The following is a 57,179-nucleotide window of genomic DNA, read 5'->3' as shown; positions in this document are numbered from 1 at the left end:
CGCTCGAGCTTGGCGCCGCCGACGTCGTTGAAAGCCCGCTCAATGTCCGGGAGCTTGCCGCGCGCATTGGCGGCCTGCTGACGCGACGCGGCAGGTCTGCCCAGGAACTGATCGTGCTGGAAAATGCCACCGTCGATTTGCGGTCGGCCATCGTCATGCACCGCTCGGGTGCGGAAGAGCAGCTGTCGCCAGGCCAGGTGGCGTTGCTCAGGCTGTTTCTGGCCAGCCCGCGCAAGGTGCTGACGCGCGACGACATCATTGCGGCAGCGCCGGCGGAAAATGCCGATGCCTTCGACCGCTCGATCGATTCGCGCATCGTGCGGCTGCGCCGCAAGCTCGACACCGAAACCATCATCACCATACGCGGCGCCGGTTACCGGTTCGACCCGCCGACGCAGCGCGCCGACTGAGAGCAGTAAGGCTGGATTGTTACGCGGCTCGCCCAAAACCGCGGCGCAATTTTGGGCGGCATGCATAGGCGTTAGCGCACCACCAGAAGCGATGGTCCCGACGGCAATTCGCTGGCGACCACGATGTCGCTGGAAGCCTGCGCGCGGTCCTTCAGGAGAACTGTGGCGAGACCGGCAAAGCCGAGCAGGCCCTGTGCGTAGAGCAGTGCCGAAAGCACCGTGGCAGCAGATTTCGTCTTCATCGGTATCCCCAAAAATCAAAAACCGCGGGTGCTTCAGGATAAACCCGAAGTGCCCGCGCCGCCCACGGAGCCCCCCGCTGCGGCGCGGGCCTTCGGTCCTCTCGGCAGCAAGTTGCCGGAGGGGCCGCGCATCCACTTCAACCCAAGGCCGACCCGCCAGAAGGCCTTGAGGCGGTTGATGCGCAGACTGGAGACAATCCAGACCAAGGCTATGAACAGCGCGGCATGCAGCGTCGAAACCTCACCCGAATTCATGACCGCCAGTTTCGTCATCGGGGTGCCGGCTACTGTGCCGATGCCGCCGACAACAAATGCGGCAATGCTGATCCTGAAAAGCCAGGACAGGGTGGTCGATCTGATGCTCATTTTCGTTTCGCGCCGGCTGTTCTCGTTGGGGATGACTGTGCCGTTGGCCTGTAACCAGATCATGCCGCCCGGGCCGCGCTTTGTTGCAAGTCGGTTTCGAGGGTAGCTAAACTCCTTTCATATAAAGGATATTCGCACTTTCGTTGGTGGCTGGGGTCATGATCGAGAGTGAGCCGGGCAGACAGGAAGCACCCCTCGGCTCCTCCCTTGATCGACCCTTGCTTGTTAACCAGAGGAAACAGATTCGAAACACAAACGAGCATCAAGCGAAGTCAGCCAGAAACATGACGCAGGGATAAGGCGGTCATCGAATTGACGCTGGCCGGGCCGGCAAAAGGGGAGCCATCATGTACAGAGCCATTTCCGCCAAACTCATCAACGTCACCGTCGCCGCTGCCGGCGCCGCAATCCTGCTTGGCGCCGCCAACAGCGCCGCCCATGCTGCGGCAAACCAGATCGTGGCGCGTGTTTCGCTGTCGCAGCAGACCATGGAAGTGCTGGTCGACGGCCGGCCGACCTTCGCCTGGAAGGTCTCGACCGGCGACAGGGCGCATGTCACGCCGACCGGCTCGTTCAAGCCGACCCGCATGCATGAGATGTGGTACTCGAAGAAATACGATAACGCGCCGATGCCGCATTCGGTGTTCTTCAGCGGCGGCTACGCCGTGCATGCGACCAACGCCATCAAGCGGCTGGGACAGCCGGCATCGCATGGCTGCGTGCGGCTGCATCCCGACAATGCCGCCGACTTCTACCAGCTGGTTGAAACCTTCGGCCCGACCAACACCAGCATCGTCATCGTCAAGTAGCAGACTGCGGTTGGAGCGGTCGTGCGGCGCAGCTGCACAGCGAGCTCCCGCCTGAAGCTTCATTGAGCTTCGCGGTAATCAATCCAGTCAAAAAAGAGGCCGGATTTTTCCGGCCTCTTTGTTTGTTCGGCGGTGTCTTCGCAGTTCAGTCGACAGGCACCGGCATCAGATTCGGGTCCGGCTTCTCGGCATGATGCGGCAGGTCCTTGCTGGCGATGAAGGTGTAGAACATCGGCACCACGAACAGGGTGAACATGGTTCCGACCAGGATGCCGGTGAAGATCACCAGGCCCATCGAATAACGCGCCGCCGCACCCGCGCCGCTGGACACGATCAGCGGCACGACGCCGAGCGCCATTGCCGCCGTCGTCATCAGGATCGGCCGCAGGCGCACCTTGGCTGAGGCGATGATGGCCTCCCTTCGCGACATCTTGTGCTTCTCCCGTTGCTGGTTGGCGAACTCGACCAGGAGAATGCCGTGCTTGGTGATCAGGCCGATCAGTGTGATCAGGCCGACCTGCGTGTAGATGTTAAGCGTTCCAAGCCCCAGATTGAGCGGCACAATGGCGCCGAAGATCGACAGGGGCACCGCCATCATGATGATCAGCGGATCGCGGAAGCTTTCGAACTGCGCCGCCAGCACCAGGTAGATGACGATAACGGCGGCCGCGAACGCGATCAGGATCGTGTTGCCCTGTTCCTTCTCCTGCCGGGACTGGCCGGAATAATCGATGAAAAAGCTTTCGGGCAAGCTCTCCTTGGCAAGGTTCTCCAGGGTCTGCAGCCCGTCGCCCGTGGTGACGCCTGGAAGCGGCAGCGCTGATATCGTCGCCGAGTTCAGCTGGTTGAACTGCTCGATCGCGGCCGGCGAGGCGTTGGTCGAAATCTTTACCACCGCCGAAAGCGGCACCATCTCGCCGGTCACGCTGCGCACGAAATATTCGCCGAGCTTGTCGGGATTGTCGCGGAATTCCTGCGGCACTTGCGGGATGATGTCATAGCTGTTGGAGTCGCGGTCGAACTGCGCCACTTCGGCGCCGCCGACCAACAGCGTCAGCGTCTGGCCGATGTCGGCGATCGGCAGGTTGAGGGCGGCGGCGCGGTCGCGGTCGATGGTCACCGTCACCTGCGGCGCGTCAAAGGACATCGAGTTCTGCACGACGATGAAGCGGCCGGAGGCCTGCGCCTTGTTCTTGATCTGCTCGGCCGCCTCGTAGACCTCGGCCGAACCGCCGGTCGAGCGAACCACCATGGAGATCGGCAGGCCGCCGCCGGAGCCGGGCAGCGTCGGCGGCGCGAAGACGAAAGCCTCGACGCCGGCGACCTTGGCGAGACGTCCCTGGATGTCGGCCTGAAGCTCCTTTGAACTGCGCTGACGCTCGGCCCAATCCTTGAAGGCGAAGCCGACAAAGGCGCCGTTGGTCGCGCCGCCAAAGGCGACGGCGGAGAATTGCGCCCTGGTTTCAGGAATGTCCTTCACCAGGCCGAGGATCTGGTTGACATAGGTCTCGGTGTAGTCGGATGTCGCATAGCGCGGTGCCGTCACGATCGACAGCAGGAAGCCCTGGTCCTCTTCCGGCGCCAGTTCGCTTGAAGTCTTGGTGAACATGAAGCCGGTGAGCGCAACCAGCGCCACGACCATCAGCAGCGTCACCGGCCGATTTCTCAACGAGGCGGTGACCGCCCGCTCGTAGACGTGCTCGACACGGCTGAAGGTGCCGTCGACGATGCGCTGGAAGCGGCCGGGGGCGCCGGCCTTCAGCAGGCGCGCCGCCATCATCGGCGTGATGGTGACGGCAATGACGCCGGACAGCACCACCGATCCGGCCAGCGTCACCGCGAACTCGCGGAACAGCGCACCGGTCAGGCCGCCGGTGAAGGCCAGCGGCGCGAACACGGCGGCCAGCGTAATGGTCATGGCGACGATGGCGGAGAAAATCTCGCGCATGCCGTTGAAGGCGGCTTGCATCGGCGACATCTGGTCTTCCTCCATGTGGCGATGGATGTTCTCCACCACCACGATGGCGTCGTCGACGACAAGGCCGATGGCCAGCACCATGGCCAGCAGCGACAGAAGATTGATCGAATATCCCACCGCAAACAAAAGGAAGCAGACGCCGACCAGCGACAGCGGGATGGTCACGATCGGCATCATTACCGAGCGGAACGAACCGAGGAACAGCAGGATGACCACGATGACGATGGCAACCGCCTCGGCGATCGTCTTGAACACCTCGTCGATCGAAGCGCTGATCTGCTCGGTGGAATCGTAGACGACCTCGATGGTCATGCCTTTCGGCAGCGTGTCCTGGATCACCGGCACGATCTTGGTGATCGCCGCAGCTGTGGTCAGCGGGTTGGCGGCTGGCGTCGGGAAGATGGCGAGGAAGGTGCCGGGCTTGCCGTTGAAGCTCACCCTGGTGTCGGTGCTCTCCGCGCCGAGTTCGACGCGCGCGACGTCGCGCAACCGTACCACCTGGCCATCGACCGAACGCAGCGGCAGCTCGGCAAAGGCCTCCGGCGTCTGCAATGTCGAGCGCACGGTGATCGAGGACACGACATATTCGTTCTCGGTGTTGCCGGGCGCGGACAGGAAGTTGGAGTTGTTGATAGCGGTCAGCACTTCGGCCGCTGTAACGCCGCGCGCGGCGAGCTTGATCGGGTCGATCCAGACCCGCATCGAATATTCCTCGGCGCCGAAGATCTGCACGTCGGCGACGCCCTCCACCGTCGATATGCGCGGCCGCACCACCCGCTCGATATATTCGGTGAGCTGCTCCTTGCTCATGTTCGGATTTTGCATCGAAATGTACATCATCGCGAACTCTTGGCCCGTGCCCTTGACGATGACCGGGTCCTTCGAGGCATCAGGCAAGGTACCGCGCACGCCCTGCACCTTGGACAGCACCTCGGTCAGCGCGACATCGGGGTTGGAGCCGAGCTTCATCTGCACGACCACGGTGCTCGAAGACGGCCGGCTCGACGAGGTGACGTAGTCGATGTTTTCGGTTGAGGCCACGGCGCGCGCGATCGGCGCCGAAATGAAGCCCTGGATCAGGTCGGCACTGGCGCCGGGATAGGCGGTCGTGATGGTGATCGCCGTCTCGTCGACCTTGGGATATTGCCGGATCGACAGGTTGAAGATGCCCTGGAAACCCAGGAGCAGGATCATGCACGCCAGCACGGTGGAGAGCACCGGCCGGCGAATGAAGATGTCGGAAACGTTCATTGCTGAGCCTGCTGGTTCGCCGACTTGCTGGGGTCAATGGTGTTGTCGACAGCAACGGACATGCCGTTGAAGAGACGGTTTTGGCCGGCGGTGACGACTTCGTCACCGGCCTTGATGCCTTCCACGATCTCGACCATGCCGTCGTTGCGGCGGCCGGGCTTCACGAACACCTGCGACAGGACAAGCGCCGGCTTCTCCTCTTCAGCGGCCGGTTTGCCGGCGTCGGCAGCGGCGGGCTTGTCGGCGGCGTTGTCCGTGGACTTCGCCGCGTCGGCGGCGGGCTTGGCGGCTTCGGCCTGCGGCTTTGCGGCATCGTCGGCCGGTTTGTCGGCGGCCGGCTTCTGATCCTCGGCCTGTGCCGGCGGAGCCGCGCCCGCCTCGGCGGGCTTTGCCGGAACGACCACGAAGACGAAGTCGCCATACAGGCTCGACGTCAATGCCGTCTGCGGCAAGGACAGGATATTTTTTTCCTGCGGCAGCTCAACGCGAACCTGGACGAACTGGCCGGGCGTCAGCTTGCCATCAGGGTTGGCGACTTCGCCCCGGACGGACACCAGGCGGCTAGAAGCGTCGATCTTGGGGTCGATGCCGCGAATGGCGCCGGCAAACGGCATGTCGGCGCCGCCGCCGCTGCCGCCGAGGCCGAGCCGCACGGTCTGGCCGATCTTGAGCAGCGGCAGCTGCTGTTCGGGCACCGTGAAATCGACCCGCATAGTGTCCAGATCCTGCAAGGTCACCACTGCGTTGCCGGGCGAAAGATACTGGCCAAGGTCGATCTTGGGGATGCCGACGGTGCCAGCGAACGGCGCCGTCAGCTGCTTCTGGTCGAGCACCGCCTGCAGTTTGGCCACTTGGGCTTCGGTGGCTGCTGCGGTTGCACGTGCCGTGTCGAGCGTAGCCTCTGGATTAACGCCGCGCTTCTGCAGTTCGATGGCGCGCTCCAGCGCCGTCTGGACGACCGCCACTTGCGCCTTCGTTGCTTCGAGATCGGCGCGCTCGACGGCGTCGTCGAGCTGCAGCAGGACTGCGCCGTCGGCAACCTTCTGATTGGCGTGAAACAGGATCTCCTTGACGACGCCGCTGGTCTCGACGGTCAGGTCGACGCCGCGCACGGCGCGCACCGTGCCGATCGCCTCGACGCCCGGCGTCCAGTCGGAAGGCTTGGCGACAACCGTCGACACGGTCGTCGCCGGCGGCTTCATGGTGGCAAAATACTGTTTGATGGCGCTGTCACGGAACAGGTTGAAGCCGACGACGCCGACGCACACCAGAGCGAGCAGAAGCAGAATTGCTGTGATAGAGATGAAGCGCTTCACGAACTGACCCCTCGGCTGGTGTCCGGCAAAATAGTCGAATTTCGGGACACCTATCCACGGGCAGGTCCCGATTACAAATGGCGGCGAACTTACTGTACCGTCTGGACGGTCTTGTCAATTCCGCCTAGGCTCGTGTGGGGGAAGGGACCGATGAAGACCCGAAGGGCAAATTCGCGCGACAAGATACTCGCCGCCGCTGCCGACGTAGCACGCGAGGCCGGCCCCGGCAGCCTGTCGCTGGATGCCGTCGCCAGCCGCGCCGGCGTGTCGAAAGGCGGCTTGCTTTACAATTTTCCGACCAAGGCCAAATTGATGCAGGGCCTGGTGGAGAATTACCTGCGCGCCTTCGAACTGGCGCTGGAATCGGGCCGCGTCGCCGGCGCCAGCGGCGAGAGCCTGCTTGCCACCTATATCCGGCTCTCCGCGGCTGATTGCGAGGAACCGAAGCCGGCGGCCTCGTGGATGTTCTCGGCGATCGCCGAGGATCCGGATTTCCTGACGCCGATAAAAGCCTTCAAGTCGCAGCTTCTGCAGCGGCTGAAGAGCGAGACACCGGACCTCAAGACGCTGCTGGTCTGTTTTCTGGCCATCGAAGGGATGCGCAGCATGAACCTCTTCGATTCCGACGTGCTTTCTGCCGACGAACGCCGCTTGCTCGTATCGGCGCTGCTCGAGATTGCGGGATAGTTCCATCAGGGCGATGCAAGCGGGCGGGTCAAATTCCGGCGCTGCTGCGCCCCTTGCGCGATCGAAAAGACAATAGCCGTCACATCAGCTTCTTCGTCCAGCCATAGCGTCACCCGTGGTTCTTTGCTGCAGTGCAAACGGAGTGGGACGATGGTGGACGTTGTTTCTAGCGAGGCGGGTATTCCGAGACCGGACCACCCGCTCAATCGATCAGGCGGCGCGAAGTGGTTCCTGCCGGCCTTCGGCGTGCTGGTGCTCGTCGGTGTCATTTATGTCGGCTACGCGCTCAGTCAGGATCTGGCGGTGGCGAAGACCGTGCCGTGGATCCTGCTTGGCATTGCCTTGCTGATTGCGCTGGGCTTCGAGCGCCTCGCGCGTCGTGCGGTAGGTGATGATGACGTATTCGCGGTCGAAGAAGCGATACGGGCCGGGCGGGAAGGACGGGTTGGTCAGCGGCATCGCATAGGCGCGCTTCACGACATCGGCGATTTCCAAATTGCTCACCCATCGGTTCAGGAACGATCTTGCGGACGTGCAGGACGATTATGTTGCGCGGCAGCATGACAGTGCCATGTCGTGTCACTTCGATGCCAGCGCAAGGCGCGCGTGGAGGATCACAACATTGTAATCGCAATGACATATGGTCATGCCATTGTTATGTTGCGATGCACAAACCATCTGCGTCAAAGCTCCTCCCACCAGTCGCGAGATCTCCATGGGTTCCCTGTCTTCGAAGAATGCGCTCGTCACCGGCTCGACCAGCGGCATCGGCCTGGCCATTGCCCGCGCCTTTGCCGCCGAAGGCGCCAACGTCACCATCAACGGCCTCGGCGATGCCGCGGCGATCGAACAGGAGCGCGCCGGCATCGAGAAGGATTTTGGCGTCAAGTGCCGTTACTCCGGCGCCAACATGATGGACGGCTCGGCTGTGACCGCCATGGTGCACGAGGCTGAAGCTGCCTTCGGCAGCCTCGACATTCTGGTCAACAATGCCGGCATCCAGCACGTCGCGCCGATCGAGGAGTTTCCCGACGACAAGTGGGAAGCCATCATCCGCATCAATCTGCTGGCCGCCTTCTACGCGATCAAGGCCGTGGTGCCGGGCATGAAGGCGCGCAAATGGGGGCGCATCATCAACACCGCGTCGGCGCATGCGCTGGTCGCCTCGCCGTTCAAGTCGGCTTATGTCTCGGCCAAGCACGGCATTGCCGGCCTGACCAAGACTGTGGCGCTCGAAGTCGCTCAGGACGGCATCACCGTCAACGCCATCGCGCCTGGCTATGTCTGGACACCGCTGGTCGAAAAGCAGATCCCCGATACGATGAAGGCACGCGGCATGACCGAGGAGCAGGTCAAGCACGACGTGCTTCTGGCAGCGCAGCCGACCAAGGAATTCGTTACCGTCGAGGAGCTTGCCGCGCTGACGCTGTTCCTGTGCTCGGACGCGGCCAGGCAGATCACCGGCACGACCTTGCCGATGGATGGCGGCTGGACGGCGCAATAGGGCCGCCCCCGAGATCAACTCGCCACCACAGACTGCAGATTGACTCATCCCCCCGGGGGGGATAGTCGACTGGCATGACAGACAACACGCATCGGTCGCATCCCGCTATCGTAAAGCGTCTAAAGCGCGCGCAAGGCCACCTTGCGGCAGTGCTCTCCATGTTCGAAGCTCATCGTTCCTGTGTTGACCTCGCACAGCAACTCCATGCCGTGGAAAGCGCCATAAGCAGCGCCAAGCGAGAACTGATCCACGATCATATCGAACATTGCCTGACCGACACCGCCGCGGGCGGAGCGCACGACTCGCTGACGGAACTCAAGCAGTTGGCCAAGTATCTATGAGCGATCTCAGCAGGCGCACCCTCGACTGGTTAGGCTTCGGTTCGTACGGTCATGCCGGCCACGATCACGACCACCACGGTCCGCACAGCCATACACACGGCGTCATCGATGCAACCATCGCGACGACCGATCGGGGCATCTGGGCCATAAAATGGTCTTTTGTCATCCTGGCGGTCACGGCAGCAATGCAGATGGCCGTGGTGGTTGTCTCGGGCAGTGTGGCGCTTCTTGCCGACACCATTCACAATATTGGAGACGCAACCACTGCCATCCCCTTGTGGGTCGCCTTTATGCTGGCGAGGCGCAAGCCGTCATCAACCTTCACCTATGGACTGGGTCGGGTCGAAGACCTCGCCGGTATCGTCATCGTCCTGATCATTCTGTTCAGCGCCATCGTCGCGGGATACCAGGCTATCGAGCGCCTGATCCATCAGCAGGCAGTGACGCATCTTGGCTGGCTGACGGCGGCGGGTATCGTCGGCTTCCTCGGCAATGAGGCCGTCGCGGTGTTTCGCATCCGCATCGGCAGGGAAATCAACAGTGCGGCGCTCGTCGCTGACGGCTACCATGCCCGTACCGACGGGCTCACCAGCCTTGCCGTGGTCATTGGCGCTATCGGCGTCTGGCTCGGATTTCCGCTGGCCGACCCGATTATCGGGCTCCTCATCACGGTCGCCATTTTTGCTATCGTCTGGCAGTCGGCGCGCTCGGTGCTCACCCGTATGCTCGACGGCGTCGAGCCGGGTGTGATGGCCGAAATTCATCATGCTGGCGAGCATGTGCCAGGTGCTCACATCGTCGATGCCAAGGCCCGCTGGATTGGCCACAAGTTGCACGCCGACATCGCCATCGCTGCGGACGAAACGTTGCCACTCGCGGAAGCAAACAAGATCACGACAGCGCTGGAGAATGAACTGTTCGAACACATGCCTGCGCTCGCGACTGCCAACATCCGGTTTTCGAGCGAACATGACGCGCACGAGCATCCACATCCTCACGACCACAATCATGGCGAACACCGCGACCACCAACACTGACGTGCGCAGAAAACCACCCGCTTCTGCCGGTCCAGGCTGATGCTCCAGACGCTTGTCGAATTCCAGCGCACGATCTACCTGGCGCTCGCCGATCAGATAAAGCTGCTCTCGGCTGGCGGTGGCTGGCTTGCGTTCCTTGCCTTTCTGCCGATGGGCGTGCTGTTTGGTGCGGCGCATGCCCTGACGCCAGGACATAGCAAGGCCGTCCTGGCCACGTATCTGGCCGGTTCGGACGCGAAGGTTTCACGCGGCCTTCTGGTGTCACTGACGCTCTCCTTCACGCATGTGACGATAGCGGTGCTAATCGCGGCATTCTCGTTACCGCTGGTATTGATTGCCTTGGGAAGCGTCGGCCGGGCGCCGCTGCTGGAAGACGTCAGCCGTGGATTGCTTGGCCTGATCGGCGTCTGGATGTTGTGGCGCGCATTGAGCCACGGCCACCATCATAAGCATGAGGGCGAAGCCGTTGGGGTCATGGCCGGGCTGATTCCATGCCCGCTGACCCTGTTCGTGATGACCTTCGCGATATCCAGAAGCGTTCCGCTTGCCGGCATTCTGTTTGCGGTCACCATGATGGCCGGCGTGGCGCTGACCTTGTCCTGCGTGGCGGTGTTGTCGATCCTGTTTGGTGCATTTTTTCGACAGCCGGCCACGCTTGTTCGACATAGTATCCAGAAGCATCGAAGGTTTCGCCGGCCTCATTCTTGCTGGCGTGGCGGTTTGGCAAATTTCTTCGCGCTGAAGACGTTGAAACGAACAGCCGGTTATGGATTGACAAGCACGAAGGATCATTCCAGCATAGTGACAAGGGGTTCCCTTCGCGACGACCCCGTGAGGCGTCAGCCCAACGATCGCGTCCAAACTCTCCCTCTGGAGGTGGACGCCATGCCGTCAACAACCGCAATCACCGTAGCGCAACTCTCCCGCCTCGTCGGCCTGCCGGACGGGCCTGTCCTTGTCGATGTCCGCATCGACGAGGATTATGACGCCGATCCGCGCTTGCTTCCGGCCTCATCCCGGCGCGACTTCAAGACGGTTTCCACCTGGGCGGCCGAGTTCGCCGGACGCCACGTCGTCGTCATCTGTCAAAGGGGCCAAAAACTTTCGCAAGGCGTCGCTGCCTGGCTGCGCCATGAGGGCATCACTGCTGAATCCCTGGAAGGCGGTTTCGAGGCCTGGCTGGCGGCCAAGGGAATTCTGGTCAAGGCCGAGAAGATGCCGCGCGGCGACGACAAGGGCCGCACGGTCTGGGTGACGCGCGCCCGCCCCAAGGTCGACCGCATTGCTTGCCCATGGCTGATCCGCCGCTTCGTGGACCCCTCTGCGGTGTTCCTGTTCGTCGAACCCCCCGAAGTGCTGGCTGCCGCCGACCGTTTCGCGGCGATCCCCTTCGACATCGACGATGTGTTCTGGAGCCATCGCGGCGAGCGCTGCACCTTCGACACCATGATCGAGGAATTCGGGTTGCGGTCCGAAGCGCTGGATCGTCTTGCCTTGATCGTGCGTGCGGCCGACACGGCGCGCCTCGATCTCATACCGCAGGCGGCGGGGTTCCTCGCGGCATCGCTCGGCCTGTCGCGCATGTTCCGCGACGATCTCGAACAGCTCGAGGCCGGCATGCTGCTCTATGACGCGTTTTTCAGGTGGTGCCGCGACGCCACCGACGAAACCCACAACTGGCCGAGCGGGGGCAAAACATGAGCGCCGTTGCCGCTGGCGAAAAGGCTCATGGCGTCGATGCGCCCCCAGCGCCGACCTTCGGGCAAGCCACAAAACTGTGGGCGAAGATCGGCCTGCTCTCCTTCGGCGGACCGGCCGGACAGATCGCGCTGATGCACAAGGAACTGGTCGAGGAGCGGCGCTGGATCGGCGAGCAGCGTTTTTTGCATGCGCTCAATTATTGCATGCTGTTGCCCGGACCCGAGGCGCAGCAGCTGGCGATCTATATCGGCTGGCTGCTGCACCGGACCGCCGGCGGCCTCGTTGCCGGCATACTGTTCGTGCTGCCCGGCGCGTTGGTCATGTTGGGCCTCAGCATCTTCTACGTGCTCTACAATGATGCCCCTGTCATCGAGGCGCTGTTCTTCGGCATCAAGGCAGCGGTGCTGGCCGTCGTCGTCGAGGCGGTTATCCGCATCGGCAAACGGGCGCTCAAGAACCGGGTGATGGTGGCGATCGCTGTGGTCGCCTTCCTTGCCATCTATGTCGCCAGGCTGCCGTTTCCGCTGATCATCCTGTTTGCAGGGCTGACCGGCTGGATCGGCAATCGCCTGGCGCCTGCGCGTTTTTCCGGAGCAGCACACGGCAAGGACAATTTGCCCGATGTCAGAGGCGCGGTCGACCTGATGTTCGAGCGCGGCGAACTTGCCCATACCAGGCCGACGAAATGGCACGCGCCGCGCACCATCGCGATCTGGCTGCCGATCTGGCTTGGACCGGTCGTGCTGATCCTGGCGCTGACCGGTCCTGCCAGTGTGTGGACGCAGCTCGGCGGCTTCTTCAGCCTGATGGCGGTGGTCACCTTCGGCGGCGCCTATGCAGCGCTCTCCTACGTCGCACAGGCGGCCGTGACGTCATTCGGCTGGCTCACCCCCGGCGAAATGGTCGACGGCCTTGGCCTTGCCGAGACGACGCCGGGCCCGCTGATCCTCGTGCTGCAGTTCGTCGGCTTCGTCGCCGCCTACCGGCACGCCGGCACCATAAGCCCAGTCGTCGCCGGATCGCTTGGCGCATTGCTGACGCTCTGGGTGACGTTCGTGCCCTGCTTCTTCTGGATTTTTCTCGGCGCGCCCTACATCGAGGCGCTGCGCGGCAACAAGGCGCTGTCGGCGGCGCTGACCGCGATCACGGCGGCTGTCGTCGGCGTGGTGATGAACCTTGCTCTGTGGTTTGCGCTGCACGTCGTTTTCGGCGCGGTGCAACGTGTCGGCCTCGGGATGGAGGTGCCGGTGCTGTCGTCGCTGGACTGGCGCGCCGCACTGCTGGCGGCAGCCGCGATGGTCGCCATGCTGAAACTGAAGATCGGCATGCTGCCGACATTAGCCGGCTCAGCACTGGCCGGGCTGGCGCTGCTGGCCTTGCCTGCGTAGCGCTCGACGCAAGCAAAGCTCGACCAGCAATCATGCTCGACCACGCTCATTGTCAGGGCCGGATTTCCAACGTATTGCCGGGCCGATGCACAACGGCCGTGAGCGCTGGTGTGCGGATAAGTGCAATAACGTGGTGACGGGACAGGCATGAGCGCAATCAGGGTAGAAGGCCTCAGCAAGCGTTTCAATGAAACGACCGCACTGGACGCCGTCTCGCTGGATTTCCCGGCCGGCTCCTTCACCGCGCTGCTCGGTCCCTCGGGCTGCGGCAAGACCACCATGCTGCGGCTGATCGCCGGCTTCGAAGCGCCCAGCGAAGGCCGCGTACTGTTCGGTGAGACGGTGGTGGCCGATCCGCAGAGGCAGGTGCCGCCGGAAGCGCGCGGCGTTGGTGTCGTCTTCCAGTCCTATGCGCTGTGGCCGCATATGGATGTGGCGGAAAACGTCGCCTATCCGCTGAAGGCCCGGCACGTCAAAAAGGCCGGCATCCCCGGCCGCGTCGGCGCGGTCCTTGATGTCGTCGGTCTCAGCAGCTTTGAAAAGCGCCGCATCGAGGAATTGTCCGGCGGCCAGCGCCAGCGCGTGGCATTGGCGCGCTGCCTCATCGCCGAGGCAAAAATCATCCTGTTCGACGAACCGTTGGCCAATCTCGACATGCATTTGCGCGCGTCGATGGTCGAGGCCTTCAGGGATATCCACCGCCGCACCGGCGCCACCATCGTCTACGTCACCCACGACCAGGCCGAGGCGCTGGCGCTTGCCGACCGCGTCGCAGTCCTGAGCCAGGGCATGGTACTGCAGGCGGCACCCCCGCAGGAGGTCTATCGCGCGCCGGCCAACGCAACCGTCGCCGGTTTCGTCGGCCGCGGAACCATCGTCTCGGGAACGGCGATCGGCCATGCCAATGGTGCCACGACGGTCGAAATATCAGGGCATCGCGTTGCCGCACGGAGTGCCGGCGCGCCGGCAGGCCCGTTGAAAATATTGCTGCGGCCGGAAGCGCTGCGGCTATCGTCGGCAGGCCTGCCGGCAACCGTGTTGGGCAGCATCTATCGCGGCCCGGTACATGAGGTGCGGCTGGCCTTGCCGACACAAGGGCAGGAGTTGCTGATCGACAGCACCGAGCCGGTTGCAGTGGGCGAGACGGTGCATGTGGCCGTCTCGGATGCCTGGGTGATCCCTAACGCCTAGAGTTATCGCCAGGGCAGCACGCCCGCCGGAAGTCGCCGCCCGAAGCGGTCGAGTACCAGCAGCAGGACAATGACGACGACGATCGTCGAGACGGCGATCGCCGCGGCCTGCGTTCCGAGGCCCGCCTCCTCGAGGCTGAACAGCACGACGCCCAGCGTCTCGTTGCCGCTCGACCAGAGCAGGGCCGAGACCGTCAGTTCGTTGAAGGCGCTCATGAACACCAGCAGCCCGCCGGCCACGGCAGCCGGCGCCGCCAGCGGCGTGGTGATCGTCATTAGCCGGCGAGGGACGCCGGCTCCCGACACCGCTGCCGCCTCGTCGAGGTCGCGCGGGATCTGGCCGACCGCAGTCGCCACCGGCTTCATGGCGAGGGTGAAGAACCGCATCGCATAGGCAATCAGGATGATCGCGGCGGTCGCATAGAGGCTGCCGATCAGCGGCAGCGGGCGCAGGAACAAAAGGATGCAGGCAATCGCAAGCACAACGCCGGGGACCGCATAGGGCAGATCGACGATGCCGCTCAACAGCCGCTGCCAGCGCCGGCCGAAACGTTCGAGCACGGCGGCCACCGGAATGACGCCGACGGCGAGGATCAGCGCAGCACTGCCGGCAAACAGCAAAGAGTTGCGGAAGGCGCGAACCGTCGAGACCTGGCGGACCATGACCTCGGCATAGTTGGACGCGGTCATCGTCTTCAGCCCGAGCGGCACGCCGAAGGACGGCACCAGCGACGTTGCCAAAAGCGCGCAGGCCGGCAGCACCAGCATGAGGCCGATCACCAGCCAGCCGAGGCCGGCGAGCGGCAGGCGGGCGGACCCTAGCGAAAAGCGCGCCGGCGTGCCGGCGGCAAAGCGGTGGCCGGCGCCACGCAGGGCCAGCGACTGGCAGGCGACGCCGGCCAGCGTCAGCATGGCGACCAGCACCGACAGCGCGGTGATCTGCGGCAGCACGCCCGGTCCGAAGCTCGACAGGTCCTGGTAGATCAGTGTCGGCAGGGTCAGATAGTTGACCGGCATGCCGAGCAGGGCCGGGATGCCGAAATTGCCGACACCGGAGACGAAGGCGAGGGCGGTGGCTGCCACTATGTAGGGGCGCACGACTGGCAGCACGATGGTCCACAGAACGAGAAGCGGCGTTGCGCCGGAAGCCCGCGCGGCCTCGACGAGATCACGCGGCACCCGCGACAGTCCGGCGCGCAGCGTGATGAAGACGATCGGCGCGTGCTGGACGGCATAGAGCAGGATGATGCCGTTGCGGCCGAGCATCGGGTTGGGGGTTCCGGGCGGCGGCGCCAGGCCAAACATGCCTAGCAGTGTGCTCGATGGGCCGAACAGATGCAGCCACGACAGTGCAGTGACCTGCGGCGCGATCATCAGGGGCAGCAGCAGCAGGAAGCCGAGCGGCTTGCGTCCCGGCAAGTCGGTCATGGTGACGGCGACGGCAAAAGGCGCGCCGAGGCAGACGGCGAACACGGCGCCGAAGATGGCGGTATCCAGCGTGTGCCACATCGCCCGCAAGGCGGCGGGTCTTAAGAGGCGGTCGGCGAAGGCGGCGAGATCGAGCTCACCGCCCGGTGCGATCGCCGCCACGAGCAGCCGCAGCATCGGCAACAGGCTGAGCAGAGCAATCGCCAGAAGCACCGCCAGCGAGGCCGCGCGGAAGCCGGCCTTGGCGCCCGATAGGGTTCCGTACCGGGCGGGCGCGGCCCGGTGTGTGGGGAGAATGTCCTGCGCCGATGTCACGTGGGCCGATGAGGCACTTACTGGCTCATCACGGCGCCGAACTTTTCCTTGTTGGCGGCGTCATTGGCAAGGGCGGCAGCGGCGTCATAGGTCAGCACCTTGATCGACGCGCGGTCGGGATAGCCGGCAGGCAGGGCGACGTCGGCGCGGGCCGGAATGTAGCCCATCTTGGCGGCGACTTCCTGGCCGTCCTTCGACAGAAGGAAATCGATGAAGGCCTTGGCGGCGTCGGTATCCTTGGCTGTCGACAGGATGGCGACCGGCTCGGTGACGGCCGAAACGCCTTCTTTGGGGAAGACAAACTCGACCGGCGCGCCCTTGGCCTTCTCGCGGATCGGCATGTAGTCGACGATCATGCCGAACAGCTTGTCGCCGCCGCTGACGGCCTTCAGCACATCGCCATTGCCGCCGCTTGCCTGGGCGCCGTTCTTGGCCAGCGCGCCGTAATAATCCCAGCCCTCCGGCAGATTGCCGGTCAGCGTTACCGTGTGGATCATCGCCGCACCCGAGGTCAGCGGGCTCGGCATGGCAATCAGGTCCTTGGCCTCCGGCTTGGTCAAATCTTCCCAGCTGGTCGGCACGAAAGGCGCCTTGGTGTTGTAGACGATGCCGGTGGTGATCAGCTTGGTCGAGAAATAGGTCTTGTCCTTGTCGTAGAGGGCAGCGTCGATGCCGGAGACGTCGGCGCCGGGATAGGCCAGCAGGCGGCCTTCCTTCTTCAGCCCTTCCATGGTCACGACATCGGCGATGAGCAGCACGTCGGCCTGCGGCTGGCCGGCTTCGATCTCGGCGCGCAGCTTGGCCAGAATCTTCGGCGTCCCATCGCGCACCCATTCGACCTTGATGCCCGGGTTCTTGGCCATGAAGGCATCCACGGTCCGCTGGGCGTCCGTGTTCGGCTGGCTGGTGTAGAGCACCAGCTTGCCGTCGGCAGCCGAAGCGCCCGAGGCGGCCGAGACCAGCAACATGGCGGCGAAAAGGATCTTGCGCATGGGAAACCTCAAAATGGATGAAATGAGCACCGGCCAAAACAGCACCGGACGGGGAGAGCGTTTTCCGTATCGCTGCAGGATAAACCTATTGTGACAGCGCGGTGGACGGCAAGAGCGCGGTGCGGGCGTATGACAGCACGCTTTTGCCGATCGGCCCGGGGTTTAGCGCGGCGGAGGGAAAGCAAGTGCGCTAAGGCTTCCGGCCGAAACATCTCAGCGTATCCCCCTCCGGAAAGGGGGTAACCGCAGCGATCGACGTGGTCGAGCCGACGGGTTCCGAAACCCAGGTCCATCTGACGATGGCCGGCGTGCCGGCGGTTGCCGTGTTTCGCGAAAGGATCAGCGCGCGTCCGGGTGAAACGCTTTATGTCGAACCCGATACCGCCAAGCTGAACCTGTTCGACGCGGAGAGCGGGCGAGCGCTGGTAAGCTGATTTGACGAGGTTAGCCGAGCTGTTTCAAAGTCGGTCCCGGATCGCGCAACGGGATATGACATGCTGGATTTTGATCGGATCGACAAGCTGATCGCCGGGGTGCCCCCGGCCTTGGCGCTTCGCGCCGGGCTGGATCTTGGCATCTTCACCCGGCTCGGCGGCAACGCGATGGCTGCCGACAGCCTTGGGGCGGCGCTCAAGGTCGAGCCCGATCGTCTGTCGCGGCTCCTCTACGCGCTCGCCAGCATCGCTCTCCTCGAAGTCGAGGATGGTCAATTTCGCAACGGAGCCGAAGCGTCGGAATTCCTCGACGCGTCCAAGCCGACCTATCGCGGCGGCGACCATGCGCTGCTGCGCGAGCTCTGGGGAGCCGACCTTTTGACCGCCGAGTCGTTGCGACAGAACCGTCCGGCTGCGCTGCACGACTTTTCCGAAGCGGGGCCTGAGTCCGCGGCGGCCTTCAGCCGCATGCTCGCACCGGGCGGGGTGATTTTCGGCCGAAATCTGGCCCGCGAGTTGGACCTGTCGGCGATCGGCTCGGTGATCGACATTGGCGGCGGCGCCGGGACCATTCTCGTCGGACTTCGCGAGCGGTGGCCGCACATTGCGGCGACGCTGATGGAACTGCCAACGGTCGCAGCGGTCGCGCCAGCCATCCTGTCGGAATACGGTGCCGACGACGTGGTCGTAGAAGAAGGCGACATAACTGTCGCGCCATCGATCGGTCGGCACGATCTGGCGATCCTGAAGGCCGTCGTCCAGGTCCTGCCGCCGGATCAGGCGCGTAGTTCGATTCTGAACGCCGCGCGTTGCCTTACACAAGGAGGCGAGATCGCAATTGCGGGGTGGGGTGTCGTCGATGACGACCGCCTCGGCCCGCCCGAGGGTGTCTTTCTCAATCTCACCTTCCTGAACCTCTATCGCGCAGGCGAATCGTACACCGAAGGTCAGTATCGCGCGTGGATGAGCGAGGCAGGATTTCGGGATATCTCGAGGTCGCGCCTGGCGGACGGCTGCACGTTGTTTCGTGCGCGCCTCGCGGGCTGATCGTGGCGGAATGGCTGGTTTTGGGCGCAAGGCTCTTCGAGGCGCGCGTCCCGTCGCCGTGGCTCTCAAAGCCAGCCCTGGATGGATCGTACAAAGTTCCCGAGGCGGCGTGAGCCGATCTTTCCCCTCACCGGGCAGCGCGGGGTATCGGCAGTCTTCTTCACGATGAGTTGTTTGGTACGCGAGATCTCTTGAAACTCTTGCGCGTAGGCGACCAGGAAGCCATCGACGGCGGACGTGGGACGTTCCCAATTGGCCTTGTCGTCCTTATAGTCAGTGTAGTCGTCCCAAATGAGCATGCCGCCAAGCTTGAGCATCCCCCATGCCAGGACGCTATCCATCATGACGCTTTCGCGCTCGTGACAGCCATCGACATAAACCAGGTCAAATTCCGCCCCTGCCTGGCGTAGCCTGATCAGCGCCGGCAGCGAGAAGTCGCGAATCTTCGTAACCCGATCGGCGTAGCGCTTCAAATTCCTGTCGAACCTTTTCTCCCGTTTGTGGAAGGGATCAACGCAGGTGATGACGGCCTTTCGCAAATAGCTGGCAAAGAAGAGCGCGGAGCGACCTTCCATGGAGCCAATTTCCAGAATCGAAAGCGGCGTGTCCCTTAGCGGTTCAAGAATGGGCATCCACGTCGACAGCTTGTTCGTCACGTAGTCGCGCTCGGCAAACGAAGCTGAAGCGTTGATGCGTTGCCAATCAAAATCCATTTCTGTCAGGCGCCCCTTCAGTGTGCCGGTGATAGTCGTTCCGGCCTCGCCGCACATTTGAACAATTTTGCGCCTTGAATCCATCCACTGTCTTCTCGATAGCTTCGTCGCAGACGGGCAGCAAATGTCATTTGATCGACAACAAAGTTCGCGATAGCGGCATATGACCTCTCCATGAAAACGATGTCCGCATTCATCGATTCTGGTGCGATATCTCCGACAACATGAGGCGCGGTCGCGACAATTGCGCCTGGCCCGTCGGACTACGTCGAATCGGAATGGAGTTCTTAGACATTCGTTTATCTATTCGTGGTTTCTAATAACATATGGCATTCAATGCGTTCACCTGGATGTGGTTTGTTTTCGGCCGCCTAAAACGCGCCGCGAACGGTAACGTTGCCATCACCTTTGCCTTCACCTTGCCGGTCGTCGTCGGTGGCGCGGGACTTGGTGTCGAGACCTCCCTCTGGTACTACAACAGTCTGAAGCTGCAGGCGGTGGCCGATGCCGCGGCCTATGCCGGTGCGCTCGAGAAAGTCGCGGGGTCCGACAACCCAACCATCATCGCCGCCGCGACGCAGTCGGCGACCTCGAACAATTTTGCCACGCCGGGCACGATCGAGGTCAACACGCCGCCATTGTCCGGCCCGAACACCGCGAAGAAGGCGGTGGAGGTCATCGTCAAGCAGAACCTCGATCGCTACTTCACGGCGATTTTCAACCAGGCGCCCGTTGCCGAACAGGCAAGGGCGGTGGCGCTGATCACCGACGCCTCCAAGGCCTGCGTGCTGGCGCTCAGTCCGTCGGCCGCCCAGGCTGCGCTCTTTTCCGGCAACACCACCGTCAACCTCACCGGCTGTTCGGTCATGTCGGACTCGATTGCCTCGGACGCCATAAAGACGCAGGGATCGGCTGTGCTCAACGCCGACTGCCTGATCACGGTCGGCGGCATGGTGCTGAACAATCCGGCGACCACGGTCTGCAAGTCCAACATCACCCAGGCGTTGCCCGCAGCCGATCCTTTCTCCAGCCTGGCGACTCCTGCGGCCAGCAACCCGTGCAAGAACGTCAACGGCAGCAAATCCTCGCAAACGCTCCAGCCTGGCACCTACTGCAGCGGCATGAGCCTCAGCGGCAACGTCACCCTGCAACCCGGCGTCTATGTCGTGCAGGGCAGTATGAAGGTCAACGCCAACGCGATCGTCGCGGGCAGCGGGGTAACCATCTTCATGGCAGGCAGCAACACCGTCAGCATGAACGGCAACGCCAAGGTGACGCTGAGCGCGCCGACATCCGGAACCTATTCCGGCGTGCTGTTCTACGGCGACAGGACCGGGACTGCGGCGCAGAGCACTTTCAACGGCACCGCGAACTCGCTTCTGACAGGCGCCATCTATTTCCCCAGGCAGCAGGTCAACTACCTTGGCAACTTCTCGGGGAGCGGCGGCTGCACTCAGGTCGTCGCGGACACCATCCAATGGTCCGGCAGTACGACCATCAAGCAGGACTGCACCAGCCTCGGGATGAAGGACATTCCGGCGACGCAGTCCGTTCAGCTTGTCGAGTAGCGGGATGGGTGGGCGGACCTTGCGCATTGTCCGGGACAAATCCGGGGTAGCTGCGGTGGAATTTTCCATGTTGCTGCCCGTCCTGTGCCTCGTCTGCTTCGGCATCGCCGACGGCTGGTCCTACGTGACGAGCTACCTGCAGATGCGCGCCGGCGTCAAAACCGCGGCCAATCTCGTGATGGCCGGCGCGTCCAATGACACGGGAACGCAGGCGGTCGCGTTTTCGAGCTGGAACAACAAGCCCGAGGACGCCGCGGTCGTGCTGGTCCGCTCTTATTTGTGCGGCACCACGGTCGTGGATGCGACCACCATTTGCGGCGGAACGAAGCTGCCGACCGTCTTCGTCCAGATAACGGCGACGGGCACCTGGGTGCCCCCGTTCAACTTCGGTGTCTTCCCGGACCCGCGCGCGATCACTCACCAGGAGGTGATCCGTGTCCGCTGAAAGGATCGGGTCCAGATGGCGCCGTGACTGTTCCGGCGGAGCAGGGCTGGAATTCGCCTTGATCGCGCCGATCCTGGTGATGCTTTTGTTCGGAATCTTCGCCTTCGGCTGGGCCATGAACGCCGTGTCGACCGTCCGCTATACGCTGGAGACCTCTTCTCGGGCGCTGCAACTGAACAACACGCTTTCGGAGAGCGACATCCAGGCCATCGCTACGGAGAAATTGGCGAACCTGGGTCTGCAGAACGTCGTTGTGACGATCGCGATCGACCCTGCCAGCGGCGGCTTCAAGATGGCGCATCTGACCGCCAGCTATGCCTTCGTCATCGCCTTCCCCTATTTCGACCAGTATCCGATAAATTACGCTACGACCGTCACCGTTCCGCTGGTTGCCAGCTAGGTTGCGGCCGGCTTTCGTTGAGTTGGCGGCGCCCAACTCAGGCCGTAACGGAACCACCGGGAGCCATAGCCGCCCCATCCGAGTTTGTACTTGCAAGGCGGTCAATTCCCTTCGTGGATGTAGCCCCTTAAAAGCCCGCTGCTGAAACCTCGGTGGTGGGCTTTTTCTCTATCGGACTAAAGTCTTGCTGCTTGCTTTCGAAGGTCTGATGTAACCGCTTTGGTTCTGTTCCTGTCCATTTGATGTTCCGAACTTTTTAGTGAACCCTCATACATTTTCGTCGGTCTGGATGATGCTACCCAGCCTTGGGTCAAGTGGCCCGAAGTCTCTGGGAGATGCTTCGCAACTTTCCGCACGTCGAACCGTACAGGTTGGAGGTCGCTTCTCGGCGAGCCTGCAGGGACAGAACCCACGGAAGACCGGGGACTTCAGTCTTAGTTGAGCAATGGCTGACGTGCCTATAAGTTGAGCTAAGTAGGCATGTGCTTGCGTACCTATTGAACCAAAGGGCCTAGCAACGAACTGCAATCGGCAGCATCCCTTCCTAGACAAAGTTCGTCGCGCCACAGGTCGCAAAGTCCAGCGTTAGGGATCACCCCTGCGCCGAATTCGACCTAGTAGAGGGCTCCCACCGTTCCTAGACGAAGGTTGGCCACCCCTCAGGGCTTTCGACGGTTTGGCAATTCAGACATCGGTGTGCTCGTCATCCAGTGCCAACGCATTTGCGGTGGATCAAAGCCGAGCTCACCCCTCGTGATTACAAATGCCATGAAAGATGGCCATTTGGGCCTGCTCGAATCGAGGCGGAATCCGATGAAGCTCATGGCAGCTGTCTACCTGGCGACCTACCCCGACGCGAACTCCCGGAAAATCGCGGCGAACGCGATCGCTCTCGCCAAGCAGATCGACACAGCGCTCCATGCTGTTGCCATTAATGTCGACATCCCCGACGTTTCGAACGCGCTGTCGACCTATCTGCTCGATCTTCCCTACAAGATACAAGAGGCTGAGGCGACCAGTCGCAAGCGTGGCAAGGATCTGCTCGAGGCAATTGTTCAAGAGGCCGCGCATGCGGGTGTGACCCTCAGTACGCAGGAGTTGACAGCACCACCGGCCTTGATGGGCGATGTTGCCGCGAAGCATTCGCGCTATTTCGATGTCTGCCTGGTCGGCTGGGCGCCGGACAACCAGGCGGCGCGAATGTTGGCCGAAGCGATCCTGTTCGGATCGGGTCGACCGACCCTGCTTCTTCCCGACTCCACGGATGTCGGGACCCTTGGACATGTCGTTATCGCCTGGGACGGCAGCCGGGTGGCCGCAAGAGCCATTGCCGACGCTCGGGCTTTTCTCGAACGTGCCTCCATGATCACCGTTGTGACCGTGACCGACGAAAAACCGCTTCCGGGACAGGGCATCGGCGAACGCCTTGCATTGGGCTTGAGGACGCGTGGTCTGGTGGCCGAGGCTGTCTCTATCCAGGCAGGGGACAGTTCAATCGGAACAGCGCTTCAGGAGCATGCTCTGAAGATCGGCGGCAACCTGCTTGTCATGGGCGGATACGGCCACTCTCGCGTCAGGGACTTCGTGCTTGGCGGTGCCACCGAAGGCATTCTCGGGGATCTGCGCCTGCCCGTCCTCCTGTCGCATTAGGTCGTCGCGAGATGAGAGGTGACACGGATCCTATCCTGCGTTTCCACGGCGCAGCCCACGGCGTCACCGGCTCATGTTATGAGATCGAGACGCCGCGCTGGCGGATTCTCGTTGACTGCGGCCTGTTCCAGGGATCGAAGTCCGAACGGGAATTGAACTACGGGGCGTTCCCGTTTCCACCGGATGCGATTGACGCTGTCATCCTGACGCACGCGCATATCGATCACAGCGGCCTTTTGCCGAAACTGGTCAAACAGGGCTTTTCTGGTCCCATCCATACGACCCGCGCCACCATCGATCTTTGCTCGGTCATGCTGCCGGACGCGGCGCATATCCAGGAAATGGAGGTCGAGCAGCTGAACCGTCGCAATGCGCAGCGCGGTCGCCCGCCCGTCGAGCCGATCTACGGTCTGCAGGATGCCGCCGCGTGCATGACACTGTTTCGCGCCTTGGAATATGGCGAATGGACCACCGTCGCCGATGGCCTTCGCGCCCGCTTCTGGAACGCGGGCCACCTGCTTGGTTCGGCATCGGTGGAGCTCGAGATCGACCGACATGATGCGCCGCTGCGCATGATATTTTCGGGCGACATCGGTCCAGGCCACAAGCTGCTTCAGACCGATCCCGAGGGCCCCTCCGACGTTGATTATCTGATCTGCGAGTCGACCTATGGCGACCGCGACCGGCCGGACGTTTCGCCCGAACAGCGGCGATCCCAGCTCGGTGACATCGTACGTGACGCCGCCCAGGCCGGCGGCCCGCTCATTATTCCGTCCTTTGCTGTCGAGAGGACGCAAGAACTGCTGGTCGACCTGTATTTGCTCATGAAAGCGGGGGAGGTGCCGTCAGCCCCGGTCTTCGTTGACTCGCCGCTGGCAACACGCGCCAGTGCGATTTTTGAGCGCCATGCCCATGAGATCGAAAAGGGTGACGTGCTACGCCTGGCCCTCAACTCGAAGGAGCTGCGCTTCACCGAGACGGTGGAACAGAGCAAGGCGATCAACCGTCTCACCGGCTTCTTTGTGGTGATCGCCGCCAGCGGCATGTGCGATGCGGGGCGTATCCGCCATCATCTCAAGGCCAATCTCTGGCGCCGGAACGCCACGGTGATGATGGCTGGATATCAGGCCCAAGGGTCGCTTGGCAGGATCCTGCTCGACGGCGCGCAGCGCGTGCGCATCCAGGGTGAGGAAGTCGAGGTCAAGGCACGTATCAGCCTGTTCGACCTCTATTCCGGCCACGCCGACGCCAGCGAACTGGTCGCCTGGCTCAAGGCCCGAACTCCGGTGAAGCAGCAGGTGTTCCTGACGCATGGAGAGGAAGCTGGACTCGACGGCCTGCGTGGAAGGCTTGCAGGATTGATACCCGACGACAAGATCATCATCCCGAGGCTGGACGATGCTTTCCAATTGACCCCCGGTCGTAGTTTGCCGGTCGAGGTCAACGAGCCCCGCCGTCTGAGGCCGGAAAAGATTGCCCGCCTCGACTGGCACAACGACCTTTCAAAGCTTCTCCTGGACGTAAACGAGGCGGTCAGCGCCGCGGCCGACGAACGGGGTCGCGCAGCAATCATCAGACGAATGCGACGAGCGCTCGACACCGGCGGCAGTAGCATCTGAGCAAGTGACGGAGCCTGACGGCGCACCCAAACAGCGCGCTGGCGATGGAAGAAGGCCTAAATGTCTCGAGCCACCTCATCGACCATTGCCTTGACCGGCCTCAGCGAGGCCGAAGCACGGGCTAGGCTTGTCACCGAAGGCTTCAACGAATTGCCCAGATCAAACCGTCGGACGCCGTTGCGCATTGCTGTCGATGTCATGCGCGAGCCGATGCTTGCCCTGCTGTTGGGTGGAGGCTGTGTTTACCTGCTTCTTGGCGATCTTCAGGAGGCGTTGATCCTGCTTGCATTTGCCACCTTGTCTGTGGGGATTACCATCGTCCAGGAGGCGCGGACCGAGCGTGTCCTCGAGGCGTTGCGCGACCTGACAAGTCCGCGCGCCCTGGTGATGCGCGATGGCGAACGCAAGCGGATTGCGGGTCGCGAGGTGGTGCGCGGCGATATTGTCGTGCTGGGCGAGGGGGATCGAGTTCCGGCCGATATCATGCTCATCCATAGCCGGGATATCCAGACCGATGAGTCCTTGCTGACAGGCGAGTCCGTTCCGGTACGCAAGATTGCGGCCAAAGAAGGCGATCTGCCGGCCGAACGCCGGCCGGGCGGTGACGACTTGCCTTTCGCATTTTCCGGATCACTCGTCGTTCGCGGTTCGGGCATCGGCGAAGTTCTGGCCACCGGTCCGCTCAGCCAAATCGGTGCGATTGGGCAATCGCTTAGTACCATGGAGACCGAAGCACCCCGCTTGCAGCGACAGACAAAACGTCTTGTCGGCATCTTCGCACTGGTCGGCGGGGCGGTCAGTGTTCTCGCGGTCGTGCTTTATGGCTTCTTGCGCGGCGGATGGCTTGATGCGGTGTTGGCGGGTATTGCGCTCGGCATGTCGATGCTGCCCGAGGAGTTTCCCATGGTGCTGACAATCTTCATGGCCATGGGCGCATGGCGCATCTCGCAGGCGCGCGTGCTCACTCGTCGTGCAGCAGCGATCGAGACGCTTGGATCGGCAACGGTCCTTTGCACCGACAAGACCGGAACGCTGACCGAAAACCGCATGACAATTGCAGAACTGAGAACGCCTGATAGCAAACTGTTTCGCCTGCTGAATAACTCAGACACAGAGATGCCGGCGGCATTTGGGGAGTTGGTCGAGATCGGCTTGCTTGCCAGTGCCGAGATACCCTTCGATCCAATGGAAAGGGCATTTCACAAACTCGCGCAGGAGCGATTGCCCAAGCGCGCAGACAGCGCTGATCGGAAACTGGCCCGCGCCTATGGGTTGCGCCCTGAACTGCTGGCAATGTCGAATGCCTGGCAATCGTCGGCTGGAGGCGGCGACTGCCTCATTGCCGCCAAAGGTTCGCCGGAGGCCATCGCGGCACTCTGCCGTCTACCTGCGGATCGTGTCGATTCGGTCAAGGATGTTGTGGACGCCATGGCAACGGAAGGACTGCGCGTCCTAGGCGTGGCGCGTTCCAGCCATGCTGGCGATCAATTGCCGGACAAGCAGACTGGTTTCGATTTCGAATTCATGGGCCTCGTCGGACTTGCCGATCCCCTGCGTTCAGGGGTTCCGGACGCGGTGAGCAATTGCCGCTCCGCCGGAATCAGAGTGATCATGATTACCGGGGACTATCCCGCGACCGCGAGAGCAATCGCCAGGCAGGCTGGACTCGATTTCAACGATGTCGTCACCGGTGAAGAGCTCAAGACACTGGATGCCGCAGCCCTGTCGGCGCGCGTGAAAACCGCAGCGGTGTTCGCGCGGATCATGCCCGAGCAGAAATTGGCAATCGTCAGAGCCTTGAAGGCCAATGGCGAGATTGTCGCCATGACGGGAGACGGCGTCAACGATGCTCCGTCGCTGAAAGCCGCAAACATTGGCATTGCCATGGGCGGTCGCGGCACGGATGTCGCGCGGGAGGCGTCGTCCATCGTCCTCCTCGACGACGATTTCGGGTCGATAGTCAAAGCCATCCGGCTGGGCCGCCGCATCTACGACAATCTGCGCAAGGCAATGGGCTTCATTCTTGCCGTGCACGTACCGATCGCCGGGCTGGCCCTGCTTCCATTGCTGTTTGGGCTTCCTATCCTGTTCGGGCCAATTCACATCGCCTTTCATGGTGATCGATCCGGTCTGCTCATTGGTCTTTGAAGCAGAAACCGAGGAAGATGACACGATGAAGCGTCCGCCGCGGGATCCGGAAGCGGCGCTCTTCTCGCGCTCGTTGATCGCATGGAGCGTTGTGCAAGGAATGCTGGCATTCGCGCTTGTCGCGGGCATCTTCCTCTTCGCCTTGCATTGGGGAATGCCGGAAGACAAGATTCGAGCCCTGACGTTCTTTTCGCTGGTGCTGACGATCGTTGGGCTGATTTTCGTCAACCGTACGTTCAGCGAGTCGCTGCTGACTGCGTTAATCCGGCCAAATCCATCGCTTGCTTTCGTCGTCGTGGTGGTTGCTGCAGCGCTGGGCGGGACGCTCCTATGGCCGCTCGCGAGTGGTCTCTTCCAGTTCGGACCGCTGCACCTGGACGACCTGGCTGTGACGTTTGCGGCCGGGGCGGCAGTGCTAATCTGCCTTGAGTTCCTGAAACATTTCTGGCGGGAGCGGCTGAAAACCTGATTACTGATGCAAGTCTGAGCGTGTTCCGACCAGCGCCGACGCCCAGCTTGATGCGCGCAGCGACGGTCGGGCCGAGCAATGATGAACCGAAAGGCGAACGATGCGTTGGTACCATGTCTGAGGCGCAATCCGCAGGCTTTCGCAAAATGAGCAACGGAGCCAAATCAGATGACCGAACATTCGGCAAAATCAGTCAACACCAAACGATTGTCCGAACAAGAGTTGCGCGACATTGACGCCTATTGGCGCGCTGCCAACTATCTGACGATCGGCCAGATCTACCTGCTCGACAATCCGCTGCTGCGCGAACCGTTGCGGCTGGAACACGTCAAGCCGCGCCTGCTCGGCCATTGGGGAACGTCGCCGGGATTGAGTTTCATCTATGCGCACCTCAATCGTGTCATCAGGCTCAGGGACGCAAATGTGATCTATGTCTGCGGCCCCGGACACGGCGGCCCGGCAATGGTGGCCAATACCTATCTCGAGGGCACCTACAGCGAGTTCAATCCGGATATATCGATGGATGAGCAAGGAATGCGCAAGCTGTTCCGGCAGTTCTCATTCCCCGGCGGCATCCCGAGCCATGCCGCGCCCGATGTGCCCGGCTCCATCCATGAAGGCGGCGAGTTGGGTTACTCGCTTTCGCACGCCTATGGCGCCGCCTTCGACAATCCGGATCTTGTGGTCGCCTGCGTGGTCGGAGACGGCGAGGCTGAAACGGGGCCACTGGCTGCCGCATGGCATTCCAACAAATTCCTCAACCCGGCGCGCGACGGGGCGGTGCTGCCGATCCTGCATCTGAACGGCTACAAGATCGCCAATCCAACCATTCTGGCCCGCATTCCCGAAGACGAATTGCGCGCGCTGTTTGCCGGCTACGGCTATGAGCCGTTGTTCGTGGAAGGCCACGAGCCAACCCTGATGCATGAGCGGATGGCGAGCGTGCTCGACGATGCGCTTGATCGGATCCATTCTATCCAGCATGCCGCACGCAACGGATCTGCGGTGACCGCGTCGCGACCGACATGGCCGATGATCGTGCTGCGCAGCCCCAAGGGCTGGACCGGCCCGAAAGAGGTCGACGGTCTGAAGACCGAGGGCTTCTGGCGCTCGCACCAGGTTCCCTTGTCGGGCCTTGCGGAAAACCCCGAGCATCTCAAGTTGCTCGAGGAGTGGCTGAGAAGCTACCGGCCCAAAGAGCTGTTCGACGCCACCGGCGCTCCGGTCTCTTCGATCCGTGCCACGGCACCCCAGGCAACGAAACGGATGAGCGCAAACCCGCACGCCAATGGCGGCCTGTTGCGCAGGTCTCTCGAACTGCCCGGATTGCATGACCACGCCATTGCGCTCGAGCACCCGGGCGCCATCAAGGCCGAGTCGACGCGGGTCATGGGCAGATTCCTGCGTGATGTCATGCAGTTGAACGAGGCCGCGAAGAACTTCCGGATCGTCGGCCCTGACGAGACTGCCTCGAACCGCCTTCAGGACGTGTTCGAAGTGACCGAGCGTGGCTGGATGGAAACGATCCTGCCCGAAGACGTTCATCTGGGGCGCGATGGCCGGGTTCTCGAAATCCTCTCCGAGCACACCTGCCAGGGCTGGCTGGAAGGCTACCTGCTCACCGGCCGCCATGGCCTGTTTTCCTGCTACGAGGCGTTCATTCACATCGTCGATTCCATGTTCAATCAGCATGCGAAATGGCTGGATGCCTGCCGCGATATCCCGTGGCGGCGACCGATCGCATCGCTGAATTATCTGTTGTCGAGCCATGTCTGGCATCAGGAACACAACGGCTTCAGCCATCAGGACCCTGGCTTCATCGACGTCGCTCTCAACAAGAAGGCCGATATCGTGCGGGTCTACCTGCCGCCGGACGCCAACACATTGCTCTGCGTAACCGATCATGTGTTGCAGACATGGAACCGTATCAACGTCATTGTCGCCGGAAAGCCGCCATCCTGGCAGTGGCTGTCAATGGACAGGGCAATCGTTCACTGCCGGGCAGGGATCGGCATCTGGGACTGGGCGTCAACGGACGACGGGGCTGAGCCCGACGTCGTGATGGCTTGCGCCGGCGACGTCCCGACCCTCGAAACGCTGGCCGCAGTGCAGATCCTCAGGCAACAGGTTCCAGATCTCCGGATCAGGGTTGTCAATGTCGTTGACCTGATGACTCTTCAGCCGAAGGAATACCATCCGCACGGCCTGTCGGACCGCGAGTTCGATGCGCTGTTCACCCCGGATAAACCCGTGATCTTTGCCTATCACGGCTATCCCTGGACCATCCATCGCCTAACCTATCGACGCACCAACCACGACAACATCCATGTGCGCGGCTACAATGAGGAGGGCACGACCACGACGCCCTTCGACATGACGGTGCTGAATGGCCTCGACCGCTTTCATATCGTCCAGAGCGTCCTCGACTGGGTGCCGCGCCTCAAGAGCGGTTGGGTCGCCTTAAAGCAGGCGATGGAAAGCAAGCTGCTTGAACACCGAGCCTATATTCGCGCCCATGGGCAGGATATGCCGGAGATCCTTGACTGGAAGTGGGGGCAGGATCCTGACGCAACGCCAAAGCCTTCAGATTGAGCGGTTGCCCGTATCCGAGCACATAGGGACGGCAAGGTGCCGGATGGCTTCATGACCGATGCGATTCTTGTCCTGAATGGTGGTTCTTCGAGCCTGAAGTTCGCCGTCTTCGAGCAACGCGGCGAGCTCCCGCTACTGCTGCGCGGCAATGTCTCCTCTCTCGGTCAACAACCGCGGCTGCGTGTCGAGGCCGCGGCCGGCAGGTCCATGATCGAAAAGAGCCTTGGCGAAGCCCCGATCGATATGGTCAAGGCGTTCGCGGCGGTTGCATCTGTGCTCGCAGAAAACGATCTCCTGCGCGGCATCGACAGGGTAGGGCACAGGATCGTTCACGGCGGGCATGACTTCACTGAAGCGACGCTGCTCGACGAACGCACGCTCGAAGCACTGCGCCTGCTAGAGCCCCTGGCGCCCATCCACCAACGGATCAATCTCGAGATTGTCGCGCTGGCTGCTGAACTCTTGCCGCGGGCCCTCCAGATCGGGTGCTTTGACACGGCGTTTCATTCGGCCCGGCCGGAGCTTGCCAAAATATACGGGTTGCCGCGCGCGATGACTGAGACGGGCATCGTTTCCTACGGCTTCCACGGTCTGTCGTACAGCCATATCGCTTCGAAGCTGCGTGACCGCTACGGCGCTCACGCCGGCGGCCGCACGATCGTCGCCCATCTCGGCAGCGGCGCCAGCCTGTGCGCCATGGACGCAGGACGAAGTATTGCCACGACGATGGGGTTTTCGACGCTGGACGGCCTCTTGATGAGCACGCGTTGCGGCGCACTCGACCCGGGGGTCATCCTCCACTTGCTGCAGGAACGGAGGCTTTCTGGGGAAGAACTGGTCACGCTTCTCTACGAGCAATCCGGCCTGCTCGGAGTGTCTGGAATATCTGGCGATATGCGGACGCTGATCGACTCAGACGATCCCGCCGCCGCCGAGGCTGTCGATCTCTTTGTCTACCGCATCGGACGCGAGATAGGATCGCTGGCCGCTGCCATGGGAGGATTGGACACGCTGGTGTTCACTGCCGGCATCGGCGAAAACGCGCCGTTGGTCCGGAAGAGGATCAGCGTTGCCGCTGTCTGGCTCGGAGTCGGTCTCGACGAGGAGAGAAACCGAGGAGGCGAGGAGGTGGTCAGCGCAGCGAATTCCCGCGTCGATGTCCTTGTCATTCCAGCGGATGAAGAAAGCGCTGTAGCCACCGAGATACTCGACTTTCGACCTGCCGCGTGCGAAACGGCCAAGGAGAGACCGCAGTAGCTACCCGGCTGATCGCGCCCCTAGCTCTCGTCGAACCAGGACAAGCGTCGCATCGTCGGGATCGGTGGTGACGGTGAAACCCATGTCGCGCTCGACCTCGATCGCAGCACGGTTTTCACGGCTCTCGATCGACTCGATCGCTTTGAGGCCGAGTTCTTCGGCATATTTCGCAACATAGGCGAGCAGCTCCCAGCCAACGCCCAGATGCTTGCGGTCCTGGCGAATGCATATCGCAACCTCGCCGTTTCGATCGGCTCGATCGCTTGCCAGCGTCGCAACCGCGATGAGCATCCCGTCGGTCGAGAATGCTAGAAAATTATGGATATGGGCGTCATCTGAACGCGTCATCGCGACCAGCCGTTCATGCGAGACTTCCTTCACAGCGCCGAGAAAGCGGAAGCGCAGGTCGTCAGCAGTCACATGAGTGAAGAACTCGGCCAGCGTTGGCTCATCTTCAGGGCGCGCGCGGCGCACTTCGAAGCGAAACCCGCTATGGGTGGTAAGTGTGTTGTTCGTGGTCATATGCGGACCTCTAAACCTGGGTTGTTCTGAAGCTGGGCGGATACAGCGAGCCGAGGGCTGAAAGGTCACGCCCGTTGCAAAGACGGTGGGGGAAGACAAGGCTTCCTTTGGCCTCTTCGCTATGCCTTGGTCATTCGCTCATGCAGTGAAGGGCGTCATGCTTGACGATTTCAATGCTGCGCAGGTTGAGCAGCCGGATGACGCCCTTGTCCTTCAGCCGGGTGAAGACCCGCGACACGGTCTCGATGGTGAGGCCGAGATAGTCGCCGATGTCCATGCGCGACATTGGCAGTTCGACCTGCCGCAATCCGCCTTGCCGCTCCGCCATATCCACGAGGAAAGCGGCTACGCGTTCGATAGCGTTCTGGCGGCCGAGCACCAGGAGGTGCTCCTGCGCCCTCGTCAGGCCCTTCAGCGCCAAGGGCAGCAGCTGGCGCGACATGTCCGCCCCGGCAGTGAGCCTTAGGACGCGGACAGCGGTGGCGTTGATTGCCTCCGCAAAGAAATGATGTGTCGTGTCAGCCTCGAAGCCGAATGTCTCTCCGGCAAGGTGAAAGGCGCTGATCTGCCGGCGACCGTCGGCAAGCAGGCGGTAGATGCGCACGGCGCCGAACTCGACCTGATAGAAGGCCCCAGCCCTCTCACCCTGGGCATAGATTTCCGCGCCGGCGGGAAAAAAGCTGACCGGCTGCAGCGGTGCCGGGTCGAACGCGTCCGGCAGGCTTGGCTGAGCAGAATGCGACGGCAATGAAATTCTGGAGGCGGTGTAAGCGTGCATGGCTGTTTTCCCGGTTGTTCCGTGACACAGCAATCGCGCGAATCCGCGGGTCGCGAAATTCGGTTTTGTCCCTACGGGAAACTACCTAGTCGGGCGGATTGTTGATCTACATCAAGTGTCCAGGCGCGCCGGTCGCTTAAGTCCTCCTTCGCTTTGGGCGGTAGCAATAGGGAGCCGTTTCGAAATCTTGCATCGGAACGGCTGGGTAGGCAGCGATGTATCTTCCGCAATTCCTGGTCGGAATGTTTGTCACCTCGACCATCGTCGCGGTGTGGACCTACGCGGCAACGGGCTCGGTCTGGACAGCACTGGGTTGGGCGATTTTCGCCTTGGTCGTTCTGCAGGTCGGATACGTCGTCTTTGTCATACGCCTGGTTTCCAAAGACGCGACGGCAGACGCTAAAGCAGGCTCGGCGTCACTCAGCCATGTTGCGCCACCCCAAAGAGACGGCACGTTGCTTTAGTCGTCCCCAATGATCGCGACGCAGCCGTATCAAATCACTCGCGGCAGGCGCCTTGCCATTCTTTGCCAAACTCTGGGACAAGGTTGAATGCGCATTGCAATCCTGTCTGACATCCATGCCAATCGCGAGGCGTTCGACGCGGTCATGGAAGCTGTTCACGAACGCGGCAGTCCAGACGAGTTGGTATTGCTGGGAGATCTGGTCGGCTACGGTCCCGATCCCGTCTATGTGATCGAGAAGGCCGCCGATCTGATGGCCGACGGCGCGCTTTGCATCTTGGGCAACCACGACGAAGCTGTGGCGCTGAACCGAGGCAACATGACTGAGAACGCGCGGTTCGCCGTCCAGTGGACTCGCGAACGCATCGCTCCGGCACATCTTGATTTCCTGGCGCGATTGCCGCTCTCGCTGCAATCCGAAGACCGCCTGTATGTGCACGCAAGTGCGGAGCGACCGGGGAAGTGGCTCTATATACGCGACCTGGATGCAGCGGAACGCTGCCTCTCGGCAAGCGAGGCCCGCTTCGTTTTCTGCGGCCACACCCACATTCCCGCCATCTACTACGCGCTGCCCGGTCGCCGGCCGATGCATTTTCAGCCGCACGACAATGTGGCTGCACCCCTGTCGGAGATGAGGCGGCACCTGGTGATCGCCGGCGCGGTCGGCCAACCGCGCGACGGCAACCCGGCGGCGTGTTTTGTTCTTGTCGACACGCAGCGGCAAGAGGTCACGATGGTTCGTGTTCCCTATGATCACGAAGAAACAGCCCGCAAGATCCACGCCGCCGGCCTGCCAGGATGGCTTGGCATGCGGTTGAAGATCGGCCGCTAGGCTTCAAGGAGATCTATATGATGCGACGGGTTGAGGCAGGCGCAGTCATCGATGGTTTCGAGCTGGTCGAAAAGCTTCCCTCCGGCGGCATGGCTTCGCTTTGGCGGGCGACCAACCCGCGGTACGATTTTCCGCTTGTGCTGAAGATCCCTTTTCTCGACCCGGGCGCGGATGTTTCCGTCATCCTCGGTTTCGAGGTGGAGGAGCTGATCCTGAAACGCCTGTCGGGACCACATGTGGCGCGTTTCGCTGCATCCGGCAGCTTGGCGCAGGTTCCCTACATAGCCATGGAGTTCGTGGCCGGCACTGGGCTGGCGGATATCGTCGGCAACGCGCCGCTGCCTATGGACGAGGTGGCAAGGATCGGCATCGAGATAGCGACGGCGCTCGCTGCTTTGCACCGGCAGAAAGTCGTTCATCTCGATCTCAAGCCAGAGAACGTCATTCTCGCCAAGCGCGGCGCGGTGCTCCTCGACTTCGGGCTCGCTCGGCATGCGGAGCTTCCCGATCTTCTCGGCGCGGAAAGCTCAGTGCCGATGGGCACCGCCGCCTATATTTCGCCGGAACAGGTGCTCGGGGAGCGGTCCGATCCTGCAAGTGACCTGTTCGCACTGGGTTGCATCCTCTATCAACTGGCTACGGGCGAGGAGCCGTTCGGGCGGCCGGCGACTTTCGCGGGGATGAAGCGCAGGCTCTATCACGCCCCCAGATCGCCACGAGATATCAACGAGACCATTCCGCAGTGGCTGGAAGCCATCATTCTGCGATGCATGGAAGTGGACAGATCTCGACGATATGTCGAGGCGGCGCAAATTATCTCCGATCTCAGAAACCCCGACCAGGTCGTGGTTGCCAGGCGTAAGCCCCGGGACGAAGGGGTGTGGGCTGCGATCACGAGGCTGTTTCACAAAACGGATGACAGAACGCGTGTCGGCAGGCCGACCTCGTCGAAGACACAGGCCGGACCGTCAATTGTTCTCGCGGCAGTCGACCTGGCCAATGGCGGCGATGCGCTGGCGGGCGAGGTTCGCAACGAAACCGCCCGCGTGCTGGCCTCGCGGGAGGATTCGTGGCTGGCCTGCGTGACGGTCCTGAAGACCGAAATCATCGGCGAGACGCCGGCGACCGACGAAACAGGGCGCTCGGTCTATTTGAAGCGGCTCGTCGCTCTCAAGGATTGGGCCCATCCACTGCATCTGCCGGAAGACCGCATCAGCTATCATGTGCTGGAGGCGGTCAGCCCCGCCGATGCGATCCTCAACTATGCAAAGCACAATGACGTCGGACACATCGTTGTCGGGGCACGTGCGTCTTCCGCCATTCGCCGGCACCTAGGTAGCGTTTCGACCAAGGTGGTAGCGGAGGCGCTTTGCTCGGTTTCGGTGGTCCGATTGAAGGCAGTCGAGGAACAAGGGCGTCGGTGAGCCTCGGCGTGCAAGGATCCGCCGGGCCGCCGTCCTCAGTTTGATAGCAGTCGATTGCTTGCTTCCTGTTTCAGCAGGGAGCGTGTCATGCCTCCGAAGGCCCATTCCCGGGATCCGGCTGTGACCATAGCCGCCCGCAACCACAAGTCCTGCATCCATCGCACGGGCGAGTTCGGCAACGGCTTCGCAGGGGTCTGCATTGCCGACGCCTATAATCTCCGATCTTGCCTTGATCCCATGCCTCGCCAGAAACCGAACAACGTCTTCGGCACTTTCGCGCGCGTTTCTCTGGTCTTGTTCCTCGATCGTCGCCACGAGCACATGTTGTGCGCCTGTCAAGAGGGGCAATGCATCGCTGACTGCGCGCCGTGCCTCGCGCGTGTCCTTCCAGGCGACACGAACATTCTTTGGGTTGAGCGGAGCAAGGTTTTCGGCCGCAATCAGTACCGGCCGGCCCGCCGAAAGCGACAAACTACCGGCATCGACGACACGGTGGCGATCGCTGGCGACGCCCTTTGCCGGCGCTCCTGTGACGATGAGGTCGGCGGCGCGGGCATGCATCGCGAGCAGACCTGTCGGGTCTCCGATATCCTCGCACCAGGAAGCCCTGTCCCCGACAATGCGGAGGAATTCTTCCCGCATGATCTTTAGGCGATCCTCGATTTCCGCCCTGCGTTGACGCATTATCTCCGCCGCTGCAGCGGCGCCATTGTCTCCCGAGACAAACACATAGGCATCCGCCGCGGCGAAACCGATCAGTATGGCATCGAACCGTTACGCCAATTCCTGGGCATAGAGCGTGCGCGAAGCCGCCGGAGAATCGATGTCCAGCTGAACAATAATGGTTTTGAAGATCATTTTTGATGCCTCCGAAGCTGCTTGTCGCACGGTCATTTGAGGTCCGATCAGGGAACGTCGTGATCGCCAGCCGCTCCGCCTGCCGCGGCGGCGCAACCGTCATCGTCATGGGCAGGGAGCGCTGGCCTGGAACCAGGTACCGAGTTCACCCCTGACAAGTTCAACAGCGTCTTCGAGCCTGCCGATGGCTGCAAATCTGCCTGTTGCTTCAGCGAACTCGATTGCAGCGCTGACCTTCGGCCCCATCGATCCTGCCGGAAAGTCCCGTCCGGATATCTCCTTAGGCGTCACCCGCCGGAGCGCGCGAGCGCCGGCTGTTCCGTAGTCGACATAGACCGCATCGACATCGGTGAGCATCAGCAGCATGTCGGCCTTTAATTGACGCGCGAGAAGCGAGCTTGCCAGATCCTTGTCGATGACGGCCTCCACGCCGCAAAGACTGCCATCATCCCGGGCTATCACGGGAACACCGCCGCCGCCGGTGCAGATGACGATCACGCCGCGCTCGACGAGGAAGGAGATCACTGAAGCTTCCAGGATCACCACCGGCTTGGGCGAAGGCACGACGCGGCGCCATTTGTCGCCATCGGGCGCTATCTGCCAGTCGCGCTCGCTGGCAAGCCTATGTGCGGTTGCCTCATCGTAGACCGGGCCGATCGGCTTCGTCGGGTGAGCGAAAGCCGGATCGCGCGGATCGACCTTCACCTGTGTCAGCAGGGTCGCGAAGAGCTTGTCTTTGAGAAGGTTGCCGAGCTCCTGCTCAATGACGTAGCCGATCATCCCCGCGCTTTCGGCGCCAAGCACGTCGAGTGGAAATGTGCGGCCATCCGAGGTTGCCGCTGCCTGCAGGGCCAGGAGTCCCACCTGCGGACCGTTGCCGTGTGTGACCACAATCGAATGCCCTTCGCTGACGAGTTGGGCCAGCACTGACGCAGCGCGCACGATGTTGGCGCGCTGGTTCCCGGCCGTCATCGGTTCTCCACGGCGCAAGAGTGCGTTTCCGCCGAGCGCAACGACGACAAGCATCTCAGTTGCCGATCGTGGCGACGAGCAGGGCTTTGATCGTGTGCATCCGGTTTTCGGCCTGGTCGAAGACGATCGAAGCCCCCGACTCGAACACCTCGTCGGTGACCTCCATGCAGTCGATGCCGTACTCCTTCGCGATGAAGGCGCCAATCTCGGTATCGGTGTCGTGGAATGCAGGCAGGCAATGCATGAATTTGACATGAGGGTTGCCGGCGGCCGCCATCACCTCCCTGGTGATGCGGTAGGGTGTCAAAAGACGAATACGCTCGGCCCAGCCCGATTTGTCCTCGCCCATCGACATCCATACGTCGGTGTAGATGAAATCAGCATCCTGCACGCACCCCGTCACGTCCTCGTCGAGCCGGAAGCGGCCGCCGCTACGCTGCGCCAGGTCCCGGATATGGTCGCAGAATTCCTCGTCCGGCCAAAGCTCCTTCGGTGAAGCGATGCGCATGTCGATGCCAACCTTGGCAGCTCCGAGTGCCAGCGACAGCGCGACATTGTCCCGACCCTCACCGACGAACGTGACGGTCATGTCCGAGAGATGCTTGTGCGTGAATTCACGCATGGTCATGAGGTCGGCGAGAATCTGCGTCGGATGCGCCTCGTCGGTGAGACCGTTGTAGACAGGTACGCCGGCATGCGTGGCCAGCAATTCGGCCTGGTGCTGGCCAAAGCCGCGATACTCGATTGCGTCGTACATCCGGCCGAGCACGCGGGCGGTGTCCTTCATGGATTCCTTGTGGCCGATATGGCTGCCGGTAGGGCCGAAATAAGTGACGTGAGCGCCCTGGTCATAGGCCGCTACTTCGAACCCGGTGCGTGTGCGCGTCGAATCCTTTTCGAAGATCAGAGCAATGTTCTTTCTGACAAGACGCGGGATCTCGTGACCGGCGAGCTTGGCCGCCTTGAGGTCGGCGGCGAGCTTCAGGAGAAAGCGGATCTCGTCGGCGGTGAGATCGTCCAGGGTCAGGACGGAGCGTCCGTGAAGATTGATCGACATCGAGATTTCCTTTCGGGTCAAATCGGGTCGCGGACGATGGGACAGGTCATGCAGTGACCGCCGCCACGGCCGCGGCTAAGTTCGGCGCCCTCGACCGTGATCACTTCAATTCCGGCACGGCGCAGCAGCGTGTTGGTGTAGACGTTACGGTCGTAGCCGATGACCACGCCGGGCTCGACCGCCACGACATTGTTGCCGTCATCCCATTGTTCGCGTTCGGCTTCGTAGCGGTCGCCACCGGTGGCAATGATCCGCAGCGATTTCAGTCCAAGGGCTTCGGCAACCACAGCCGTGAACGGTTTTGCCTCATCGGTGACCTCGACCGCCGCCTCTCCATCGCCCGGCCGCAGCGAGAAGGTGCGCAGCCGGTCGACTACCGGCGGATACAAGGTGACGAGGTCGCGATCGCAGAAGGTGAAGACGGTGTCGAGATGCATGAAACTGCGGTCCCGCGGCATCAACGCGGCGATCACGCGCGTCGCCTCGCCGGAGGCGAACAGGTTGCGTGCGAGGTCACCCACGGCTTGCGGCGTGGTGCGCTCCCCCATGCCGACGAGAACCGTTCCACCCCCGATCGGCATGACGTCGCCACCTTCAAGGCTGGTACCTGCTCCCAAGTCCGGCGACACGAAAGGAACACCACTGTCGCGAAAGCGGGGATGGAAGCGGTAGGCGGCGTCGACATTGGCCGCTTCCGGGCGCCTGGCGGGCCAATACATGGAATTGACGGAGACAGAGCCATAGATCCAGCAGGAGCTGTCGCGGGTGAACAGCTGGTTTGGCAGTGGCGGCAGCACGAAGTCCTGCGGGGCGAGCGTCCTTCCGGTAAGGCCTTTCGGCTCGAAAGGAAGCTCCGCCCTGGCAATGCCCCCGACAAGGTAAGACGAAAGCAGCTCTGACGGCATCTCGTTGAGCCAGCCGCGCAACTCGTCGACCATGTCGAGCCCGACGACTCCGGGATGAACCCGGCGGTCAAGAAGCCAGTCGCGGGCCTCGGCCAGGCTCATTGTCTGAGCCAGGAGTTCCCCGAAGGAATGCACCAGCACGCCGCGCTCGCGCAGCGCATCGACGAAGACATCGTGTTCCTGGCGGGCCCGCTTGACCCACAACACGTCGTCGAAGAGCAGCGCCTTGCAGTTTTCCGGTGTCAGCCTGCGCAGGCTGAGGTCAGGACGGTGGACCATCACCTCGCGCAGACGACCGACTTCGGAATGAACACCCAGCTTCGTCATCGAACCAATCCTTCAAAGCGGGCTAACGGCGCCGGTCCACATCTCGTAAACGGCGAGGGTGGCGACGGCGACGAGGGCTACGGCAAGTGTCGCTTCAACAGGATGAAACACGCGCTGATTGGATTCGCGGCGCGCCCAGACGTAGAAGATGATGCCGGGCGCATAGAGGATCGCGCACATGAACAGGTACGCCGGCCCGGCGGCATAGACGAGCCACAGCCCGTAGACCGTTGCCAGCAATCCGGCAAAAAGCGGCCCGACGCGCTGCTCGCCACCCTCGTAGCTCTCGCCGGTCAGCGCAAGCTTGGCCGCGTAGGCTCCGGAAAAGATGTAAGGAACCAGGATTGCGGCCGACGCAATGTAGAACAATGCCTGATACGTGCTCTGCGCGAAAAGCGTGATCACCAGAAAGGCCTGGACAAGCAGATTGGTGACTAGAAGCGAGATCGAGGGCACGCCGCGTTCGCTTTCGCGGCCGAAGAATTTCGGCATGGTGCCGTCCTTGGCGGCGGCATGCGGAATTTCGGCCGCAAGCAGCGTCCAACTGAGGAAGGCGCCGATCACCGAGACGACCAGCGCGATGTTGATGAGGATAGCGCCCCAAGGCCCGACAACCGCCTCCAGCACGCCCGCCATTGAGGGGTTCTTCAGCGCGGCGAGTTCAGGCTGGTTCAGGATCCCGAGCGACAGCAGCGACACCAGGGCGTAGAGCGCGAGACAGGTGAAGAAGCCGAGAACCGTCGCCGTGGCGATGTCCTTGCGGCGCTCGGCACGGCCGGAGAAGACGCTGGCCCCCTCGATGCCGATGAACACCCACAGCGTCACCAGCATCGTGCTTTTTACCTGCGCGGTGATCGAGCCGAGACTGGCGTTGCCCAGACCGTTGAAGTCGAGCGACCAGACCTGCAATTTGAAGGCGACGGCAACAACCCCGACGAACAGGACGATCGGAGCAATCTTTGCAACCGTGACGATGAGGTTCACAACAGCGGCCTGCCGGATGCCGGCGAGAACCAGGACGTGGATCAGCCACAGCAGGATCGATGCGCCGAGCACCGCCTGCCAGGTGTTTCCATCGCCAAAAGCCGGAAAGAAATAGGACAGGGCGCTGAACACGATCACTGCGTAGGAAACGTTGCCGACCCAGGCGCTGATCCAGTAGCCCCAGGCGCTGTTGAAGCCGATGAAGGGGCCGAAGCCGGCCTTGGCGTAAGCATAGGGCCCGGCATCGAGCTCGGGCTTGCGGGTCGCAAGCGACTGATAGACGAAAACCAGCGCCAGCATGCCGACCGCGGTGATGGCCCAGCCAATCAGGATTGCGAGGGGACCAGCACCGGCCGCCATGTTCTGCGGCAGGCTGAACACGCCGGAGCCGACCATGGAACCGATCACTAATGCGGTCAGGGAACCCAGTCGAAGTTTCGTTGGCGCCGCAGCCGCCACTTTCGGAACAGGGATGTTGAAATCGGCCGTAGTCATGATGCTCTCCCAGATTTGAAGGCTCTGATGGGAGGCAGTGAACAGGAGGACAGATCTGTCAGCTTTGATGCCGGTCAAAAGAAAGGTTGATTTCCAAAGCTGCAAATTTAGGTCACCCACCCGACCATTTGATCCTCATCAACGCCCTCCCAACGCACCTCTCCATAATCGACCTTCAACCGAGCGAGCGCGGCCCGCTCCCAAGCAGAGGTGCAATCATGAACAATAATATCTTGAGGCAGGACATCATCGATGAACTGGAGTTCCAGCCGAGCATCGACGCGGCCAATATCGGAGTTACGGTCGACAACGGCGTGGTCACGCTGACCGGCCATGTATCGACCTATGCGCAGAAGGCAGCCACGGAGGAGGTGGTACGCCGCGTCAAAGGTGTGAAGGGTATCGCGCAGGAGATCGAAGTGCGGCCTGTCGGCAGCAATCTGACGGCCGACGACGAGATCGCCAAACGCGCCCTACACTCGATCAGCTGGAATACCGTCGTCCCCGACGGAGCGGTACAGGTCAGGGTCCAGAACGGCTGGGTGACACTCACCGGCAAGGTGGAGTGGCAGTATCAGAGATCCGCAGCGTTCGCCGCGATCCGATATCTGGCTGGCGTTCTCGGGGTACACAACAGCATCGAGGTGCTGCCGCATGCGACGGCGTCGGATGTGAAAAAGCGCATCGAAGACGCCTTGAAGCGCAGCGCGGAAGTCGAGTCGAAAGCGATAGAAGTCAGCGTGTCCGACGGCAAGGTAACCCTGAAAGGCAAGGTCAACAGCTGGGCCGAACGTCGCACAACAGAGCGGGCCGCCTGGGCTGTGCCTGGCGTACGCATGGTGGAAGACCACCTTACAATCGCGTGATGCGTCGAAACGTCAAAGGGAAGCGAGCATGACCTGCTTCCCTTGTTCCTTGCGGACAACGCAGGAGTTGTCATGAGAGCGATGATGCTCGAAAGCGTCGGCATGCCCTTGAAACTGGTCGACATGCCCGATCCCATAGCTGGGCCGGGTGAGATCAGGTTGAAAGTCGAGGCATGCGCTGTCTGTCGGACCGATCTGCATGTCATTGATGGTGACCTGCGTCATCCAAAATTGCCGCTCATTCCGGGTCACGAAATCGTCGGTATCATCGATTCTGTCGGTAAGGGCGCGGCGCGTTCCAGGATCGGACGCCGCGTTGGCGTGCCCTGGCTTGGACACACCTGCAGGCATTGTCCTTACTGTGTCGCAGAGAATGAAAATCTCTGCGATCAGCCAGATTTTACGGGCTATACGCGCGACGGCGGCTTCGCAAGCCATGTCATAGCTGATGCGCGTTTCGCCTTCGATCTGGACCCGGAGGCCGACCCCGTATCCCTGGCGCCGTTGCTTTGCGCTGGCCTGATCGGCTGGCGATGCCTGAAGAAGGCGGGGGACGGCAAGCGGCTCGGACTCTATGGTTTCGGCGCCGCCGCACACATCGTCGCCCAGATCGCCTCCTGGCAGGGTCGTGAGATCTTCGCTTTCGCTCGGCCGGGTGACGAGCAAGCACAGGTATTCGCACGCTCGCTCGGTGCGACCTGGGCAGGTGGGTCGGATGAATCACCGCCCAAGCACCTCGATGCCGCAATCATCTTCGCTCCTGTGGGTGACCTGGTGCCGATCGCGCTTGGTGCCGTCCGCAAGGGTGGCCGGGTGGTTTGCGGCGGCATTCACATGAGTGACATTCCGGCGATGGCCTACGAATTGCTCTGGGAAGAGCGCGAACTGGTGTCGGTCGCAAACCTGACGCGCCGCGACGCGGAAGAGTTCTTTCCCATTGCGAAGCGCGCGCAGGTTCGCACGCATACCAAGGTCTATCCGCTGGAACAGGCCAACCAGGCGTTGGACGATCTGAGGCAGGGACGATTGAGTGGCGCCGCGGTGCTGGTGCCGTGAATACTCAACAAGCTTTATCTGGCCCGTTCATCCAGCCGCGTCTGAGGAACCATAGCTGGTAAACAACGGAAGGCATGCCCATCGTCACCACGACGCGCGCAGAGCGGCCGCGAAGCAAACTCACTCATCAAAGCCAGCGGTCGTATGCGGATGCCCCTATTCCAGACGATACGATCAGTCGCCCCGTCTGCCGTGCTTACGCATATCCTCGATCCAGCGCGCCCGCTTGATTTCGTCGGCAAAGGTGAGGCCATATAGGCTCTCGCGAATTGGTTTGATTCCGGCGAAGCTCAACATGCTGCGCTCGAAAGCGCGCAGTCCGAAGGCGCCAAAGTACCAACGATAGAGCAGCACGGGCATCCCCATGGTCACGACGATGCGAGCCGAACGGCCGGCAAGCAGTCGCTTCGGGAAACCTTCTTTTTTGTACTCCATGGCAAATCCGGGCCTGAAGATGTGTTCGAGAAAACCCTTGAATAGCGCCGGCATGGTTCCATGCCAGAGCGGGAACAGAAACACCCAGTGTTCCGACCAGCGCATGTCCTCCCGCGGTTGCACCAGAGCAGGCGGCAACGCGCCGGTCTCGAAGTCCACCTGCGTGCGCATCAATGAAAACTCAAGCTTCCCGACCTCGATACGGCGAACCTCATGCCCCGCCGCGGTTGCGGCTTCGGCATAGGCGTCGGCCATCGCGTGCAGCAAGTGATGACCCGCCGAGTCCGGGTGGCCCTGGATGATTGCGATGCGCTTGGTCATTTGTCGCCCCCTGAAACAGGCTATCCATAGCGCGTTCCCTCGAGCAGTTTGTTGATCTTGCGCAAAGTCTGAAGGACGGATGTTCCTTCGACGTCATCGAAACCGGGGCGAGTAGGAGCAAAATGTGGCCATGTTCCATTTTCGCCGAACGCGGAAGCCCGGTGAGAGGCTATTCGCAGGCGTCCTCCCGGAGCATTGTCTGCACCCTTCCAGAGATATTGGCTTCGAGGCGTCAGGGCCGTTCAACCCTTGCCACCTGGTAGGTGTGCATGGCGCCGTTGCGCTCGATCGACACGTACTCACCGGTCACAAACCGTTCGTCGCCGAGATGGAAGCCAATCTCGTCGTCGCGGTCGCCTTCGGCATAGTCGAAATACCACTGCCCACCGGGCTTGCGCCTTAGCCGGCCGATCAGATCCTCCTCGCCGGTGCGAAAGCGACGAACACGGCAAGAGGCCCTGTGCGACTTCCACTCTTCCGCATCGATCCGGCCTTCGCCGGTCAATGGTGCCAGCACGTCGTAGCCTTCTTCGCGGTCGCCTCCCGGGTGGCCCTTTTCACGCGCGAGCAGCAGCCGGACATTGCGGAATTTCGGGGTGAGGTCCTTCAAACTGGTCATAGCGAACTCCTTTCACGGAGTTTCATAGAGCGGTGGCGGGACCTGGCCCTTGATCCGCATCAAAGAAGGCTCGAGAACCGCGTTTCAATCAAGGGCTGAGCAACAACATCGCGCAGGCGCCCACGATCGCGGCGATCAGGGTTGCGACGGCCAGTGGCAACCAGAACCTGACGGGACCGGCAAATATTGCGAGCGACAGGCGGCCGATCGCGTTTGCCGCAAGTGCCCCGAGCACTGCTTGGCCCACGGTGTCGACAGGCACCGAATGCTTGATCAGGCGCAGCGCGCTGAGCACCGAGACATCGACATCGAATGCGCCGGCCAGCGCCGAACTCGCCAGCAGACCGCGCCCACCGAATTGAGCGGCCAGCCCGGCACTTGCGGTCGCGACGATCGCAAAGAGTAAGGCGAAGAGCAGCAACGGGCCCAGTTCGAATGGATTGCGCGCGATAGCGCTGCCTTCGCCGTTCCCGCTGTCGCGAGTCAGCAGCAATGTTCCGCAGACAGCGAAGGCGAGCGCCGCGGCAATCGCTGGTATGGCGACCCAAACGAACACGCTTGGCTCTATGATCAAAACCACGGCGCAGACGCGGAGAACCGAAACCATTGCAGCCAGCGATGCCGCCCCGGCGAGCGGCAGCGGATTGCTCGCCGAGGCGGCGTTGCGGGCAAGCGCCAAGGTCACGGCGGTGGAGGAAACGATCGCACCGGCGAGCGAACTGACCAGCAGACCACGGGTATTTCCCAGAATGCGAACAGCCACATAGCCGGCGAACGATATGGAGGCCATCAGCACCGTCAGGAACCAGACTTCCCATGGATTGAAACCGCCCCACGGGTCCATCGTCCGGTTTGGCAGCAGGGGCAGAACGATCGCCGTCATCACGGCCAGGATCAGAGCTGAACGCAGTTCGATCCAGGTCAGTCGCTTCAAAAGACCGTGCAGGATCTCGCGGCTGGCCAGAATTGCCGCCAATGCCGCCCCACCGGCAGCAGCAGCCCGGTAGTCGCCGGCGACGGAGAGCGCGCCAAGGGCAAAAACGCCAAGACCAGCGATCACGCTCGTGACGCTGAAATCCTCGTCGTGGACAGCCTCGCGCGCCTTGTACCAGGCGAAAATTGCCGCAAAGGCGATGAAGCCGCCGACCAGCACGGATGCCGCGCCGAGCGCGTTGGCAAGTGCGGCGAGAACGCCGCCAAGCAAGCCGGATATGCCGAATGTCCGGATGCCGGCCGTGCGACTGCGATCGGGCGCATCCCGCTCTTGCCAGCCGCGCTCCAAGCCGACGAGCAGACCTATCGCGAGGGCCAGTCCCAGCCGGGCGATGAGCGGATCCATTGGCGCGGCGCCTCTCAGGCGGCGACCGTCGGCAGGCGGTCGCGAACCCACCTGACGATCTGGCCTGCCGTCATTGCGCCTGATGTGCGCGCGATTTCGCGCCCGCCATGAAAGAGGATCATGGTCGGGATGCTGCGAATGCCGAGCCTGGCCGCAACAGCCTGCTCATTCTCGGAATTGAGTTTGATCAGGCGGACATGCGGCTCCAGCTCACTTGCTGCTGCTGCATAGGCCGGCGCCATCATCTTGCAGGGGCCGCACCAGGGCGCCCATATGTCGACGACAACGGGCAGGCCGCTGCGCGCGATCTGATGATCGAAAGTCGCGGCGTCAACATCTTCAGGGTGACCCGAAAACAGCCTGTTACCGCACTTTCCACATTTCGCCGCCGTGGCATTGCGGGCCGGCGGCAGGCGGTTGACCCCACCGCATTTGCTGCAAACCACCAGATTCTGCTGTGCCATGACCGTTCACCGATTTTGCTGTGGTCCACTATGCACGCCCGAGACGTCCATCGCCAAGCGTGCGCAGAGCGTTGAGGATGACCGCCACGTCGATCGCCTCTTGAAGCAGCGCTCCGGCAACGGGGGTAATCTGTCCCATGGCCGCAGCAATCATTGCCAGCCCCGACAGCGCCAGCCCGGCGATGATGCTTTGCAAGGCAATCGCCCGCGTCCGCCGCGCGATCCGAACTGCATCGGCGACGGGCTGCAGCCTGTCGGTCAGCACGATGACGTCAGCTGCCTCGGAGGAGGCGGTGGCACCACGTGCGCCCATGGCGACACCGACCGTTGCCGCCGCCAGGGCAGGGGCGTCGTTGATGCCGTCGCCGACCATCATCGTCGGCGCCAAGGCTTTCTCGGATTCGACCGTCGCGACTTTTTCGGCAGGGGTCGCATCGGCGACAATGGCGTCGAGGTCGAGCCGGGCGGAGATGCGCTTGGCCGCCACGCCGTCGTCGCCTGTGAGCATAATCATGCGCGCAATGCCGGCTGAGCGCAGCTTGCCGAGTGTGTCGCGCGCATCGACACGCACGGCGTCCCCGAACGTGAAAATACCTGCAAGCTCTCCCGCGAGTGCGATAAAAACCCTGAGTACCGGCTCGTCCCGGTATTTTTCTTCGCCGCCTTTCGCCCAGCCGGGCAGCGGCTTGTCGGCGAGCACGAGAGCCCGCGATCCCGCCGCGATCGACATGTTGTCGACCTTGCCCTTCAGGCCTGCGCCGCGATGCTCGCGGACATCACGCGGATGCGAAGGCATCAACTGTCTGCCGCGCGCCGCCCGGATGATCGAGTCGGCGAGCACATGGTGCGAGGCCTGTTCCAGGGATGCCAACAACTGCAGCAATTGGTTCGCTTCACGGCCGGGTGCGGCTTCGATTTCGATGAGCTCGGCGCCGCCGATGGTCAAGGTTCCCGTCTTGTCGAAGATCGCGGTTCGGACTTGCGCAAGGGCCTCCAGAGCCGCGCTGCCTTTCATCAGGATACCTGCTCGCGCGGCGCGGGACACGCCGCCGATGAAGGCAACCGGTGCCGCAAGGATGAGCGGGCAAGGTGTCGCGACCACCAGCACGGCCAGCGCCCGGATTGGATCGCCGGAGATGTACCAGGCGGCACCGGAAACCAGCAAAGTGGCTGGCAGCAGGAACAGGGCGAAGCGGTCGGCCATACGGATGAACGGGGATTTCGCCGTCTGCGCCGCAGCCACCATGCGTACGATCGCGGCATAGGTGCTCTGCTCCGCCGAGGCAGAAGCCTGCATGCTGAAGGGCTCGCCCGCATTGATGGTGCCGCTGCGCAGCATATCGCCCGCTGTCCGCCGTTCCGGCAGCGGCTCACCGGTCACCGCCGACTCGTCGAGCGAGGCCGAAGCATCGAGCAGGATGCCGTCGACGGGAAGCAGTTCGCCGGCCCGAACCAAAAGCTCGTCGCCAACAGCAACATCTTCCACGGAGATGGTCTCTGTCCCCAGCGTTGACCTCCGGTGAGCGACACGCGGTGACCGGTCGGTCAATGCCTTGAGGTTCCGTTCCGCGCGGCCGCGGGCGAAATCCTCTAGCACAGTACCGCCGGCATACATGATCGCGACCACCACTGCTGCAAGGGCTTGTCCGAGCAAGAGTGCAGCGGACATCGAGACCAGCGCAATTGCATCGACGCCGAAGCGGCCAATCCAGAAATCGCGCAGAATGGAGAGGGCGAGAGCTGCCACCACTGGCAAGGTCGCCACCGTCCAGATCGTGTCGGCCTCAAAGGGGCCGAGCCCGGTTCGCCAGGTTCCGACTCCAACGGCGAGACCAAGGATGGCAATGACCAGCAATGCGCGCCGCAGAGCCGACTCGTTCATACAATGTCCCACAACCTTGATGGCCCTGGCGCTAGAGTTCGCGGACCATCTCTTCGAGCAGTCGCCGCACATCATTCGCGACCTGCGCAAGCTCGCGATTGCCGATAGCGCCCATTGAAGCGACCGGATCCACCGCTGCGACCTCCACCCTTCCCGGTCCGACCTCCGTGACGATGACATTGCAGGGCAGCATGGTTCCGATCTTGTCTTCGGCCTGAAGCGCCCGCCATGCGAAATGCGGATTGCACGCGCCCAGGATCACATAGGGCCTGAAATCTGCGCCAAGCTTGGCTTTCATGGTCTGCTGGACATCGATCGAGGTCAGAACGCCAAACCCCTTGCTTGCGAGCTTGTCGGTCACGTGGTCGATCGCCGCTGTGAACGGCATGGCGACGATCTTGCTGAAATAGTAACTCATCCGACTCTCCAATCGTTGATCGCTGCAGCTCGTCGCCACTTTGCGATCGACCTCGCGCAAGAGCTAATCGCGATAACCGGAGAACGCTTTGATCCAACGCAACGAACGGGCAAGATCGACTGGCGATGATCGCCAGGAACAGGAGACACTAGGGGTGACGATTCGAAATCTCGACCATGCGTTCGCTCCGAAGTCGGTTGCGGTCTTCGGCGCGTCGGTGCGTGACGGCTCGGTGGGCCGTGTCGTCTTCGACAACATCGTCAATGGCGGCTTTGCGGGCGAGATCTGGCCGGTCAACCCGAAATATTCGCAAGTGGCCGGTCGACGCTGCTATGCGAAGGCGGCCGACCTGCCGGGTGTTCCAGACCTTGGTGTCATCGTCACGCCGCCGGACACGGTTCCCGGCATCGTGCGCGAGCTCGGCGACAAGGGCACACGGTCGGCGGTCGTGATCACCGCCGGGCTTACGCGCGAGAACGGCCTGCGCCAGGCCATGCTCGACGCTGCCAAGCCCAATCTTTTCCGCATCATCGGGCCGAACACGGTCGGTCTGATGATCCCGCCTTTGAAGCTCAATGCCGGATTTGCGCATATGGCCGCCAAACCCGGCAACATCGCACTGCTGTCGCAATCCGGCGCAATTGCCACGTCGCTGATCGACTGGGCGGCGGACAACCATGTCGGATTCTCGCAAATCGTCTCCCTGGGTGACATGGCGGATGTCGACGTGGGAGATTGTCTCGACATGCTGGCGGGCGACATGCACACACGCGCCATCGTGATGTATCTCGAAACAATTCCAAATCCGCGCAAGTTCATCTCGGCCGCCCGTGCGGCGGCACGGGTCAAGCCGGTGATCGCGATCAAGTCGGGTCGGCACGAGCAATCGGCCAAAGCGGCCGCGACCCACACCGGCGCGCTTTCGGGGGCTGACCGTGTCGCAGAGGCGGCATTGCTGCGCGCAGGCATCCTGCGTGTCAAAGGCCTGACCGAGCTGTTTGATGCCGCTGAAACGATCGCCCGCTTCACTCCGCTCAAACGAGCCCGCGTCGGCATCGTCACCAATGGCGGCGGGGCAGGGGTATTGGCCATCGATCAACTCATCGACTGCAAAGGGGAATTGGCCGCGCTATCACCCGCCACCATCGAACGCCTGAATGCCGTATTGCCTCCAACATGGTCGCACGCCAATCCGGTCGACATCATCGGCGATGCCCCGCCAGAGCGTTACAAGGCCGCCGTCGAAGCTGTAGCGGCAGACCCCGGAACGGACGTTGTCCTGGTGATGAATTGTCCAACGGGGCTGGGTTCGGCGCTTGCCGCGGCAATCGCGGTGGCGGAACTCACAAGGGAAGGGATGATTGCCGGCAAACCGGTCCTGACCTGCTGGCTCGGTGAACACACCGCTCGCGCCGGACGGCAAATCCTTCAGGATGCCGGCATTGCCAGTTTTGAAACGCCGGCTGACGCGGCAACAGCCGTCTCCTACCTCAGCGAATGGTCGCGTGCCCAGCGGGCATTGATGCGCACGCCGTCGAGCCGCAGCGAGGACATCACGAGCGACAGGGAAGCCGTGCTCGCCATATTCAGGCAGGTCGCGAAGGAGGGGCGGCGAATGCTGACCGAGCCCGAAGCCAAGGCGGCAATTTCCGCTTACGGCATTCCGGTGCCCGAGACGATCGTCGCCAGATCTCCCGACGAAGCGGAAGCGGCGGCCGGCCAGCTCCTCAAGACGTCTGAACAGGTCGTCGTCAAGCTGCTGTCCAAGGCGATTTCGCACAAGTCGGACATTGGCGGTGTGGTGCTTGGCATAGCCACCGCAGCTGCCGCCGGCGAGGCTGCACGCTCAATCGAAGCGCGTGTGCGCAAGCACGCACCGCAAGCCGATATCGAAGGCTATGCCGTTCAGCCGATGGTGGTGCGAAAACAGGCGCAGGAACTCATCCTTGGCATGAGCTTGGATCCGATCTTCGGGCCGGCCATCCTGTTTGGAGCCGGCGGCGTCGCGGTCGAGGTTATGGATGATACATCGATCGCATTGCCACCGCTCGACGACGTTCTTGCCGGTGACCTGATCGCGCAAACGCGGATTGGCCGCCTGCTTGCCGGGTTCCGCGATCGCAAGCCGGCCGATCGGCAAGCGATCATCGCGGCCCTCAACGGCTTGTCGCAGATGACCGTCGACTTTCCGTGCCTCGTTTCGATGGATATCAATCCGCTGCTGGCCGACGCCGAGGGCGTGATTGCGCTCGACGCCCGCATCGAGATCGCGCCGGAACGGGTGGAAGAGGTGGGGCCGAACCCCGCTCTCGCCATCAGGCCTTATCCGTCGGGTTGGGAGAAGGCGTTTTCCGGTGGCGGCACGCACTATCACATCCGGCCGATCAAGCCGGCCGACATCGTGCTCTATCCCGAATTCCTTGCCAGGATTTCGCCTGACGATCTGCGCCTGCGTTTTCTGTCGCCGCGCAAAAGTTTCTCCGACCAGATGTTGAAGCGGCTCACCCAACTCGACTACGATCGCAACATGGCTTTCGTCGCTCTGGAGACGAGCACAGGATTGCTGGCGGGTATCAGCCGCCTGTCTTGCGATCCGGACCACGCTGTCGCCGAATACGCCTTGCTGGTGCGCACGGATTTGCAAGGTCACGGTCTGGGTTGGGAATTGCTCAAGCAAATCGTAGATTATGCAAAGGCCGATGGGATCGGCCGGATCGAAGGCATTGTGCTCAGCGAAAACACCAAGATGCTGGCCATGTGCCGCGAATTTGGCTTTTCGGTAACGCATCATCCAAGCGAACCCGGCCTCGTCGAGGCAATACTCGATCTGCGTTGAGGTCGATCACCTTGCCGTCATGAGGCTGTGCGCAGGATTTCGGAGGCGTCGCTATCGGAAAACCTTCTCAACTCCGCGACGATATCGGCAGGCTTCCGATCAGCGTCGACCTTGCGCCAGGTGGATTGAGTGGCCTTTCGCTGCAACTGTCGCGAGAGGATATCTATGGTGGCGTCGGAAGGACCCCCCTTGCGCTCGCTGACCCGTTGCCAGAGAACAAGCGGATCCGCTTCCAGCCAGAATCCAGAGCATGCGACGCCCCTGTCACTCGCCGCCTTCTCGATCCGATCGCGATCGGCAGGCCTGTCAAACACGGCATCAGTGACAACCGATCCACCCTCCGCGAGGATCAGGCCGGCCCGCCACGCCATTTCGCGGTAGACGCGGTCGGAGACTTCCGGCCGATAGGCTTTGTCCGGTAGCCGCGTTTCGGCCGGCACACCGTGCATGGCTTTGCGGATACGGTCGCTTTCGACGATGCGGGCGCCGGGCGGCACGCCGACATGGGCGGCGAACGCCTCTGCAACGGTCGTCTTGCCGGAACCGCTGAGGCCGCCGATGGCAACGAGACGCGGCGGGGTTTCCTGGAGAAATGTCCGGGCAAGGTCGAAATAGGATCTGGCCTCGACAGTCAGTTTGCCGGAATCGGCACTGCCTTCCTCGACCTGGGTTGCTGTGACGTGGGCGCGCACGGCAGCCCGCACCGCCATGAAAAAGGGCAGCAGGATGAACCCGTCCTCGTCGTCGGCTTCGTCGAGATAGCGGTTCATCACAAGGTTGGCGAGCTGCGGAAAACCGCGATGCCAAAGGTCCATCAGCAGGAAGGCAAGGTCGTACAGGACGTCGATACTGGCGATCTGGTCGTTGAATTCGATGCAATCGAAGAGGCGGGGCTCGCCGTCGAAAAGGCAGATATTGCGCAGATGCAGATCGCCGTGGCATCGGCGGACCTTGCCCGCGGCTTCCCGGCGGTCCAGCAATCCGGCATAGCGGGCAAGAGCGGTGCGGAAGGCTTCGGCAAAGGTCGTACTCTCTGCTTTTGTGAAAACATGGCTGGTGGCAAAGCCGCCCTCGTTGATGTCGAGCACGCCAGCCATGTTGGACGACCCGCTGCCATTGTGGACCGCCGCCGCGGCACGGTGATATCCCACGATCATGCGTGCTACGGCGGTCATCAGCGCTGGCGTCAGGTCTCCGGCGGTAGCCATCCGATCGAGGAGCCTCGACTGATCGAAGCGAACCATCTCGATCGCCGCATCGACCAGTCGGCCAGTGCCGTCAAAAGTCAGTTTGCCATTTGCTTCGCGTGTAATGTGACGCACACCCAGATAGAGGCCGGGCGCGGTCTTGGAGTTGAGTTCTACCTCTTTCTCGCAAGCGGCCAGCCTCAGTGCCGGCGTCGAGAAATCGACATAGGGGAGCTTCACTGCCCGCTTCATCTTGTAGGCGCGTTCGCCAGCCAGAAAAATACGCGAGATATGGGTCTCGATCGCCTCGACCGGCCCGGCCGCGGCGTATGAGGCAGGATCAAGCAGGAACGCGGTAACGGATTGCTGGTCATCAACGATCATGGACCGCCTCCTTGATGCTTGTGTCTTGCGGAGACCGTTTCCGCCATGTGCTCTCATTGCTGCAGTGTCTCGACATAACCAGCCAGGTCATGGATCCGTTCCCTGGTGACGATTTCCCCGGCGTTCGGGCCATATTTCTTCACGTCACCAGGAAGGAACTGGCGCCCCCAGACCGGCATGTCGCGATCCCCATGCTCCGGCACCATGGTGCGGCCGTCGATCATCGCGAAAACGCGCCAGTAGGGGAACGCGCCGCCATTGTCTCTCGAAAGCCGGGTCAGGTCAGCCGGCCGCTTCACCAATTCGTCGCCGAGCGGACCATCGCCCTTGCCTTCGGGACCATGGCAGACGGCACAGGAATTCATGTATTCCGCCTTGCCGTTGCCCAGCTCCTGAGCGGCGGCGGTATTGAAGGCCAAACCTGCGAGAGCCACCGCGATCAGAAATTTCATCTGCGTTTCCCCGACTGATTGGCGGAAGCCTACAGCCTTGGCTCGCGAGGACGTTGATACGGATCAAATGGGGCCGCACCCAAGGGATTGATTCAGCGCAATGAACGCACCGGCCTCTCCCGCCTAAGCTTCAGCAACGATTGAACCTTCACGCGGAAATGAGGAGTTATTGCCATGACTTTCAAGACACTGCTTACGGTTACCGGACCGAACCAGGGCGAGGGCGATCTGAAGCTCGCCGCCGGCCTGTGCGAACAGATCGGCGCTCATCTCTCCGTGCTCGTTCTTGAACTGGCCGCACCGCCCTCAGGCGGTGCGTATGCCGCCGTCGTCTCGCCAGCCTGGCTTGAGGAGCGTCAGGCCGAGGTAAAAAGGCTCAAGAAGCGAATCTCGGCAGTCGGCGCCTTTCTTTCGAAGAGCCCGGTATCGGCTGATCTGAGCGACGACTATCCCGATACGGCCTGGGCGGACGACGTCATCGGAAGGCGTGCCCGCTACGCCGATCTGACCATTCTCGGACCAGATCTGCTGACAAGCCATACGCTCAAGGATAAAGTCATCGAGGGCACGCTGTTCTCATCGGGAAAGCCCATTTTGCTCGTTCCCGAGGGTTCGCGCCCGACGCTGAAGCCGAAGCGCATCCTCGTTGCATGGGACGCCCGTCTTGAGTCATCGCGCGCCGTCCGCGAGTCTCTCGATATGCTGAAAGGCGCCGAAGAGGTTCACCTCGTAATTGTCGACCCGATCGAGGACGAGTTCCATCACGGCGCGGAACCCGGAGCCGATGCCGCGGCCTATCTTGCCCGGCATGGCGTGAAGGTTACCGTCGAACGGCTGCCGAGCGCGAACCATTCGGTTGCCGATGTCCTTCGCCAGCATGCCAGCGATGTTGCTGCAGAGTTGATGGTGATGGGGGCCTACGGTCATTCCCGGTTGCGCGAGCGAATTTTCGGCGGGGTCACCAAGTCAATGCTTGCGGGTCAATCGCTGCCGGTCTTGATGGCGCGATAGCAATTCAACGGTAAAGAAAAAGGGCCGGTGCAGATTGCGCCGGCCCTTTCATTTCATTTCTCGCAAGACTTGATGGGGCGACTACTCGCTTGCTTCTCGTCCGGACACCTGCTCGATCAGGATCCGAAAGAAAACGTGTGGTGCACTGTCGGCTGTAGGAGGAATGACGGGCTTGAGTGCGCCAGGTTCCCACCAGTCGGAATGCTTGCTCAACACCGACCAGGCATGGTCCCGCTGAAGCTTGTGGCCGATCTGGTCAGGCAATTCTTCGTACCGGCCGTCGGCAACGACGCTTCTCCATCCTCGGCCCTGGCCATGTTCGTCAATCTGGACGCACACCAAAGGATTGGCTCGCATCCATTCGATCTTCTTGCCCGGCATCGAAAACGCGTAAAGATGAGCGTCCGAATGAGCGTAGTAGAAGGGCACGATATATGGCTGCCCGTCCTTCGCGCATGCCAGGCGGCCAACACGGTTGGCCGTCAGGATTTTGGTGCATTCCAGAGCAGAAAGCGTGCGGATCTGCATCAGTGCGATCTCCTGTTCTTCACGGCTTTTGAACTAGGCCGGAAACGTGCCGCTGGCCAATTTTGTACAGCTGGGCAGCCCCGTCCATGGCGGAGACAACGTCGCTGTCAGAGAGCTGCGGGAACCGCAGATAGTGGTGGCCCAAGGTCCGGAACCGTGCTGGCTGACTAAGGCAGACCACACGGTCCGCTTCCTGTTCCAGCGCGGCGACCGTCTCTTGCGGTGAAACGGGAATTGCCACGACGATTTCCCTTGGTGACCGGCGCTTGAGGGCGCGGATCGCGATTTTCATGGTCGTACCGGTCGCGGCACCGTCATCGACGATGATCGCGGTCTTTCCCGCAATCGAGATCGGTGCGGTCTTCCCGCGATAGGCAGCGCGCCGGCGTTCGAGTTCTGGCCGCTCATTTGCAATCAAGACACGTAGTTCGCTTTCGTCGAGTCCATAGGTTTCGACAATCTCACGGTTCAAGACGACGTCGCCAGGGTCGCCATCGACGATTGCGGCAACAGCCAGCTCGGGATTGCCCGGGGCGCCGACCTTGCGGACGATAAGCAGATCAAGAGGAGCGCTGAGGGCCCTGGCCACTTCCACTGCGACAGGCACGCCGCCACGCGGCAATGCCAGCACGATGGGCTGGTGCAGTTGAAGCCTGCTAAGCTCCAGGCCAAGCTTCACTCCAGCCTCTTCCCGGTCGCGGAACATTGGTCAATCCACCGGCCACAGTTTTCGCAGCGACTTCTTCATCGAGTTTCTGACCTGTACGATCTCACCATGCGAAATGTGACGATCCAGGAGCTTGAATACCGCGTTGATGGCGACATTGAAGTCGATCTCGTCATCGTAGCCAAAACTGTTCCTGACGCTGAGAATGAAGTCCCGCTTCGTGCGTTCACACGCAGGCACAGATGGCTTCCAGCCTTCGAAGTAGATTCCACGAACCAGAACAGGCAGCTGCGCCGACAGATCGGCCATTTCCGCTTGAGACAACCAGTCGCGCACGGTGTGCAGAACGCATCTCAGGAGGCGGCAGGCGCTCGGTTCGCTCCAGGAGAGATCGCCGGCAAGTTCCCTGACCCATTGCTGCGCCTGCTGGGCAGCGTGCGTGAAGTCAGCGAAGGATGTGTGAGAATTATGGCCCATGATGAAGCTCCTCGACAATTTGAAGCTCATTGTCAGGCATCCGGACCCTTTGAGCATTGAGCGGGATCAAATTGCTGAAAAGCTGGACTGCGGCCGGCATCGACTTCCCGGGCGGCAGCGCTTGGTCGCCGCCTACCTTCAGCCGCCGGATTTCTGCACCAGCAGCGGAACAATCCGGTCGCTCTTGGCGACAGCGGGCCGGCCTGCCGAACCGTAGGGAATGCCGAGCGCATCCCAGGTCTCGACCAGTGCGTCCTGCAGTCCCGCAATCAGCGCATCGGAATGGAACGGCGTCGGCGTGATGCGCAGCCGCTCGGTACCGCGCGGCACGGTCGGATAGTTGATCGGCTGGATGTAGATGCCGTGCACGCCAAGCAGGCGGTCGCTGGCCATCTTGCAGGCCTCCGGGTCACCGACCAGCACCGGCACGATATGGGTGGGCGACTCCATTACCGGCAGGCCGGCGGCAGCGAGAACCTCCTTGGTCCGCGTCGCCTGGCGCTGCTGCGCGTCGCGCTCGACCTGCGAGCGCTTCAGGTGGCGGATCGAGGCGGTGGCGGCAGCGGCGATCGCCGGCGGCAGCGCCGTGGTGAAGATGAAGCCCGGCGCGTAGGAGCGCACCGCATCGATGATGGCGCTGTTGCCGGCGATATAGCCGCCGAGCGTGCCGAACGCCTTGGCGAGCGTGCCTTCGATGATGTCGATCCGGTCGGCCAAGCCTTCGCGCTCGGTGATGCCACCGCCGCGCGGTCCGTACATGCCGACGGCATGGACCTCGTCGACATAGGTCATGGCATTGTAGCGTTCGGCCAGTTCGACGATCTGCTTGATCGGCGCAATGTCGCCGTCCATCGAATAGACGCTCTCGAAGACGATCAGCTTGGCGCGCTCGCGGCCWGCCGCTTGCAAAAGGCTTTCGAGATGCGCGACGTCATTGTGGCGGAAAATCTTCTTTTCGGCGCCCGAGCGCCGCACGCCCTCGATCATCGAAGCGTGGTTCARCTCGTCCGAGATGATCAGGCAGTTGGGCAAMAGMCGCGCRATSGTCGAGATCGAGGCTTCGTTGGAGACGAAGCCGGAGGTGAAGACCAGGGCCGCTTCCTTGTCGTGCAGGTCGGCAAGTTCCACTTCGAGCTCGACCAGCGGGTTGCTGGTACCTGAAATGTTGCGGGTGCCGCCGGCGCCAGAGCCCATCTTGCCGGCCGCGTTCTGGAACGCGGCGATGACATCGGGATTCTGGCCCATGCCGAGATAGTCGTTGGAGCACCAGACGGTGATTTCCTCGGCGCGGCCATTGGAACGCCAGATGGCGCGGATGGCGCG

50 protein-coding genes and 4 pseudogenes (1 of these 54 running past the window's edge) are annotated in these 57,179 nt (G+C 62.1%); 29 read left to right on the top strand and 25 right to left on the bottom strand.

The features are described 5' to 3' along the window. On the top strand, positions 1-410 hold the 3' portion of the coding sequence (locus AC1D1N_RS00270; protein ID WP_477346111.1) for a winged helix-turn-helix domain-containing protein. The gene continues 295 nt to the left of window position 1, outside the view; 410 of the gene's 705 nt are visible here — the last part of the coding sequence; the start codon falls outside the window, past its left edge; its stop codon occupies positions 408-410. A gap of 71 nt (positions 411-481) precedes the next feature. Here AC1D1N_RS00270 and AC1D1N_RS00265 read toward each other — a convergent pair whose 3' ends face one another. Beyond that, the gene (locus AC1D1N_RS00265; RefSeq protein ID WP_185970250.1) at positions 482-652 is read right to left on the bottom strand and encodes a hypothetical protein; all 171 of its coding nucleotides are present in this window, start codon (positions 650-652) and stop codon (positions 482-484) included. On the opposite strand from AC1D1N_RS00265, the gene AC1D1N_RS00260 reads away from it, so the two are divergent. Beyond that, entirely contained in the window at positions 630-1,124 is a 495-nt protein-coding gene (locus tag AC1D1N_RS00260) for a hypothetical protein (protein WP_477346110.1), read from the top strand. The genes AC1D1N_RS00265 and AC1D1N_RS00260 overlap by 23 nt on opposite strands. Before the next feature lie 241 nt (positions 1,125-1,365). Further along, entirely contained in the window at positions 1,366-1,827 is a 462-nt protein-coding gene (locus tag AC1D1N_RS00255) for a L,D-transpeptidase (protein WP_352585316.1), read from the top strand. 145 nt (positions 1,828-1,972) lie between these two features. On the opposite strand, the gene AC1D1N_RS00250 is transcribed toward AC1D1N_RS00255, so the two are convergent. Both AC1D1N_RS00250 and AC1D1N_RS00245 read right to left on the bottom strand, forming a co-directional pair. Beyond that, a complete protein-coding gene (locus AC1D1N_RS00250; protein ID WP_477346109.1) occupies positions 1,973-5,056 on the bottom strand; it encodes an efflux RND transporter permease subunit in 3,084 nt (1,027 codons plus the stop codon). Then, positions 5,053-6,372 carry an efflux RND transporter periplasmic adaptor subunit gene (locus AC1D1N_RS00245; RefSeq protein WP_477346108.1) on the bottom strand — a complete coding sequence of 440 codons (1,320 nt, stop codon included), beginning with the start codon at positions 6,370-6,372 and terminating at the stop codon, positions 5,053-5,055. The genes AC1D1N_RS00250 and AC1D1N_RS00245 overlap by 4 nt, the downstream gene beginning before the upstream one ends. A gap of 150 nt (positions 6,373-6,522) precedes the next feature. On the opposite strand from AC1D1N_RS00245, the gene AC1D1N_RS00240 reads away from it, so the two are divergent. Next, positions 6,523-7,059, top strand: coding sequence for a TetR/AcrR family transcriptional regulator (locus tag AC1D1N_RS00240; RefSeq protein WP_436261641.1), 537 nt, complete (start codon positions 6,523-6,525; stop codon positions 7,057-7,059). A 357-nt stretch (positions 7,060-7,416) separates the two neighbouring features. Here the strand turns inward: AC1D1N_RS00240 and AC1D1N_RS00235 are convergent. Continuing rightward, a pseudogene (locus AC1D1N_RS00235) lies at positions 7,417-7,554 on the bottom strand (acetoacetate decarboxylase); the annotation flags it as partial. Positions 7,555-7,774: 220 nt separating this feature from the next. Here AC1D1N_RS00235 and AC1D1N_RS00230 point away from each other — a divergent pair. From AC1D1N_RS00230 to AC1D1N_RS00200, 7 genes and pseudogenes are all read left to right on the top strand, one after another. Further along, the gene (locus tag AC1D1N_RS00230; RefSeq protein WP_477346107.1) at positions 7,775-8,563 is read left to right on the top strand and encodes a 3-hydroxybutyrate dehydrogenase; all 789 of its coding nucleotides are present in this window, start codon (positions 7,775-7,777) and stop codon (positions 8,561-8,563) included. A 74-nt stretch (positions 8,564-8,637) separates the two neighbouring features. Continuing rightward, a complete protein-coding gene (locus AC1D1N_RS00225; RefSeq protein WP_352557694.1) occupies positions 8,638-8,904 on the top strand; it encodes a metal-sensing transcriptional repressor in 267 nt (88 codons plus the stop codon). Further along, the gene (locus AC1D1N_RS00220) at positions 8,901-9,941 is read left to right on the top strand and encodes a cation diffusion facilitator family transporter (RefSeq protein WP_477346106.1); all 1,041 of its coding nucleotides are present in this window, start codon (positions 8,901-8,903) and stop codon (positions 9,939-9,941) included. Before AC1D1N_RS00225 ends, AC1D1N_RS00220 begins: the two co-directional genes overlap by 4 nt. A 39-nt stretch (positions 9,942-9,980) precedes the next feature. Further along, positions 9,981-10,364 (top strand): annotated as a pseudogene (locus tag AC1D1N_RS00215) (HoxN/HupN/NixA family nickel/cobalt transporter); the annotation flags it as partial. Between the two features lie 462 nt (positions 10,365-10,826). Beyond that, the gene (locus tag AC1D1N_RS00210) at positions 10,827-11,642 is read left to right on the top strand and encodes a chromate resistance protein ChrB domain-containing protein (protein ID WP_477347327.1); all 816 of its coding nucleotides are present in this window, start codon (positions 10,827-10,829) and stop codon (positions 11,640-11,642) included. Next, complete coding sequence (chrA, locus tag AC1D1N_RS00205) at positions 11,639-13,030, top strand: chromate efflux transporter (protein ID WP_477346105.1); 1,392 nt, start codon at positions 11,639-11,641, stop codon at positions 13,028-13,030. Before AC1D1N_RS00210 ends, chrA begins: the two co-directional genes overlap by 4 nt. Before the next feature lie 147 nt (positions 13,031-13,177). Continuing rightward, positions 13,178-14,221 (top strand): ABC transporter ATP-binding protein, encoded by a 1,044-nt coding sequence (locus AC1D1N_RS00200; RefSeq protein ID WP_477346104.1) that lies wholly within the window; start codon positions 13,178-13,180, stop codon positions 14,219-14,221. Between the two features lie 2 nt (positions 14,222-14,223). Here the strand turns inward: AC1D1N_RS00200 and AC1D1N_RS00195 are convergent, their stop codons facing one another. Together AC1D1N_RS00195 and AC1D1N_RS00190 are read right to left on the bottom strand one after the other, a co-directional pair. Further along, positions 14,224-15,825, bottom strand: coding sequence for an ABC transporter permease (locus AC1D1N_RS00195; RefSeq protein ID WP_477347325.1), 1,602 nt, complete (start codon positions 15,823-15,825; stop codon positions 14,224-14,226). Positions 15,826-15,980: 155 nt separating this feature from the next. Further along, a complete protein-coding gene (locus AC1D1N_RS00190; protein WP_477346103.1) occupies positions 15,981-16,955 on the bottom strand; it encodes an ABC transporter substrate-binding protein in 975 nt (324 codons plus the stop codon). A gap of 212 nt (positions 16,956-17,167) precedes the next feature. On the opposite strand from AC1D1N_RS00190, the pseudogene AC1D1N_RS00185 reads away from it, so the two are divergent. Continuing rightward, positions 17,168-17,389, top strand: a pseudogene (locus AC1D1N_RS00185) (TOBE domain-containing protein); the annotation flags it as partial. 60 nt (positions 17,390-17,449) lie between these two features. Then, complete coding sequence (locus AC1D1N_RS00180; protein ID WP_477346102.1) at positions 17,450-18,436, top strand: methyltransferase; 987 nt, start codon at positions 17,450-17,452, stop codon at positions 18,434-18,436. 65 nt (positions 18,437-18,501) lie between these two features. On the opposite strand, the gene AC1D1N_RS00175 is transcribed toward AC1D1N_RS00180, so the two are convergent. Then, positions 18,502-19,233, bottom strand: coding sequence for a class I SAM-dependent methyltransferase (locus AC1D1N_RS00175; protein ID WP_477346101.1), 732 nt, complete (start codon positions 19,231-19,233; stop codon positions 18,502-18,504). A 242-nt stretch (positions 19,234-19,475) separates the two neighbouring features. On the opposite strand from AC1D1N_RS00175, the gene AC1D1N_RS00170 reads away from it, so the two are divergent. The 8 genes and pseudogenes from AC1D1N_RS00170 (at position 19,476) to AC1D1N_RS00135 (ending at position 31,297) form a co-directional block, all read left to right on the top strand. Continuing rightward, a complete protein-coding gene (locus tag AC1D1N_RS00170) occupies positions 19,476-20,717 on the top strand; it encodes a pilus assembly protein TadG-related protein (protein WP_477346100.1) in 1,242 nt (413 codons plus the stop codon). A gap of 4 nt (positions 20,718-20,721) precedes the next feature. Further along, positions 20,722-21,162 carry a TadE/TadG family type IV pilus assembly protein gene (locus AC1D1N_RS00165; RefSeq protein ID WP_477346099.1) on the top strand — a complete coding sequence of 147 codons (441 nt, stop codon included), beginning with the start codon at positions 20,722-20,724 and terminating at the stop codon, positions 21,160-21,162. Next, the gene (locus AC1D1N_RS00160) at positions 21,152-21,562 is read left to right on the top strand and encodes a TadE/TadG family type IV pilus assembly protein (protein ID WP_203279128.1); all 411 of its coding nucleotides are present in this window, start codon (positions 21,152-21,154) and stop codon (positions 21,560-21,562) included. The genes AC1D1N_RS00165 and AC1D1N_RS00160 overlap by 11 nt, the downstream gene beginning before the upstream one ends. Before the next feature lie 813 nt (positions 21,563-22,375). Next, on the top strand, positions 22,376-23,212 hold the full coding sequence (locus AC1D1N_RS00155; protein WP_477346098.1) for a universal stress protein: 837 nt from the start codon (positions 22,376-22,378) through the stop codon (positions 23,210-23,212). 11 nt (positions 23,213-23,223) lie between these two features. After that, positions 23,224-24,831, top strand: coding sequence for an MBL fold metallo-hydrolase (locus AC1D1N_RS00150; protein WP_477346097.1), 1,608 nt, complete (start codon positions 23,224-23,226; stop codon positions 24,829-24,831). Positions 24,832-24,891: 60 nt separating this feature from the next. Then, positions 24,892-27,448, top strand: a pseudogene (locus AC1D1N_RS00145) (cation-translocating P-type ATPase). Positions 27,449-27,616: 168 nt separating this feature from the next. Beyond that, positions 27,617-30,040 carry a phosphoketolase family protein gene (locus AC1D1N_RS00140; protein WP_477346096.1) on the top strand — a complete coding sequence of 808 codons (2,424 nt, stop codon included), beginning with the start codon at positions 27,617-27,619 and terminating at the stop codon, positions 30,038-30,040. 51 nt (positions 30,041-30,091) lie between these two features. Further along, positions 30,092-31,297: an acetate/propionate family kinase gene (locus tag AC1D1N_RS00135; protein WP_477346095.1), complete on the top strand. Its 1,206-nt coding sequence runs from the start codon at positions 30,092-30,094 to the stop codon at positions 31,295-31,297. Here the strand turns inward: AC1D1N_RS00135 and AC1D1N_RS00130 are convergent, their stop codons facing one another. Both AC1D1N_RS00130 and AC1D1N_RS00125 read right to left on the bottom strand, forming a co-directional pair. After that, the gene (locus AC1D1N_RS00130) at positions 31,298-31,819 is read right to left on the bottom strand and encodes a GNAT family N-acetyltransferase (protein ID WP_436261624.1); all 522 of its coding nucleotides are present in this window, start codon (positions 31,817-31,819) and stop codon (positions 31,298-31,300) included. A 130-nt stretch (positions 31,820-31,949) separates the two neighbouring features. After that, on the bottom strand, positions 31,950-32,597 hold the full coding sequence (locus AC1D1N_RS00125) for a helix-turn-helix domain-containing protein (RefSeq protein WP_477346094.1): 648 nt from the start codon (positions 32,595-32,597) through the stop codon (positions 31,950-31,952). 215 nt (positions 32,598-32,812) lie between these two features. On the opposite strand from AC1D1N_RS00125, the gene AC1D1N_RS00120 reads away from it, so the two are divergent. From AC1D1N_RS00120 to AC1D1N_RS00105, 4 genes are all read left to right on the top strand, one after another. Next, positions 32,813-33,061: a hypothetical protein gene (locus AC1D1N_RS00120; RefSeq protein ID WP_477346093.1), complete on the top strand. Its 249-nt coding sequence runs from the start codon at positions 32,813-32,815 to the stop codon at positions 33,059-33,061. 87 nt (positions 33,062-33,148) lie between these two features. Further along, the gene (locus AC1D1N_RS00115) at positions 33,149-33,892 is read left to right on the top strand and encodes a metallophosphoesterase family protein (protein ID WP_436261622.1); all 744 of its coding nucleotides are present in this window, start codon (positions 33,149-33,151) and stop codon (positions 33,890-33,892) included. A 17-nt stretch (positions 33,893-33,909) separates the two neighbouring features. Further along, positions 33,910-35,316 carry a protein kinase domain-containing protein gene (locus AC1D1N_RS00110; protein ID WP_477346092.1) on the top strand — a complete coding sequence of 469 codons (1,407 nt, stop codon included), beginning with the start codon at positions 33,910-33,912 and terminating at the stop codon, positions 35,314-35,316. A 120-nt stretch (positions 35,317-35,436) separates the two neighbouring features. Continuing rightward, positions 35,437-35,967 carry a hypothetical protein gene (locus AC1D1N_RS00105; protein ID WP_477346091.1) on the top strand — a complete coding sequence of 177 codons (531 nt, stop codon included), beginning with the start codon at positions 35,437-35,439 and terminating at the stop codon, positions 35,965-35,967. 312 nt (positions 35,968-36,279) lie between these two features. On the opposite strand, the gene arcC is transcribed toward AC1D1N_RS00105, so the two are convergent. From arcC to arcD, 4 genes are read right to left on the bottom strand one after another with little or no spacing between them, the layout of a single operon-like run. Then, positions 36,280-37,200, bottom strand: a complete 921-nt coding sequence (gene arcC, locus AC1D1N_RS00100) for a carbamate kinase (RefSeq protein ID WP_477346090.1) — start codon at positions 37,198-37,200, stop codon at positions 36,280-36,282. A gap of 1 nt (position 37,201) precedes the next feature. Then, complete coding sequence (argF, locus tag AC1D1N_RS00095; RefSeq protein ID WP_436261618.1) at positions 37,202-38,203, bottom strand: ornithine carbamoyltransferase; 1,002 nt, start codon at positions 38,201-38,203, stop codon at positions 37,202-37,204. A 17-nt stretch (positions 38,204-38,220) separates the two neighbouring features. Beyond that, positions 38,221-39,435, bottom strand: coding sequence for an arginine deiminase (locus tag AC1D1N_RS00090; RefSeq protein ID WP_436261617.1), 1,215 nt, complete (start codon positions 39,433-39,435; stop codon positions 38,221-38,223). 12 nt (positions 39,436-39,447) lie between these two features. Beyond that, positions 39,448-40,914: an arginine-ornithine antiporter gene (arcD, locus tag AC1D1N_RS00085; protein ID WP_436261616.1), complete on the bottom strand. Its 1,467-nt coding sequence runs from the start codon at positions 40,912-40,914 to the stop codon at positions 39,448-39,450. 218 nt (positions 40,915-41,132) lie between these two features. Between arcD and AC1D1N_RS00080 the strand changes: the two genes are divergently transcribed. Next, complete coding sequence (locus tag AC1D1N_RS00080; RefSeq protein WP_436261615.1) at positions 41,133-41,780, top strand: BON domain-containing protein; 648 nt, start codon at positions 41,133-41,135, stop codon at positions 41,778-41,780. Between the two features lie 72 nt (positions 41,781-41,852). Then, positions 41,853-42,836, top strand: a complete 984-nt coding sequence (locus AC1D1N_RS00075) for a zinc-dependent alcohol dehydrogenase family protein (RefSeq protein WP_477347323.1) — start codon at positions 41,853-41,855, stop codon at positions 42,834-42,836. Between the two features lie 174 nt (positions 42,837-43,010). Here the strand turns inward: AC1D1N_RS00075 and AC1D1N_RS00070 are convergent, their stop codons facing one another. The 6 genes from AC1D1N_RS00070 to AC1D1N_RS00045 all read right to left on the bottom strand — a co-directional run bounded on the left by AC1D1N_RS00070 (position 43,011) and on the right by AC1D1N_RS00045 (position 48,314). Continuing rightward, a complete protein-coding gene (locus AC1D1N_RS00070; protein ID WP_477346089.1) occupies positions 43,011-43,592 on the bottom strand; it encodes an NAD(P)H-dependent oxidoreductase in 582 nt (193 codons plus the stop codon). 232 nt (positions 43,593-43,824) lie between these two features. Then, the gene (locus AC1D1N_RS00065; RefSeq protein WP_436261614.1) at positions 43,825-44,211 is read right to left on the bottom strand and encodes a hypothetical protein; all 387 of its coding nucleotides are present in this window, start codon (positions 44,209-44,211) and stop codon (positions 43,825-43,827) included. 88 nt (positions 44,212-44,299) lie between these two features. Continuing rightward, complete coding sequence (locus tag AC1D1N_RS00060; RefSeq protein ID WP_112559784.1) at positions 44,300-45,550, bottom strand: MgtC/SapB family protein; 1,251 nt, start codon at positions 45,548-45,550, stop codon at positions 44,300-44,302. Positions 45,551-45,564: 14 nt separating this feature from the next. Continuing rightward, positions 45,565-46,014 carry a thioredoxin TrxC gene (trxC, locus tag AC1D1N_RS00055; protein WP_112559450.1) on the bottom strand — a complete coding sequence of 150 codons (450 nt, stop codon included), beginning with the start codon at positions 46,012-46,014 and terminating at the stop codon, positions 45,565-45,567. A 28-nt stretch (positions 46,015-46,042) separates the two neighbouring features. Then, on the bottom strand, positions 46,043-47,896 hold the full coding sequence (locus AC1D1N_RS00050) for a heavy metal translocating P-type ATPase (RefSeq protein WP_112559449.1): 1,854 nt from the start codon (positions 47,894-47,896) through the stop codon (positions 46,043-46,045). 31 nt (positions 47,897-47,927) lie between these two features. Further along, the gene (locus AC1D1N_RS00045) at positions 47,928-48,314 is read right to left on the bottom strand and encodes a DUF302 domain-containing protein (protein WP_112559448.1); all 387 of its coding nucleotides are present in this window, start codon (positions 48,312-48,314) and stop codon (positions 47,928-47,930) included. Positions 48,315-48,468: 154 nt separating this feature from the next. Here AC1D1N_RS00045 and AC1D1N_RS00040 point away from each other — a divergent pair, with 154 nt between their 5' ends. Beyond that, positions 48,469-51,150: a bifunctional acetate--CoA ligase family protein/GNAT family N-acetyltransferase gene (locus tag AC1D1N_RS00040; protein WP_477346088.1), complete on the top strand. Its 2,682-nt coding sequence runs from the start codon at positions 48,469-48,471 to the stop codon at positions 51,148-51,150. A 17-nt stretch (positions 51,151-51,167) separates the two neighbouring features. On the opposite strand, the gene AC1D1N_RS00035 is transcribed toward AC1D1N_RS00040, so the two are convergent. Beyond that, positions 51,168-52,721 (bottom strand): bifunctional aminoglycoside phosphotransferase/ATP-binding protein, encoded by a 1,554-nt coding sequence (locus AC1D1N_RS00035; RefSeq protein ID WP_477346087.1) that lies wholly within the window; start codon positions 52,719-52,721, stop codon positions 51,168-51,170. A gap of 53 nt (positions 52,722-52,774) precedes the next feature. Beyond that, positions 52,775-53,173, bottom strand: coding sequence for a c-type cytochrome (locus tag AC1D1N_RS00030; RefSeq protein ID WP_477346086.1), 399 nt, complete (start codon positions 53,171-53,173; stop codon positions 52,775-52,777). Positions 53,174-53,347: 174 nt separating this feature from the next. Between AC1D1N_RS00030 and AC1D1N_RS00025 the strand changes: the two genes are divergently transcribed. Further along, positions 53,348-54,184 carry a universal stress protein gene (locus AC1D1N_RS00025; RefSeq protein ID WP_112559444.1) on the top strand — a complete coding sequence of 279 codons (837 nt, stop codon included), beginning with the start codon at positions 53,348-53,350 and terminating at the stop codon, positions 54,182-54,184. A gap of 81 nt (positions 54,185-54,265) precedes the next feature. Here the strand turns inward: AC1D1N_RS00025 and AC1D1N_RS00020 are convergent, their stop codons facing one another. The 4 genes from AC1D1N_RS00020 to hemA all read right to left on the bottom strand — a co-directional run. Then, on the bottom strand, positions 54,266-54,712 hold the full coding sequence (locus AC1D1N_RS00020; protein WP_112559443.1) for a pyridoxamine 5'-phosphate oxidase family protein: 447 nt from the start codon (positions 54,710-54,712) through the stop codon (positions 54,266-54,268). A gap of 19 nt (positions 54,713-54,731) precedes the next feature. Continuing rightward, positions 54,732-55,418 carry a phosphoribosyltransferase gene (locus tag AC1D1N_RS00015; protein WP_112559442.1) on the bottom strand — a complete coding sequence of 229 codons (687 nt, stop codon included), beginning with the start codon at positions 55,416-55,418 and terminating at the stop codon, positions 54,732-54,734. Between the two features lie 3 nt (positions 55,419-55,421). Beyond that, entirely contained in the window at positions 55,422-55,886 is a 465-nt protein-coding gene (locus tag AC1D1N_RS00010) for a DUF2267 domain-containing protein (protein WP_477346085.1), read from the bottom strand. 108 nt (positions 55,887-55,994) lie between these two features. After that, on the bottom strand, positions 55,995-57,179 hold a 1,185-nt coding region (hemA, locus tag AC1D1N_RS00005; RefSeq protein ID WP_477346084.1), incomplete at its 5' end, for a 5-aminolevulinate synthase.

Source organism: Mesorhizobium sp. P2_B5, assembly GCF_056404775.1.
The sequence above is the reverse complement of the archived record's forward strand: the minus strand, read 5'-3'. Positions and strand labels throughout refer to the sequence as shown.

Coding starts and splice junctions, on each gene's coding strand:
- AC1D1N_RS00240 (WP_436261641.1), top strand. CDS start 6,523: ATGAAGACCCGAAGGGCAAATTCGCGCGACAAGATACTCGCCGCCGCT.
- argF (WP_436261618.1), bottom strand. CDS start 38,203: ATGTCGATCAATCTTCACGGACGCTCCGTCCTGACCCTGGACGATCTC.
- AC1D1N_RS00030 (WP_477346086.1), bottom strand. CDS start 53,173: ATGAAATTTCTGATCGCGGTGGCTCTCGCAGGTTTGGCCTTCAATACC.
- AC1D1N_RS00140 (WP_477346096.1), top strand. CDS start 27,617: ATGACCGAACATTCGGCAAAATCAGTCAACACCAAACGATTGTCCGAA.
- AC1D1N_RS00110 (WP_477346092.1), top strand. CDS start 33,910: ATGATGCGACGGGTTGAGGCAGGCGCAGTCATCGATGGTTTCGAGCTG.
- AC1D1N_RS00220 (WP_477346106.1), top strand. CDS start 8,901: ATGAGCGATCTCAGCAGGCGCACCCTCGACTGGTTAGGCTTCGGTTCG.
- AC1D1N_RS00060 (WP_112559784.1), bottom strand. CDS start 45,550: ATGGATCCGCTCATCGCCCGGCTGGGACTGGCCCTCGCGATAGGTCTG.
- AC1D1N_RS00130 (WP_436261624.1), bottom strand. CDS start 31,819: ATGACCACGAACAACACACTTACCACCCATAGCGGGTTTCGCTTCGAA.
- AC1D1N_RS00255 (WP_352585316.1), top strand. CDS start 1,366: ATGTACAGAGCCATTTCCGCCAAACTCATCAACGTCACCGTCGCCGCT.
- trxC (WP_112559450.1), bottom strand. CDS start 46,014: ATGGCACAGCAGAATCTGGTGGTTTGCAGCAAATGCGGTGGGGTCAAC.
- AC1D1N_RS00165 (WP_477346099.1), top strand. CDS start 20,722: ATGGGTGGGCGGACCTTGCGCATTGTCCGGGACAAATCCGGGGTAGCT.
- arcC (WP_477346090.1), bottom strand. CDS start 37,200: ATGCTTGTCGTCGTTGCGCTCGGCGGAAACGCACTCTTGCGCCGTGGA.
- AC1D1N_RS00190 (WP_477346103.1), bottom strand. CDS start 16,955: ATGCGCAAGATCCTTTTCGCCGCCATGTTGCTGGTCTCGGCCGCCTCG.
- AC1D1N_RS00250 (WP_477346109.1), bottom strand. CDS start 5,056: ATGAACGTTTCCGACATCTTCATTCGCCGGCCGGTGCTCTCCACCGTG.
- AC1D1N_RS00115 (WP_436261622.1), top strand. CDS start 33,149: ATGCGCATTGCAATCCTGTCTGACATCCATGCCAATCGCGAGGCGTTC.
- AC1D1N_RS00035 (WP_477346087.1), bottom strand. CDS start 52,721: ATGATCGTTGATGACCAGCAATCCGTTACCGCGTTCCTGCTTGATCCT.
- AC1D1N_RS00125 (WP_477346094.1), bottom strand. CDS start 32,597: ATGCACGCTTACACCGCCTCCAGAATTTCATTGCCGTCGCATTCTGCT.
- AC1D1N_RS00025 (WP_112559444.1), top strand. CDS start 53,348: ATGACTTTCAAGACACTGCTTACGGTTACCGGACCGAACCAGGGCGAG.
- AC1D1N_RS00135 (WP_477346095.1), top strand. CDS start 30,092: ATGACCGATGCGATTCTTGTCCTGAATGGTGGTTCTTCGAGCCTGAAG.
- AC1D1N_RS00065 (WP_436261614.1), bottom strand. CDS start 44,211: ATGACCAGTTTGAAGGACCTCACCCCGAAATTCCGCAATGTCCGGCTG.
- AC1D1N_RS00230 (WP_477346107.1), top strand. CDS start 7,775: ATGGGTTCCCTGTCTTCGAAGAATGCGCTCGTCACCGGCTCGACCAGC.
- AC1D1N_RS00265 (WP_185970250.1), bottom strand. CDS start 652: ATGAAGACGAAATCTGCTGCCACGGTGCTTTCGGCACTGCTCTACGCA.
- AC1D1N_RS00175 (WP_477346101.1), bottom strand. CDS start 19,233: ATGGATTCAAGGCGCAAAATTGTTCAAATGTGCGGCGAGGCCGGAACG.
- AC1D1N_RS00195 (WP_477347325.1), bottom strand. CDS start 15,825: ATGCTGCGGCTGCTCGTGGCGGCGATCGCACCGGGCGGTGAGCTCGAT.
- AC1D1N_RS00210 (WP_477347327.1), top strand. CDS start 10,827: ATGCCGTCAACAACCGCAATCACCGTAGCGCAACTCTCCCGCCTCGTC.
- AC1D1N_RS00070 (WP_477346089.1), bottom strand. CDS start 43,592: ATGACCAAGCGCATCGCAATCATCCAGGGCCACCCGGACTCGGCGGGT.
- AC1D1N_RS00180 (WP_477346102.1), top strand. CDS start 17,450: ATGCTGGATTTTGATCGGATCGACAAGCTGATCGCCGGGGTGCCCCCG.
- AC1D1N_RS00090 (WP_436261617.1), bottom strand. CDS start 39,435: ATGACGAAGCTGGGTGTTCATTCCGAAGTCGGTCGTCTGCGCGAGGTG.
- AC1D1N_RS00020 (WP_112559443.1), bottom strand. CDS start 54,712: ATGCAGATCCGCACGCTTTCTGCTCTGGAATGCACCAAAATCCTGACG.
- AC1D1N_RS00120 (WP_477346093.1), top strand. CDS start 32,813: ATGTATCTTCCGCAATTCCTGGTCGGAATGTTTGTCACCTCGACCATC.
- AC1D1N_RS00045 (WP_112559448.1), bottom strand. CDS start 48,314: ATGAGTTACTATTTCAGCAAGATCGTCGCCATGCCGTTCACAGCGGCG.
- chrA (WP_477346105.1), top strand. CDS start 11,639: ATGAGCGCCGTTGCCGCTGGCGAAAAGGCTCATGGCGTCGATGCGCCC.
- AC1D1N_RS00225 (WP_352557694.1), top strand. CDS start 8,638: ATGACAGACAACACGCATCGGTCGCATCCCGCTATCGTAAAGCGTCTA.
- AC1D1N_RS00170 (WP_477346100.1), top strand. CDS start 19,476: ATGGCATTCAATGCGTTCACCTGGATGTGGTTTGTTTTCGGCCGCCTA.
- AC1D1N_RS00200 (WP_477346104.1), top strand. CDS start 13,178: ATGAGCGCAATCAGGGTAGAAGGCCTCAGCAAGCGTTTCAATGAAACG.
- AC1D1N_RS00075 (WP_477347323.1), top strand. CDS start 41,853: ATGAGAGCGATGATGCTCGAAAGCGTCGGCATGCCCTTGAAACTGGTC.
- AC1D1N_RS00155 (WP_477346098.1), top strand. CDS start 22,376: ATGAAGCTCATGGCAGCTGTCTACCTGGCGACCTACCCCGACGCGAAC.
- AC1D1N_RS00150 (WP_477346097.1), top strand. CDS start 23,224: ATGAGAGGTGACACGGATCCTATCCTGCGTTTCCACGGCGCAGCCCAC.
- AC1D1N_RS00080 (WP_436261615.1), top strand. CDS start 41,133: ATGAACAATAATATCTTGAGGCAGGACATCATCGATGAACTGGAGTTC.
- AC1D1N_RS00050 (WP_112559449.1), bottom strand. CDS start 47,896: ATGAACGAGTCGGCTCTGCGGCGCGCATTGCTGGTCATTGCCATCCTT.
- AC1D1N_RS00015 (WP_112559442.1), bottom strand. CDS start 55,418: ATGTTCCGCGACCGGGAAGAGGCTGGAGTGAAGCTTGGCCTGGAGCTT.
- AC1D1N_RS00010 (WP_477346085.1), bottom strand. CDS start 55,886: ATGAGCTTCAAATTGTCGAGGAGCTTCATCATGGGCCATAATTCTCAC.
- arcD (WP_436261616.1), bottom strand. CDS start 40,914: ATGACTACGGCCGATTTCAACATCCCTGTTCCGAAAGTGGCGGCTGCG.